The sequence below is a fragment of the Nocardiopsis sp. RV163 genome, assembly GCF_001029525.1.
Lineage (GTDB): Bacteria > Actinomycetota > Actinomycetes > Streptosporangiales > Streptosporangiaceae > Nocardiopsis > Nocardiopsis dassonvillei.
Window position 1 is genome coordinate 1 of the sequence record NZ_LEKI01000010.1, and the last position, 57062, is coordinate 57062.

Here is a 57062-nt window from a genome sequence, read left to right on the forward strand (position 1 = left end):
TGCGGACCCTGTGCGCCCTGTGGGCGCCCGGCTCCGGGGGGAGGCGGCCCTCCCCGGGGCGGGTGCGCACCCGGCGGCGGCGAACTGTCGGGGTTCACGTACGTTCTCCTCGCTCTCGGGACTGGTGACGGGCGCCTCGGCTCCACGCCTCGCCGTCCTGACACCGACTTACCAAACGTTTTGCAATGAATCGTCCCATTTTATTCACCACACTGTTCACCGGGGGGCGCGATCCGGACGACGTGGAACCCGAAGCAAGCTTCCCATTATCACCATGTAAGTGTAAAGAAAAGTAACAAGATGGCCAATTGAACCTTTTGCCCGTTATGTGATTAGCGTATTTTCGACCAACCTTGGGACATCCGGCGCGCATAATAGGGAAATGCGCGTCCCCGGACCTACGATCGGCAACATGACCTGCGTTTTGCTGGCCGAAGACGATGTCTCGATCTCCGAGCCTCTCGCGCGCGCGCTCCGGCGCGAGGGCTACACGGTGGACGTGACCGTCAACGGCGTTGAGACACTCGACCGTGCCCGTGCGGGAGACATAGACCTCATGGTCCTGGATCTCGGGCTGCCCGAAATGGACGGCCTCGAGGTGGCGCGTCGGCTCCGGGCCGAGGGCCACGGAACGCCGATCCTCATCCTGACCGCCCGCGCCGACGAGGTCGACACCGTCGTCGGCCTCGACGCGGGCGCCGACGACTACGTCACCAAGCCCTTCCGGCTCGCCGAACTCCTGGCGCGCGTGCGCGCCCTGCTGCGCCGGGGCGGCGCCGAGGTGCCCGTCGTGCACGGCGTGCGCATCGACAACGACTCCCGCCGGGCCTGGCTGGGCGAACGCGAACTCCAGCTCACCACCAAGGAGTTCGACCTGCTGCGCGTGCTCGTCCGCGACGCGGGCAAGGTGGTCACCCGCGAGCAGATCATGCGCGAGGTGTGGGACACCAACTGGTGGGGTTCGACCAAGACCCTGGACATGCACATCTCCTGGCTGCGCCGCAAGCTGGGGGACGACGCAAACCAGCCGTCGTACATCACGACCGTCCGGGGTGTGGGCTTCCGGTTCGAGCGAGACTGACGCGACCTCTCGGGGCGCCCCGCGCCGGTCGGTCGCCTCCGGGTCGCACGGACATGAGGTGACATGCGCAGGCGGATGGTTTTCTCCACCCTGGTGGTGACCGTCATCGCCGTCATGCTGCTCGGGCTGCCCTTGGGCGCGCTCACGTACAAGCTGGTGTACGACGAGAGCACCCGCCAGCTCCAGGGCGAGGCGGAGCTGATCGGCGCCGAGAGCGACACCATGCTGGAGCTGCACGGCCAGCTCGACCTGGGCGAGTTCGACCGCGACCATCCGCACCGCTTCATCCGGATCACCCCGGCGGAGGAGCCCACCTCGGTGACCGCGGGCGATCCCGCGCTCGACCCCGAGGCGCCGGACTCCCCGAGCATGCTCAAGGCCACCGCGACCACCGGCCGGGGCACGCGCGTCGAGGTGTGGATGAGCGCCGAGAGCGTGCAGCAGAGCGTGGTCCGCGCCTGGATGGGGATCGCGTCGCTGTCCCTGCTGGCCATCGGCGTCGCCGTGGGCCTGTCGATGTTCCAGGCCCGCAGGCTGACCCTGCCCCTGCTCGACCTGGCGGCCACCGCCGAGCGCCTGGGCTCGGGCGTGACCACGCCGTGGGGCCACCGGTACGGGATACCGGAGGCCGACCGGGTGGCGGAGGTGCTGGACCGCAGCGCCGAGCGTATCGCCGGGCTGATCGCCACCGAGCGGCACTTCGCTACCGACGCCTCGCACCAGCTGCGCACGCCGCTGACCGCGCTGACGATGCGCCTGGAGGAGATCCTGGCCGAGGCGGACAACCCCCAGGCGGTCCGTGAGGAGGGCGAGGCCGCCCTGGCCCAGACCGAGCGCCTGGTGGAGACCGTGGAGAGCCTGCTGGGACGGGCCCGCAAGAGCCAGAACCCCGAGGTGGAGGCGGTGGAGATCGACCCCGTCCTGCACCACCTCCAGGAGGAGTGGCAGCCGGTCTTCCAGTCCGCCCAGCGCAGGCTGCTGGTCACCGGGGACACGGGACTGACCGCGATGACCGTCTCCACCGACCTGGCGCAGATCCTCGCGACCCTGGTGGAGAACGCCTACAAGCACGGCGCGGGAACGGTCACCATCCGGCGGCTGGACACCGGGCAGTCGGTGCGCATCGAGGTGAGCGACGAGGGCGAGGGCGTGCCCGAGCGCCTGTCCGGCCGGATCTTCGAGCGCGAGGTGAGCGGCGGGGGCGGAACCGGTCTGGGCTTGGCCCTGGCCCGCCACATCGCCGAATCCGAGGGGGCCCGGATCGAGCTGGTGCAGACCAAGCCGACCACCTTCGCGCTGTTCCTGCCCGCGGGCGCGGGGGGCCTGTCCAAGATGACGGGCCCGGTGTAGGCGCCGGGGCCCCGCGAGGGGCGCGGCGGAGTGCTCAGCCCGGGGCGCCCTGCCGCGGACCACCAGGTCGCTCCACAGCGACCGCACCCGGGACAGGCCGTAGGCGGTGGTGACCTCCTCGCGTGCGCGCGCGGCCTCGGCGGAGAACCGCCCCTCGCTGACGGTCGCGTGGATGGCCTCGGCCATCGCCACGGCGTCGTCGTGGATCCAGTGCGGGTCGTAGATGGTGTCCGCGCCCGGCCACGGCAGCAGGGCGGGCACGCCGCCCGAGGCGGCGCACTCGGCGGGCGCCAGGTGGAAGGACTCGTCGTCGCTGGTGGAGAGCATGAAGCCCACCCGCCGCAGCCAGGTGGCCACGTCCGGACCGAAGGGGTCGAACACCACCCCGGCGGCGAGGCGCTCGTCGCGCTGGATCCGCCGGTAGACGCGCTCGAAGTAGGCGCGCTCCTCCGGCCGGTTCCAGATCCACCAGTACTCCCACGGCTGCTTGGTCTTGACCGAGAGCGTGTACCGAGGGTCCATGCGCCGCAGCTCGGCGAGGACGTCCAGGCCCCGGTCCAGCCGCTTGCGCGAGGGCGCGATGCCGACCATGCCCAGGGAGTACTCGGCCCCGGGGAGCTTGGGGCGGCCGAGCTGCTCGTCGTCCACCCAGTTGGGGACCACGACCACCTTCCCGGAGGGCCACCCGGTGATCTCGCGGGTCAGGTCGGCGTAGTGGGGGCTCACGCACACCACCGCGTCGACCTTGTCGATGTCGAGCTTGCGGGGCCACTCCGCGTAGAGCTCGAAGCGGTGCAGCCGCACGATGAGCCGCTGGTCGGGGCGCTTCCACTTGGAGTAGAACAGCGCGTTGGGCCCGCACCACTCGCAGATCACCACGTCGGCCCAGGCGGCCAGCTCACGGGAGCGGTACTGGTCGTGGGTGCTCAGCCCCTCCCACTCGTCCATGCGCACGTCGAGGCCGGGCAGCGAGTCCAGGTACTCGGCCAGGCGGGTGAAGAACTTCATGTCGTGCCCGGCGATGACCACCTTGAGCGGCCGCTCGGGGTCGGCGCCCCCGGGGACGGGCGGCAGGGCGTCGGCGAGGTAGCCGCGCAGCCGCTCGGCGGCCCGCTCCAGCGTGTGGTCGGCCGCGGCGGCGCGGCAGCGCGCGGCGGCGTCCGCGTAGACCGCGCGGTCGCCGTGGGCTCGGGCCACCACGTCGGCGACCGAGGCGACGTCGGTCCCGGCGAAGAGCGGGTAGTCGGCGCCCAGCATGGCCTCGTGCATGGGCGTGCGGTTGAGCACCACCGGCAGGCCGAGCGCGCCCAGCTCCAACACCTTGGTGGACAGCTCCAGGCTGGCGTCCATGGACGGGTCGCGCCAGGACAGCCCGAAGCCGCACTCGGCGGCCTGGCCCAGCGCCTCGGCTCGCGACATCCCGCCGCGCCAGTCCACGTTCGGGGTGCCCTCCAGGGCCCTGCGCATGTTCTTGGCCCAGTCGGCGGGTTCGGCGTGGATCTTGTCGCCGATCATCACCAGTTCGGCGTCCACCCCGCGCCGCGCCAGCTCGGCGGGCAGTTCGGTCATCTCCAGGGTGTTCCAGCGCGGCGCGAACTTGCCGGTGTAGGCCAGGCGGGCCCGGCCGCCGTTGCCGCCCTCGGCCCGCACCTCCTCGGGGACGACCACCACCGGCGGGAACAGGACCGACCGGCCGCAGGCGGCGGGCACCGTCGACTCCAGGAAGGCGCGCAGCTCCTCCGTCTGGCAGAGCAGGAACCGCGAGGCCAGGGCGATCTCGGTGAGCTCGGCGGTGGCGGTGGCGGTCAGCTCCCCGACACTGTGCGGGAAGTCGGTCAGGTAGGTCCACAGGCGGCCCGCCAGCGCCTCCTCCTGGGCGGCCAGCCCCGCCAGGCGGCGCCCGCGCACGACGACGAGGTCGAAGGGCTTGCGCTCGTGGTGCCTGGTCATGAGGGTGACGGCCTGCTCCGGGGTGAGCCCCCTCGGCCCCAGGTCGGGCAGCGCCTTGTCCTCGTAGGGCCGCAGCAGCCGGACCCCGGGCGCCCTGGTGAGCGGCTCGGTGAGCCGGTCGGTGCGCACGGGCGCCTTCAGCAGCAGGGTCACCTCGCATCCGGCGGCGGCCAGGGCCTGCGCCATCGACTGCGCCCAGATCGCGGAACCGTCGATGATGTTGAGGTCCACGTCCCCGTACAGGAGTGCGCGCGGAGGCGGTGTGCTCACGTTCTTCCCTTCGGATGCTTTCTCGTTGCCCGTACGGCTCATCCGACGGCGCCGGTCGAGGCGTCGGCCGCGTCGGACACGGGGTCCTCCGCGTCGTCGCCCGTGCCGTGGTCGGGGCCCAGGGCCAGAAGCCGGGTGCCGCGGCGGTTCCACTCCGCCGGGTCCCAGGCGCGCCTCAGCAGCGTGGTGCGGACCAGCTCCGGCACGACCGCGCTGACGAAGACGTACTGACGGTCCGCGGTGTCCGGACGGTCGAAGAAGCCGTGCTCGCCCGGCTCGGCGGCCAAGACGTCGACGGTACCGACCGCGTCCGCGTCCGTGCACTCCACCGCGCACACCAGGTCGGCCAGGCGCCTGCGGCCGACCGGGGCGGTCCACAGGTGCGACCACGGCGCGGTGGCGCGCTCGGCCAGGGCGGCCCAGGGCTCCCCGACGCGGACGCCGGGCTCGTCTCGGGTGAGTTCCTCCGGGGTGTCAGGGGCGTTGAAGCGCACCGAGCGCACGGTGACGCCCTCGGCCCGCAGCCGCTGGATACCGGGCAGGCGGGAGGCCGTGCCGGGCACGACCACCTCGGCGGGCCTGAGCGCGGCGGCCAGCAGGTCGTCGGCGAGCCGGTCGGCGTCGGCCTCCCCCGCCGGGTCGGCCAGGACGGCCACGGACCGGCCGCGCAGGGGCAGTTCGCCGCCGGGCGTGCCGGGCGGGAAGTCCAGGCCGTCCAGGATCTCGGCCAGGCGGACCGGGGTGGCCTCGCGCAGGAAGACCCGACGGAGCATGCCCCGCTGCTCGGCCGCGCTGGGCTCCTCGGCGCGCATGCGCGGCACCGTGACGGCCAGGCCCTCCCCCGCTGTCACCGCGCGGGTGCCGCAGGCCCGGGCCCGGCTGTGCAGCCGGGGCTCCTCGGCGGTCAGGGGCGCCACGACGGCGACGTTGGCGGCGCGCAGGGCGTCGGCCAGGCCGCGCGAGTCCGCCTCCACCACGCCCGCCCCCAGCTCGGCGAGGACGTCGGGGACGGGCTCCTCGCGGTGGACGCGCACGAAGACCGTCTCGGGTCCGGGCGTCAGGTCGGCGGCCACGGGGTTGAACAGGTGCAGGGGGACCCCGGCGTCGCCGCGGTGGACCCTGTCGAAGCCCAGCTCGCGCAGGGCGGGCGGCGAGGGGGTGTCGTCGAGCAGGACCGTGGGGATGCCCCGGGAGGCGGCGGACTCCAGCACCCAGTGCAGGGCGCGGGTGCGGTCGGCCGCCGCGGGGTCGCCCACGTGCGCCCACGGCGAACCGGGGGCGGCGGCCGAGGCCGAGACCAGGACCAGGTCCACGTCGACGCCGTCCATGACGATCTGGGCGTCGTGCGGGCGCAGCGGCACCGCGCGCACGTAGGGGTCGATCGCCTCCGCGATGGAGGGACCGACGACCGTGGCGATGACCAGCAGGTCCTCGCTGCCGCCGCTCAGTCCGGTGAGCAGGCGCGACTCCTGGCGCTCGGCGTCGAAGGAGCGGACCGGCTCGGCGCCGCCGCGGCGGCGGCGCTCGGTGTGCTGGGTGTTGCCGCTGCTGCGCCAGAGGCGGTAGAGGTCACGGGGGAGTTTGACCAGGGACCGGCCGGGGCGCTTGGCGGCGGCCGTGAGCGCCTTGCCCACCTGGAGCGAAGTGGAACCCTCCAGGGCGGCGAGCCGGCTGCGCGCCTCCTGGAGCTGGGCCTCGCGCTCGGCCAGCGCCTGGCGGAGCTGTTCGGTCTGGCTCTGTTCACGCCGTTTCACGGTCTGCCACCTTGTGTTCGGTTCGGTTCGGCGAAACCACCGCGCCGTGCGTCGGGTCCGACTGCCACGTGCGGTGCACCCTACGAGCTCCCGGCCGGGTGCGGATGCCCTTGGCCAGGCGTGTCGCGGACCCGGCGGGGCCCCTGGGGTGCGGGACGGTTGGAGGGACGTGTGCCATGGTGGATCACCTGGACCGCTGCGGGGGAATCGGGGCCGCTCTTCGGCGCGCCCCGCGTGCCTGGACCGGGACCGCGCCCCGTACGGCGCGTTCCCGCGCGCTGGCGTTCCTCGGTGCGGGAACGGGTGCGCGGTGTTCGTGTGTCATCGGGTTCACCTCGACCACTGGGTGAGCACGGAGGCGATGCGCTCCCCGGCGCGACCGTCCCACAGGGGCGGGGTGTCGCCGATCCGCTCCGGGCTGCGCCCGTGCAGGACCTTGGTGACGGCCTGGAGGAGGTCGGCCTCCGTGACGAGCTGGTTGGTGCCGTGGGTGATGGTGACGGGGCGCTCGGTGTTGGGGCGCAGGGTCAGGCAGGGGACGCCGAGGACCGTGGTCTCCTCCTGGACGCCGCCGGAGTCGGTGACCACGGCGGCGGCGCCGCGGGTGAGCGCGACGAAGTCGAGGTAGCCCAGGGGTTCGAGGAGCCGCACGCGCGGGTGGTCGCCGAGTCCGGCCCGGTCGAAGGCGGCCTTGCCGCGAGGGTGCACGGGCATGACCACGTCGGTGAGGTCGGCGATCTCGTGCAGGCGCTCGGCGAGGCGGGCGGCGGTGTCGGGGTCGTCCACGTTCGCGGGCCGGTGCAGGGTGGCGGCGACGTAGCGCTCGGGCAGGTCCAGGCGCTCGCGCAGGGCGCCGGCGTCGAAGCGGTCGAGGTTGCCCAGGAGGGTGTCGATCATGGGGTTGCCGACCAGGTGGACGCGGGAGGGCGGGACGCCCTCGGCGGCCAGGTGGCCGACGGCCTCCGGGCTGGTGGCGAAGCACACGTCGCTGAGCTGGTCGGTGACGCGGCGGTTGATCTCCTCGGGCATGGTGTTGTCGAAGGAGCGCAGCCCAGCCTCCACGTGGGCGACGGGGACGTGCAGCTTGGCGGCGACCAGGGCCGCGGCCACGGTGGAGTTGACGTCTCCGTAGACGACCACCATGCCGGGCCTGCGCCCGGTGAACTCCTTCTCCAGGCCCACCATGAGCGCGGCGGTCTGGGCCGCGTGGGAGCCCGAGCCGACGCCGAGGTCGACGTCGGGGGTGGGCAGGCCCAAGTCGCGGAAGAACACCGCGGACATGCGGTCGTCGTAGTGCTGGCCGGTGTGCACGACCGCCTGGTGCGCGCCCCGTCCGCGCAGGGCGGAGACCACGGGCGCTGCCTTGACGAAGTTGGGGCGCGCGCCGACGACGTGCACGATCCCGGTGTCCTGGCTCCCCAGGGGGGCACTCGTTGCCACGGCTCTCACGTTTCCTTCTGTTGGGGTGGTGTTCCCGCCGTGACCGGCGGGACTGGTGTGGTCCGGCGGCGTTCCTTGCCCGAGCCGTCCCGTCCGTGTCGCCGTGGTGTCACCGCACGGTCACGTCCGCGTGGTTGTGTGACTGACCGTGCATGACACCCAAGCTTCCGAATCCCAGGTTCCGCGTTCGCGCGCCCGCTGGCCGCGGGCGGCGACGTTCACCCTCTCGTTGGCCTGGCGACACCTGCGGGCCGAACCGGCCCGGCTGCCGCTGCTGGCGCTGCGGCTGACGCCCGGTCCGCCCCGGCGCGCGGTGCGCGCCCTGGCCTCCCGGGCGGGCGGCCGCGCCCGCGCCTACGCCCTGTGGGACCAGGGCCGGCGCGCGGACGCGCGCGAGGCGGTGCTCGCCGCGGCGAGCGGTGCCTCCCCCCGCCGGGTGGGCCGCCTGGTGGCGTCCTGCCTGGCGGCGGGAGACGCGGCCACCGCCCGGGAGCTGGTCGAACAGCTTCCGGAGGGCGCCCTTCGAGAGGCCGCGGAGCATCGGACTGCCCTGGCCACGGGACGCGCTGTCGCCGCGTCCCCGTCCACGTCGCCCGACCGTCACGCCATCACGTTAACCCGCGATCCACGAACGCCGCCCGACGCCACGGTGAACGCTCGGCGACCGGAGGCGTCGGAGGGTGAACGGTGGCGTGTGGCCGGGGACCCGGCGTCACCCGGAGCGGGTCTGCGGGTGCTGCACCTGGTGACCAACGCGCTGCCGCACACCAACGCGGGCTACACCCAGCGCACCCACAAGATCGCGGTCGCCCAGCGCGAGGCCGGGATGGACGTGCACGTGGTCACCAGGGCGGGGTACCCCCTGGTCAAGGGCGTTCCCGACCCGCGCACGCTGGTGCGGGTGGACGGCGTCCCCTACCACCGGCTCCTGCCCTGGACCGCGCCCGCCGACGCAGCCCGTGAGCTGGCCGCGGGGGTGCGGCTGGGTTCGGAGCTGGTGGAGGCGCTGCGGCCCGACGTGCTGCACGCCGCGAGCAACCACCACAACGCCCGCCTGGCCCTGGAGCTGGGCCGCAGGTTCGACCTGCCGGTGGTCTACGAGGTCCGGGGCTTCCTGGAGGAGTCCTGGCTCTCGCGCGACCCCTCGCGCAGCGTGGACGACGCCTTCTACCGGGCCGAGCGCGCGAGCGAGACCGAGTGCATGCTGGCCGCCGACCTGGTGGTCACCCTGGGCGAGGCGATGCGCGCCGACATCGAGGCGCGCGGCGTGCCGCGCGAGCGCCTGCTGGTGGTGCCCAACGCGGTGGACGCCTCCTTCCTGGCCCCGCTGCCGCCGGGCGCCGGGGTGCGCGCCGAGCTGGGGATCGGCGGTGAGGACTTCGTGGTGGGCACCACCACCAGCTGTTTCGGCTACGAGGGCCTGGACACCCTGCTGGAGGCGGTGGCCCTGATGCGCGAACGCGGTGGGGCGGCGCACGCCCTGGTGGTGGGGGACGGCCCCGAGCTGCCCGCCCTGCGCTCCTTGGCCGACTCGCTGGGTCTGGAGGGGGCCGCGCACTTCACCGGCCGCGTCCCGGCCGCGCGGGTGCGCGACCACCACGCAGCGCTGGACGTGTTCGCGGTGCCCAGGCGCGACGAGCGGGTGTGCCGTCTGGTCACCCCGCTCAAACCCGTGGAGGCCATGGCCGGCGGGCTTCCGGTGGTGGCCAGTGATCTTCCGGCGTTGCGAGAGATCGTGGAACCGGGAGTGACAGGAGAGTTAATTCCGGCAGGCGAATCGGCGACCCTAGCCGATGTGCTGACAAAACTCGCTTACAGTCGTGAAAAGCGGATCTCCTACGGTGGCGCGGGGCGCGATCTCGTCAGCGACCGCACCTGGGCCGAGGCCGCATACCGCTACAACCAGGCGTATCGGGTTCGGATTCGCGAAATGACCGAACCAGGCCAGAACCCGTAAGTGTGGACAACACGTGCCTACACTCAGACGTCTAACGCACTGAGCAATGGCAGTTCCCGCTATTTACGCCCGTTCACGAGATGAATGCGAGTGTGACCACGAGTGGATGCCGCAGCCTCCAACCCAGCCCTTGTCTCCGAGCAGACCGCCGGCGCGGTCAGCGACCTCGTCGTTCTCGGCCTCGGCTACGTCGGCCTGCCGCTGGCGGCCGAGGCCGTGTCCGCCGGCCTGAAGGTCACCGGTCTGGACGTGAGCAGCCGCGTCGTCGACGGGCTCAACAGCGCCGTCTCGCACGTGGACGACCTCTCCGCGGAGGACGTGCGCGGGATGCTGGACCGCGGTTTCACCGCGACCACCGACCCGGCCTGCCTGTCCGCCACGCGCACCATCGTGATCTGCGTGCCCACGCCCCTGTCGGCGGAGGGCGGCCCGGACCTGGGCGCGGTGACGTCCGCGGCCGAGTCGATCGCCGCCCAACTGCGGCCGGGCACCCTGGTCATCCTGGAGTCGACCACCTACCCCGGCACCACCGAGGAGGTGGTCCGCCCGCTGCTGGAGAGGTCCGGCCTGGTCGCGGGCGCCGACTTCCACCTGGCCTTCTCGCCCGAGCGCATCGACCCCGGCAACCCGACCTTCGGCGTGGCCAACACGCCCAAGGTGGTCGGCGGCCTGACGCAGGAGTGCGGGCAGGCAGCGGCGGAGTTCTACGGCGCCTTCGTGAACACGGTGGTGCGGGCGCGCGGCACCCGCGAGGCGGAGATGGCCAAGCTGCTGGAGAACACCTACCGCCACGTCAACATCGCCCTGGTCAACGAGATGGCCATCTTCTGCCAGGAGCTGGGCGTGGACCTGTGGGACTCCATCGCCGCGGCGGCCACCAAGCCGTTCGGCTTCCAGGCCTTCTACCCGGGTCCGGGTGTGGGCGGCCACTGCATCCCCATCGACCCGAACTACCTGTCGTACAAGGTCAAGACCCTCGGCTACCCGTTCCGGTTCGTGGAGCTGGCCCAGGAGATCAACGGCCGCATGCCCTCCTACGTCATCCAGCGGGCGCAGGAGCTGCTCAACGACTCCGGTCTGGCGCTGTCGCGCTCCAAGGTGCTGCTGCTGGGCGTCACCTACAAGGCCGACATCGCCGACCAGCGCGAGTCCCCGGCCCGGCCGGTGGCGCGCAAGCTGGCCGCCAAGGGCGCCACGCTGACCTACCACGACCCGCACGTGGAGTCCTGGCAGGTCGACGGCGTGGACGTGCCCAGGTCCACCGACCTGGACCGCGCACTGGCCGGGGCCGACCTGACCATCCTGCTCACCGACCACACCGAGTACCGGCCCAAGCGGCTGGAGGAGTACGCGCGGCTGCTCCTGGACACCCGGGGCGTACTGCGCCGCCCCGACCCCGAGACGGACTCCGCGGTCCCCTCGCAGGTAAGGCGCCACGTCACGCGGGAGGGCGTCGAGGTCCTGTGAGCTGAGCAACCGGTCCCGAAGGGCACGCCGATCCGCGAGCACACAGCGTTCATCGGCGTGCCCTTCGGCGTTCACCTTCCCCCGGCCGAAGGTTCACCCGCTGCACTCCGTGCGGCCACCGGGCTTTCCTCGGCGCGTCTTTCCCGTTGAATACCGTGACGAAGAGCTGACACCGCTCCGGCAGGAGCGGTCAGGCCGATCCGCCCGAGAGGGCCTCAGACGGCGACAGGTAGGTGAACTCGATGCACGCGCTCGTGGCCACGGTGGTGCACCACCCGGAGGACGCGCGGATCCTGCACCGGCAGATCCGCGCCCTGTTGGACGCCGGACACAGCGTGACCTATGTGGCGCCGTTCCGCGAGTGCGGGGTGACCCCGTGGTCGGAGCTGCGTTCGGTTGACGTGCCGCGCGCCTCGGGGCGCGAGCGGCTCGCCTCGCTGCGCGCCGCCCGCGCGGTCCTGGCCGAGCAGGCGCCCCTGGCCGACCTGCTCCTCTTCCACGACCCCGAACTCCTGCTGGCCCTGCCGTCCACACGCCCGGTGACGGTGTGGGACGTGCACGAGGACACGGCGGCGGCCCTGCTCACCAAGGCGTGGGTGCCCCGGTCGCTGCGGCGCCCGCTGGGCACGGTGGTGCGCTCCTTCGAGCGGCACGCGGAGCGGCGGATGCGGCTGATGCTGGCCGAGGAGGGGTACCGCTCCCGGTTCCGCATGGAGCACCCGGTCGTGCCCAACACCACCGACGTGCCGGAGTTCCCGGCGCGCGGACCGGGCGACGACCGGATCGTGTACCTGGGCCAGGTGTCCGAGGCGCGCGGGGCGCGCGAACTGGTGGAGCTGGGGCGCATGCTGCGCCCGCACGGCGTGCGCCTGGAGGTCATCGGCGGCGCCGACGCCGGGGTGCGGCCGCTGCTGCGCGGGGCCCAGCAGGAGGACGTCCTGCACTGGTACGGGTTCGTGCCCAACGACCGGGCGCTGAGGATCTGCGCGGGCGCCATGGCGGGGCTGAGCCTGCTGCACGACACGCCCAACTACCGGCACTCGATGCCGACCAAGGTCGTTGAGTACATGGCGCACGGCCTGCCGGTGGTGACCACGCCCAACCCGATGGCGCAGGAACTGGTGACCGGCCGCCCGGAGGGCCCTTCGGGCCTGGTGGTGCCGTTCGGCGACGTGTCGGCCGCGGCGGAGTCGGTGCTGCGTCTGCGCCGGGACGCGGAACTGCGCCGCGAGCTGGCGCGCACCGGGCACCGGATCGCGCGGTCCTCCTTCCACTGGCCGGTCCAGGCGCGCCTGTTCGTCGAACGCCTGGAGGCGTGGGCGGGCGAGGCCTCGGGCGAACCGCTGCACGTGGTGCCGCCCCCGCGGGGTCGTCAGCGCACTCCCGTGCATGATTGACCCCACTTCAAGCTCTCTAGGAAATATCTTCCTCGTCAACAAGTGTTGTGGTCCGTGTCGGAGCCGACTCCGCACGGCCCCCCGCCACACCACGAGCACGACCGAGGAAACACATGACCGACGCGCTGGTACTCGACAAGGCGGCCCAGGACCTGCTCTTCCGGGACGCCCGTACCGCCAACAGCTTCACCGACGAGCCGGTGACCGGGGAGCAGGTCCGCGCGATCCACGACCTGGTCAAGTACGGGCCCACCGCCATGAACAACCAACCCCTGCGAGTCACGGTGGTCCGCTCGGCCGCGGCCCGCGAGCGCCTCGTGCCGCACATGGCGGGCAACAACGCGCCCAAGACCTCGACGGCGCCGCTCACCCTGATCCTGTCCGCGGACTCCGACTTCCACGAGCACTTCCCGAAGACCTTCCCCGTCGCGCCCGACGCCCGGGACAACTTCTCCGGGATGCCCGTCGAGGCCCGCGAGAGCACGGCCCTGCAGAACGCGTTCCTCCAGATCGGCTACCTGCTCCTGGGCGTGCGCGCGGCCGGCCTGGCGGCCGGGCCGATGACCGGCTTCGACGCCGAGGGCGTGCGCCGCGAGTTCTTCGGCGAGGACTCCACGCTGCGGCCCCTGGTGGTCATGAACGTGGGCAGGCCGGGCCCGGACGCTTGGTTCGACCGCCTGCCGCGCCTTGAGTACGACGAGGTCGTCACCGAGGTCTGACCGGCGTTCCCGTCGGCCGCCGGACCCGAGGGGGCGCACGGCCGCCGGACGGGACAGCGTGTCGGAGGGCCGGGCGCCGAGGGGGCGCCCGGCACCCTCTGCGCGCGCTGACCCGGGCAGCCGCTACCCGTCCCGTTCGGCGGCGAGGAAGACCAGCAGGCACACGTCGTCGTCGCAGTCCTGGTACTTGACCATGACGTCCAGCAGGTCGTCGGCCGCCCTGTCCGGGCCGTCCCGCCAGTACGGCGGCCCCCCGAAGCCCTCCACCAGGCGCGCGATCCCGTCGTCGATGGACTCCCCGCGCCGCTCGATCAGGCCGTCGCTGTACAGCAGCAGCGCGGCGCCCGGAGGCAGTTCGACGGTGTGGTCGGTGTAGGTCAGCTCCACCGGCAGGCCGAGCATGCCGCCGGCCGACAGGGGGACCGCCTCCGCCCGGCCCTCGCCGTCGCGCCACAGCGGCGGCGGGTGCCCGGCCCCGGCCATCACCACCTCGGGGTCCCCCGGCCGGAATCGCACGATGACCGCGGTCGCGAACAGGTCCGGTTCGAGGTGGCACAGCAGCCGGTGCAGGCGCTCCAGCAGCACGGCCGGGCTGCGCTCCTCCAGCGCGTACGCGCGCAGGGCCGTGCGCAGTTGGCCCATCATCACCGCGGCGTGGATGCCGTGCCCGGTGACATCGCCGACCACGCCGATGAACTCGCCGTCGCCCCGTGAGAAGACGTCGTACCAGTCGCCGCCCACGTTCATCCCGCGCGTGGCGGGCAGGTAGCGGGCCGTCATCTCCATCCCCGGGGTCTCGGGCAGCTCGGTGAGCATGGCCCGCTGGAGGGTGGCCGCCGTGTCGCGCTCGCGCTCGAAGCGGCGCGCGTTGTCCAGCGAGGCCGCCGCCCGGCGCGAGAGTTCGACCAGCACGACCTCGTCGTCGGCGTCCAGGGGGTCGGCGCGGCGCAACAGCAGCACCCCGAGCAGGCCCGACCCCGTGATCAGGGGAAGGGCGAGTTCTCCCTCCTCCGCCAGGGCGTCCGTCGGGTGCCGCCGGGCCGCGGCCAGGAGCACCGTCTCCGGCACGGCGGCCTCACGCTCCTGGGAGTCGCACAGGCCGCCGTCCTCGTCGGTGAGCCACACCTCGACGGAGTCGGCGCGCTCGGGCACGAGCAGGTCCCGAAGGCGGGCGAAGATCTCCGCCTGGTTCAGGGAGGTCATGAGCCGCGCGCTGGCCGTGGAGAGGAACGTGAGCCTGTTGCGGGCGGCCTCGGCCTGGTCCCGGGCCGAGCGCTCGGCCGCCAGGAGTCTGCGCTGCTCGTCGCTGGCCTCGGCGAGCTCCGCGTGCAGGGCGAGCACGCCCTGGTTGGTCTCCTCCAGCTCGCGCTGGTGCCACGCCAGCTCGCGTGCGCGTTCGGCCGCGACGGCGGCCACCCTCCCCGCGCGTTCGGAGGTGCGCAGCAGTTCCTCCGCCAGGAGTTCGGCGTCGGCTCCCCCGGGGCCCCCGCCCGCCGCGGCTCCCGCTTCGAGGGGCTCGCGGAGGGGCAGGTCGGACTGCCACCGGCTCTCTCCCGCGCCGTCGCGGACGGTGGCGCGCAGCACGAGCCCGTCCTCGGACAGGTCCACCGCCAGCGCGGCCGGGCCGCCGGGCCCCGCCGCGCGCAGCGCCCACGAGGAGGCGTCGTCCAGGAACTCCAGTTCGGCCTCGTCCCCGGCGCACGCGGCGTCGAGCACGCGCGCCACGGCCGCGCGTGCGCGCGCCGCGTCGACCGCGCCGCGGACCCGCAGGTCGAGCAGCGGTTGCGTCATCGTCCTCCCCTGTCAGGGCGTACGGTGTGCGTGACCACGGCGACGCTGGTGTCGTCGCGCAGCGGACGGGCTGCGCTGCCGGAGTCCCGGAACACCACTCCGGCCACGACCGCGGCGTCGTGGCCGGACAGGGCCTCGACGCCCTCGGGCTTCCATCGGCTCGGCACACCGTCGCTGTGCAGGATGAGCATGTCCCCCGGGGACCACCCCCTCCGCGCCGGGACAGGCGTGCGCAGGGAGAAGGCCCCGACGATCCCGGGCCGGGAGAGCAGTGTCTCCCAGCGCCCGTCCCGGTACAGGCGCGCACCGATGTTGCCGACCCCGCAGAAGGTGAGGCGGCCCCGGGGCTCGTCGATCTCGACGATCGCCACGGCCGCCCCGCGCGTGCGCCGCAGGGCCTCGTGCAGTCCGCGCAACAGGATGTCGGGGGAGCCCCCCCTGCTGCCCGTGACGAAACGCGAGGCCACGTCGGCGGCTTCCGCGGCGGCCTCGCCGTGTCCGAGTCCGTCCGCGAGCATGACCGTGCGCAGACCCGCGCCGCTGCGGAAGGCGAGGGCGTCTCCGGAGAGCTTGTAGCCGCCCAGGGGGACGTGGATCCCGCCCGTGGCGGCGCGCGAGGTGAACAGGTCGCGTTCAGCGGGCCGGGCGAACCTCGCCACTGCCACCGTCCCCCTGCCCGGACTGCTCTGGGCCTCGAAGAAGTCGGCGGCGCGCGCGCACGCGCCGAGCCCCGAGCCCAGGGAGTCCTCGGACGTGGAGAAGCCGTCCCGCATGGCGCGCGGGAGGTCGGGGATGCCGGGACCGTGGTCCAGCGCGAGGATCTGCAGGGCCCGGGCCGTTCCCCAGGGCTCCCTGGCCTCCTCCGCCACCAGACGCCCGCCGCCGGCGTACCTGCACATGTTGGTCGCCAGTTCGGACGCGGCGAGTGCCGCGGCGTCCGCCGCGGCCCTGTCCAGACCGAGGCCGAGCGCGGCCTTCCGGACGGCCCCGGCCGCCTCGGACACGTGCGTGGCGTCGGTGACCGCCAGGTCCCAGACCCTGGTCATCGGGCTCCGCGTCCGTAGGGATCGGCCCAGGAGGTGATGGTGACCCTGGTCCCCCCTTCGGGAAGGTTCTCGATCTCGAACTCCTGCACGAGGCGCTTGGAGCCGCTCAGGCCCATACCCAGGCCGCCCGCGGTGGAGTAGCCGTCGGTCAGGGCCGTGTCCACGTCGGGGATCCCCGGCCCGGAGTCGACGAAGGACACGCGCAAGCCCTGTCCCGTCTGGCCGTGCACCACGCGGATCTCGGTGGATCCGCCCCCGCCGTGCAGGAGCGTGTTGCGGGCCAGCTCACTGGCCGCGGTCACGAGCTTGGTCTGCTGTACCAGGCCGAATCCGGTCTGCTGTGCCAAGGCACGAACCTGCTGACGGACCATCGTCAGGTCGGTGTCCCTGCGGATGGGCACGTGGATCGGCTCCGCGGAGGCCTGGCTCACGTCGCGCCCCGCTCCGGGTGTTCCCTGCGTTCGATGGTGACCCCGAAGCTGGCCGCCGCCTCGGTGACCGTCCGGGCGGTGTCCATGCCCGGCAGGGTCAGACCGAGCTCGACCAGGGTGATGGCCACCGCCGGGCGCATGCCGACCAGGACGGTCCTGGCCGCGAGGAGCCGAGAGGAGGCGGCCACCTCGGCGAGGACCCGTGCGAGGAAGGAGTCGACCATGTCGAGCGAGCTGATATCGATGATGAGTCCGCGCGAACCGGTGTCGGACACCGCGGCGGTCACGTCGTTCTGGAGGTCCACCGCGGCCTCGTCGGGGAGTTCTCCCTGGATGCTCACGAGCAGCAGTCCGCCGATGTCGAGGACCGGGATGGTGGGAGGGCTGGTCACGTACCTTTCCAATCAGCTCTCGGGGCCCTTGACGGACGACGCCTTGCTCTGTCGCCGCTCCAGGGCCCACTCCAGAGCGTCGGCCAGGCTGGCCCTGGTGGTGACCGGCCCCAGGTCCAGGCCGAGCTGGACGATGGTCTGGGCGATGGCGGGGCGGATGCCCGAGATCACGCACTCTGCTCCCATGAGCCGCGCCGAGGCGACGGTCTTCATCAGGTGCTGGGCCACGAGCGAGTCCACCGTGGACACTCCGGTGATGTCCAGGATGGCGATGGTGGCCTTGTGCTCGACGATGGCTTCCAGGAGGTTCTCCATCACCACCTGGCTGCGGGCGCTGTCGAGCATGCCGATCAGCGGCACGGCGACGAGGCGGTCCCAGAGCTTGACGACCGGGGTCGCCATCTCCAGGAGCTGCTGGCGCTGGCGCTGGATGATCTCCTGGTTCTCCTGGAGCATGCTCTCGACGACCATGACCCGCAGGGTGGCGAACAGGGTGAGGAGCTGGACTCGGATGTCGCACAGCTCCTCGGGGCCCGTTCCGGGGGCCTCCGCGACCAGCAGTTCCATCGCGGCCTCGCCCAGGACGCCGACCTCGCGGTCGACCTGCGCGGTCGACAGGCCCGACCTCGCGCGCGAGGCGGTCATGGCGACGAGCTGTTCGCGGACGGGGTGGAAGCCGGGGGCCTCCAGGTCGTCGACGCGCCCGCTCTCGGCGACCACCGCGAGGGAGTCCACGACGGCGTGGCACGCCTCGACGGCCTCGTCCCGGGTGACGGTGAACACCGTCTGGAAGAGGGGCAGGTCGGCCCAGCGCTGGGCGATCTGCTCCCTGCGGCGCCGGAGGAAGGCGGACACGATCCGCGCGCCCGACCCTGAGTGGTCGGATGCTCCGTCAGTCATACATCTCCTCGTGGTCCTGCGGGTCGCTGGAAGGGGTCAGTACGTTGTTTGCCGCGTGGCAATTGTCTACCAGATGGAGGACTGGTGGGAACGGGGACCGAAGGGGGCGCCGTGCCTACTCCGGTTCGCTCCGGCCCCGCCAGTCCAGGCATACCACCAGCGTGTCGTCGGCGGACTCTGTCCCGTCCTGGTAGTCGGCCAGGTGGCGCAGGACCTCCTGGGGGACGGACGAACTGGGCACGAGCCTGGTGGCCAGGATGGCCAGGGTCAGGGCCCGGGTTCCGAAGCTCTCCCCCTCGGACGGCCCCTTGGCGTCGAACACGCCGTCGCTGACGAACACCAGCCGGTCTCCGGGCTCGACACGGAAGCTCTCCGCGGTGTACACGGTGTCCTCGGCCATGCCCATCGGGAGCTGGGCCTCGAAGGGGACCTGCTCGACCCGGTCGCCGCGCAGGCGGTAGAGGATGGGTGATCCGGCGTCGACCGCCTGCACCTCCCCTGTGTCCAGATCGAAGCAGAGCAGGAGCACGTCAAGGTAGCGCTGCCCCCGGTAGTGGGCGTAGACGGCCTTGTCCGCCAGGGCGACCTGGTCGGCGAGCGAGATACCGCCGCGGCGGGCGTTGCGCAGGGCGTTGACCCCGAGACTGGTGAGCAGCGAGGCGTCGATGCCCTCGCCCATGCCGTTGGTCACGCCCAGGGTGAGCCGGTCCGGCGCGGCCGCCCAGTCGAAGTTGTCACCTCTTATGGAGTAGGCCGGTTCGAGCTGGGCGCCGATGCTGTACTCGGGGCACTCGAAGCCCCGGCCCGGCAGCAGGTCCCACTGGATCTCGGCGGCCAGGGTGAGGCGGTCCCTGCGGCGCAGCGCCCGGTAGACGTCGGTGTCGCGCTCGGCCACGAGGATCTCGTGACCGAGCAGCGTGGCGATCCTCTCCAGATCGGCGAGCACGTCCGCGGGGCAGTCGTTCGCATTCAGTTCGACGGTGAGAACGCCCAGCCGGTCGCCGCGGGCGCTCACCGGCAGGTGGACGGTGACGCCCTCGGTGCCGAAGCTGTCCTCGACGAAGGTCTCCTGGGCGCCGAAGACCCTGCCCACGACGCTGTTGAAGACGGAGTGCTCGACCGCGTACTCGCCAGGCGAGTCGGGGACGTGGCAGAGTACCTTGAGTCCGTAGTCAGCGAGGAAGAGCTCGGCGGACGCCACCGCGTAGCCCTCGGAGAGGACCGCGCGGAGGACCGTCATGAGCCGGTACGGCTGGGCCTCGCGAAGGGACCGGGCTACGGTCTCGTATCTGTTCACTGGAACGACCTGTGTTTTCTGTGCCGATTGGAGAAGTATCCCGCACACCGGCACGGGTACGGTCGGCGGGCGCGGAACGGGGCGTTCCGTTATGGTCGTAGAGTTACCCCATTTCCGATGCCGGATGGGTACAGCTCACGGACGCGACGTGTGAGAGTGGAAAGTGAGTCCTGAATCGCAGGAACCGACAGCCGAAGCAGCCCGTGCGGCCTCCACCGTCACCGAACTCATGGAAGTGCTCTGGGGGCGCGGCCGTGAGGTCGCCTCCTCACCGGTCTCTCCTCCGCAGCTCAAGGTCCTCTTCATCCTCGAGGAGGAGGACGGCGTGAACCTGCGTACGGTGACCGAGCGCCTGGGTTCCACCCCTCCATCCGTCAGCAGGCTATGCGACCGCCTCCAGGCGGTCGGCTTCGTGAACCGGACGCCGAGTCCGAACAGCCGTCGCGAACTGAGGCTCTGGCTGAGCGAGAGCGGCCGGACCTTCCTGCGCGACCTGAGAGCCCGGAGGGAGGCCGAACTCAACGAGGTCATCGCCCGCATGCCCCCGCGCAAGCGGGTGATGCTCCTGGAAGGGCTCATGTCCTTCCGCGAGGCGGCGAGCCGCTCCGAGGAACGCTCCGACAGCTCCGAACAGCCGGACTTCCGTACGGCCTGAGCCACCGGCGCGGACCGGGCGGGCGGTCCGGCGCCGCGCTTCGGTGGAACCCGGCGCACCCGCCCTGCCCTGGGCAGCCGCTGCCTCGGGACGGACTTCCCAACCGAAAACAATGCCGCCAGAGTCAACTATTGTCAAGCGGCAACAGTTTTCCGACACCGCACCGAGCCCCCGCCCGCCGTTTGGCGCACACACGCGAGAGGGGCCGGCCGCGCACCCGCTTGGGTTCTAGTGGTCGTTGCAACACCGATAATTAGTTGCTCGCTTGGAGCAGCTTAGCGAGGCGCTCGGCTGGGGTATCCCAGCCAGCCGAGCGTTTTGCGTGGGCGCCCGTTGAGCTGGACCGCCACCGCCTCCAGGTGCTCGAGTGAGTGCACCGGCAGGTCCGTGCCCTTGGGGAAGTACTGGCGCAACAGGCCGTTCGTGTTCTCGTTGAGCCCCGCTGCCAGGGGCTGGCCGGGCCGCAGAAGTAGACCGAGATGTCGGTGGTGGTGGTGGTGAACGCCCGGTGAGCAGCCATCTGCGAGCCCTGGTCCCAGGCCACCGAGCGCGCCGGATGCCGAGGCAGGGTCTGGACCGTCGCGGCCAGGGCATCGCGCACTTGCTCGGCGCTACGCCCGTGGGGCAGGTGCAGCAGCATCGTGTACCGGGTCGAGCGCTCCGCCAGGGTTCCGATGGAGAGGCGCCGCCGGAGCCGATGATCAAGTCGCCCTCCCGGTGGCCGGGCACCGCCCGATCCTCGACCTCGGCCTGGCGCTCGCTGATCATCACCATCGGATGCGCGAAACGCGGTTGGTGCTGCTGCGCCCGGCGGCGGGGCTTGCGGCGGGCACGGCCCGCCGCCGGGGTCGGCCGGGGGCTCAGATGATCGGCGGGCGTCCGGCGCGGGTCATCCTCCACGCGGTCGACCAGCTGATCGGGGTGCGCTGACCGGCCTCCTCGCGCCAGCCCTCCCGGAAGCCCCCGAACCACGAGCGCAGGGCGTCGCGGTCGCGCTCGCGCAGCACGGTCAGCCCCACCCAGGTGCCGAGGTAGGCCGCCGCCAGTGGCCAGGGCAGGTTGCGGCGGGCCAGCCACACCCGGTTGCGGGCGTTGAGCCGGTAGAAGTTCTCGTGCCGGGTCGGCGCCACCGCCGGGTGGTACATCACCGCGTCGGCGTCGTACTCGATCCCGTAGCCCGCGTCCATGATCCGCCAGGCGAGGTCGGTCTCCTCGTGCGCGTAGAAGAAGTCGCCCGGCAGCCCGCCCCCGGCTTCGAAGGCGGTGCGCCGGATCGCGCACGCCCCGCCCAGGAACGTGGTCACCACGCTCGACTTGCGGGAGTCGCCCACGCGCAGGCGCGGCACGTGGCGGCGCTGGTCGGGGCCGCCGTCGGGGTCGGCGATGCGGAAGGACAGCGCGCCCAGCGACGGGTCGGCGGCGAAGCGCTCGCGCACGTGGCGGGCCAGGTCCCTGGAGCGGTACCAGCCGTCGTCGTCCAGGAAGAGGATGATGTCTCCGCTGGTCGCGCGCACCCCGTGGTTGCGCCCCTCGGGGATGCCCACGTTCTCCGGCAGGCGGACCCGGGTGACGCCCTCGGGCAGCTCCGGCAGGTCCGCGCCGTTGCCGACGACCACGACCTCGACGTCCGCGTCCTCCTGCTCGAACACGCTGGTGATGGCCCGGCGCAGCTCGGCGGGACGGTTGCCCATCGTCAACAGGACGCAGGACAGGGTGGGCGCGGACACCTGGGGGCGGCTCCGTTCGGCTCTGGGCGCTGGGGAGACCGTCACCTCCGGCTTCTCCGGGCTCGGTGAGGACGGAATCACGGGTGTGGCCATGGTTGCGACCGTTCAGTGGACGAGGTGTTACTGCAAGGTTGACACACGGCCAACGATCGCAGGAACAGACTAACGAAAGAATAAAGGGAAGGTGGACGGGACCGTGGACAGGGTAACCTGCACGGCCCCGTTCGTGACGTCAACGTCATCGGCGCGTCGTTCGTGGCGCTCCGAACCGGTTCGGGCCGGGTGCGCCCGAACTGTCCGCGCTATTCGAGGCGGCGTGAGGCGAGCACGCTCACGAAGTGCGCGAAGCTCATCAGCACGCCCACCGCGGCGCACGCCGCGACCAGGAGCCGGGTGGCCGCCAGGTCGCCGAGGAAGGCGTCCACCACGGCCGCCACCACGACGATCAGGGACAGTTCCACGGCCTGGATGAGGCGGTGCACCATCAGCGCCGAGGCCAGGCGGCGGGCCAGGCTCAGGCCGGACGAGCGCGGACGCATCGCCTCGTCCGAGACCTTCTCGGGCAGGCCCGCCTTGGCGCGCGCCACCACCACGTTGTCGGTCTCGGCCTTGATGAGCGCCACGCCGATCGCCGCGGCCATGCCCAGGATCACCCAGCCGCCCGCCTCCCACTCGCCCTGGGCGCGCACGCCCAGGCCGACGAGGAGCGCGATCTCGGACACGTAGTGGCCGATGCGGTCCAGGTAGATCCCGGCCACGCTGGTGCGTCCGGTGTAGCGGGCCACCTCGCCGTCGGAGCAGTCCAGCAGCAGGTACACCTGCACGAACAGCGCCGCCGCGATCGCCGACCACAGGCCGCCGAAGGCGACCACGACCCCGGCGAGCACGCCGAAGGCCATCATCAGGTAGGTGATCGGGTTGGGGGGGACGCCGAGCCGGACGAAGAACGTGGTCAGGTACGGGGACAGGTCGCGCATGTAGAGGCGGCCCGCCCAGTGCTCCTCGTTCGTCCTCTCCTTGATGCCGGCGGGCTGGCCGCCCGCGCGGACCTCAGCGACCGACGGCTTCGACATAGTCCTTGACGCTCCGTCCGATCTCGTCCTCGGAGAGGTTCAGGTGTTCCAGGATGGTGAACCGGCCCGGACGGGTGTCCGGGGCGTGGACCACCGCCCGTGCGAACTCCGCCTCGTCGAGTCCGACGTCGGAGGGCACGACGGGCAGCTCGTGGCGGATCAGGCAGTCGCGGATCTCGTTCATCCGCGCCTCCGACCAGTCCAGGTGCCGCACCCGCAGGAAGGACGCGTACAGCGCGCCCAGCCCGGCGAGCTCGCCGTGGTTGCTGGTGCCCGGGTGGAGCTGGGTGACCGCGTGCAGGATCTCGTGGCACGCGCCGCTGGCGGGGCGGCTGGAACCGGCCACCGACATGGCCATGCCCGAGAGCACCAGGCCCTCGGCCAGCACCGTGAGGAAGGCCTCGGACTCCACCGAGTCCGGGCGGTGCAGGACCGCCTCGGCGGCGACCCTGGCGAAGGTGACGGACATGCCGTCCACCGGCTCGCCGTTGACCCGGCCCGCCAGCTCCCAGTCCTCGATGGCGGAGATGTTGCTGACCACGTCGCCGATGCCCGAGCGCACCAGGTGCGAGGGGGCCGCCCGGACGTAGTCGACGTCGATGACCACGGCGATGGGCATGGTCACGCCGATGGAGGGCTTGCCGCCCTCGTGCTCCAGCGAGCTGACCGGCGAGGCGATGCCGTCGTGCGCCAGGTTGGTGGCCACGGCCACCATCGGGATCCCCGCCATGGTGGCGGCGAACTTGGTCACGTCGATGGTCTTGCCGCCGCCGATCCCGGCGACCGCCTCGTAGGCGCCCGAGCGGAGCTTCTTGCCCAGCTCGGTCGCGGCGTCGACGGTGCCCTCCTCGACGTGGAAGACCTCGCAGTTGGGCAGGTCCAGCTCGGAGGCGATCTGCGCCCCCTGGCCCGGGCCGACGGCCACGGCGATGCGGCCCTCGGTGGCGATCCTGCGGTCGGCGAGCAGCGTCCCGAGGGAGGCGACGGCTCCCCGGCGCACGTCGATCGCCAGCGGGGAGGGGAGCATGCGGGCTAGTAGCGGCATGCGATCTCCCTCGCCTTGGCCAGGTCGTCGTGGTTGTCGACCTCGACCCAGTCCACCTCGCCGATCGGCGCCACGGCGACCTTCTCACCGCGGTTGACCAGCTCCTGGTAGCCGTCCTCGTAGTACAGCTGGGGGTCGCGCTCCCAGGTGGCCTTGAGGGCGTCGGCCAGACGGGCGTCCAGGGAGCCCTCGATGAGGGTGGCGCCGATGTACTCGCCCGCGGCGGTGGCCGGGTCCATGAGCTTGGTGATCGTGCGCAGGTGGCCCTCCTCGTCGAGGGTCACCTTCATCTCCTCGTCGGCGAGGCTTTTCACACTGTCCACCGCGAGGAGCAGTTCCGGTCCCCGCGCTGCGAGTAGCGTTTCCTCGACGCTCACGGGGTGAACCGTGTCGCCGTTGACCAGGAGGACGCCCTCGGAGAAGAACTCGCGCGCGGTCCACAGGGAGTAGGCGTTGTTCCACTCCTCGGCCTTGTCGTTGTGGCTGAGGGTGAGCTTGACGCCGTGGCGCTCCTCCAGGGCCTCCTTGCGCGCCTCGACCGCCTCCGCGCGGTAGCCGACCACGACGACGACGTCGGTCAGCCCGGCCGCGGCCAGGTTGCGCAGCGAGATGTCCATGATGGTCGTCTCACCGTCGACGGGCACCAGCGCCTTGGGCAGGGTGTCGGTGTAGGGGCGTAGACGGCGCCCCGCGCCTGCGGCGAGAACCATTCCGAGCATGAGGGCGTGTTCCTCCTTAGTCGGGGAGGGCTCTCACGCCTCCCCGTTCGTTCCGGCGGCCGGTTGGCCCCCGTCTGCGTGGCCTGGTCGGGGGATCCGCGGATCCCCCGGGTCCGTGTCGCCCTCGCCGGGGGCGGCGCTGGCACGTACGTCGGCCACCGGTGTCGCGCTCCAGGTGCGCACGGCCTCGCGGACGAGCAGCACCGCCAGGTATCCGGCGAGTATGCCGTAGGCGGGGGCGAGCGCGTGCAGCGCTCCTCCGACCGCGATGACGAGCATGCGGCCGTCCCAGCCGAGGGCCGCGGCGCGCACCCCTGCGGGGCGGGCCGCGCCGACCTCGGGACGGGCCACGTCGTCGCCGTGGTGACAGGCGACCGCCATCAAGAGTACGAACACCAGTGGACCCGGTACACCGGACGCCAGCCCCAGGACCGCCAGGTATCCGTACTCGGTGACGCGCAGGACGGGTGGCACGAGCCAGTCGAACCGTCCGTCGTGGGGATGGCCCGAGGCCAGTCCGGACAGTAGCAGGGCAGCGACCGGTGCGAACAGGGTAATGCCTGCCAGCCGTCCGTGGCCTGCCGCAAGGAGCGTTCCGACGACCAGGAGTCCGGTGAGCGCCGTGAGCAGGGGCGGCGCTCCCCCCGGGGCGATCCGGCCGAGCAGCAGCGCCATGTGACTGTCATCACGAAGAAATCGCAGTTCGGGACGGATCGGGTCGTACCTGCCCCGGGTCGGCGCCCCCCGCGCGGCGCTCGCGTTCACCGTCGGCTCCGCGCGGGATCGGCGAGTTGGGCGGTGGCCGCGACGACGCAGCCGACGACGAGGGTGACGAAGGCGACGCGCGCGTCCCAGAGCGTGGCGGTCACCGCGATGGCCAGGAAGCGCGCGGGTTGGGGGAAGTCCGCGATCCGGCGCAGGGGCGAGGGGGCGGCGCGGTCGCCGGTTCCGGCGTCGGCGCGGTCCCGGTCGCAGGCCCCGTTCGGGGAAGCCCCGGGGCGGGCCCCCTCCCCGGGGCTTCCGTGCGAGGGGGTTCCGCGCCCGACGGCCCCGTTCACCGGGGCGCCGTTCGCGGGGACGGCGTTCACCGCGTGCCCGTTCACCGCCGCCGCGTCGGCGCGGGCCCCGGCGGGGGCGCGGACCGGGCGCGAACCGCCCGTTGTGCCGTCGACCACAGTGGCGCCGAACAGTCGCGCGGTCAGACCGGGATCGCTGGCGCGCGGCCCCTGGGGCGGACGGGGCGCCAGACCCCCCAGGAGGCCGCCAGCGGGCCCCTGGGCGGACGACGGGGGTCTTCTTCGGTCCGGCACCGGCTCGGAGACGGCCGGAGCGGACCCGGCCGCCAGGAGCGAGTCGCGCAGGGCCAGGGCGACGAGCGCGCCCGCGGCCCACCCCCAGGCCCCGCCGATCCCGGCGGCCGCGGCGCCCGCCGCCAGGCCGAGGTAGACCGCGTACTCGCGCAACTGCGACAGCATCGCCGCGAGCCACAGGGTGAGGGCGTCGTGCCGGTCGGCACGCATGCGCTCGCGGACCGCGTCGCAGAACAGGACCGCGCCGAGGAAGGCCGAGCCCGCCAGGCCGCCGACCGCGTCGGCGCGGGAGAACCAGACCGCCGCGCCGACGGCGCCCAGGACTCCGATTCGGGCCATCCCGGCACGGGTGACGTGTCGGCGTTCGAGCATCCGCGCGGCCAGCCGCGCCACGGTGCCTCTGCGGGCCATGGACGTGTCCTCTCCCAGCTCTGATGGGAGACACCGTTTCTCACTCCGAGTAACGGTTCAATCACTGACACACGCGGGGGTCGTCGCGACGGGACGGGACGGCGCGGGCTCCTGTCCGGACATGCGGTGAAACGCCGGACGCGCACCGCCGGACGGACTCCGGTGGTGCGCGTCGGTGCGTCAGCGCGTCAGGCGGGCCCGGGCGGCTCAGGCCGCCTGGCCGCCGTCGCCGCCGTCGTTGTCGGCTTCGGCGGCCTTCCTGGCCTTGTCCTCCGCGCGCTTCTTCTTCTCGGCGTCGCGCTTCTTGCGCTCCTCGATCTCCGCCTGGGTGTCGTCGTTGTAGGCGGCGAGCGCGGCGTCGATGTCGGTGTCCAGGGCCAGTCCGCCGTCCTTGACGTAGAGCCCGCGGTTGCAGAACCGGCGCAGGTCCCTCTCGCTGTGCGACACCAGGACCATCGTGCGCTGGTTGGCCAGCATGCGGTCGATGGCCTCGTAGCACTTGCGCTTGAAGGCCTTGTCGCCGACCGCGAGCACCTCGTCGACCAGCATGATCGGGTGCTCCAACTGGGAGATCAGCGCGAAGCCGAGCCGGACCTTCATGCCGCTGGAGTAGTGGCGCACCGGGGTGTCCACGAACTTGGGCTTGATCTCGGCGAAGTCGACGATCTCGTCGAAGCGCTCGTCGATCTGCTTCTCGGTCATCCCGTGCAGGGAGCCGACGAGGTACACGTTCTCGCGGCCGGTCAGGTTGTCGTTGAACCCGGCGCGCAGCTCCAGCAGCGGGGCGACCTTGCCGTGGACGTGCACCTCGCCCTCGTCGGGGATGAGCACCCCGGCGATCAGCTTGAGCAGGGTCGACTTGCCGGTGCCGTTCTTGCCCACGATGCCCACGCACTCACCGCGTCCGATCTCGAACGCGACGTCGCGCAGCGGCCAGAACTCGTCGCCCTCGGCGTTGGGGTCGCGCTTGGTGCCGTGGATGAACATCTCGCGCAGGCTGCGCTTGCGCCGGCGGTTCACGGCGAACTTGACGCCGAGGCCCTTGGCCTCGATGACCGGACCGGTGGTCCCGGCGCCGTAGGTCGTCTGCGCCATCACAGCTCCTTCAGGACGGACATCTCCAGACGGCGGAACGTCCAGTATCCGATGATCAGCATGAGGACCGAACCGACCACCGACGAGGTCAGCGCGAGCGCGCTCGGGGTGAGTTCGTCGAACCCGGCGAACCACACGGCACGGTGCATCTCGAAGATACCCAGCAGCGGGTTCAACTGGAAAAGTGTCTTCGCCCACTCCGGGACGCTGGGCTCGGTGAGCACCAGCGAGGCGGGGAAGAGGACCGCCGAGCCGTAGAACAGGATGCGCGAGGCGATGCGCACGAGGCGCTCGACGTCGCGCAGCAGCACGTTGACCGCGGACAGGAACAGGGTGAGGCCCAGGCCGAAGACGAACTGGAGCACGACGGCCAGCGGCAGCCACACCAGCACACCCTCCCACGAGGGCCTGCCGCCGAGGAAGACCACGAAGAGGATCAGCACGGGCCAGGTGAGCAGGTACTCGACGAACTTCGTGCCGACCGTGGCGATGGGGAAGATCTCCCGCGGCACCTTCATGGTGGTGATCAGCTTGGCGTGCGTGATCATCGCGCGGGGGGCCTCGGACAGGATCGCCCCGAAGGTGTTCCAGGGCAGGATCCCCGCCACCAGGAACAGCAGGAAACCGCCCTGTGCCAAGGCCTCCGGCGGCATACCCCGTTCGGCGTTGAGGATGACGCCGAAGACGACGAAGTAGACCATGGTCAGAGCCAGCGGCTCCAACATCGTCCACGCGTACCCCAGTACGGACTGCTGGTACTTGACCTTCAGGTCGCGCCGGACCAGGAGGCCGACGACCTTCCGGTGCTCCCAGACGGCCAGCGCCCTTGACGCCACCGCCACCTCCAAGGGTTGATGTCTCCGTCCGGCCCACGCTGAGGCCGGACGGGCGTGCTCGTACTCGCCTGTGCGCACCGGCCGACATACGCGGTCCACCCCGTACGGAGTACCGAAACGGGGGAGCGTGTCCGGGCGACCGGGGGATGTCACGGACCGCGCCCGGTTCAACGACCGCTTCTGGGAGGAGGTCGGCACCGGGCACGCCATACAGGCGTCCATAGGTTACCGCTGCGAACGACGGGCCGTGCCACCCCTCCTGTCACCAATGCGCGTTTTGTACCTTCGCCCAGGGAGGCAGGAAAAGGCGTGCGGAGGCCGCGCGGAGGGCGGAGCGGCGTGTGGAACGGACCGCCGCGCCGGTCGGGGGCGCCGTTCGGCGGGCCGTCGGCTAGCCTCGGCCGGGAGCGCACCGGGCCGCGGAGGGCGCGGGACCACGGGCCGCACGGTTGTCGTTGGGCAGCACGGTGTCGGCGGGCTCCGGGAACCCCCTGTACATCCAGGAAACCCGAACGCGACCGGGCGCACCAGGGGTATCCGGCCGCTGTGGACGGCGGCCGTGGACGACGGAAGAGGTGGAGCCATGCGTCCGCGCGTGATCGCGGCGGTTCTGGCCGGAGGGGTGGGCGCTCGGATGGGCGCGCCCGCGCCCAAGCAGCTGCTGCCCCTGGAGGGCCGACCCATCCTGGAGCACGCGATCGCCGCTTTCGAGGCGTGCCCGGACGTCGACGAGATCATCGTGCTCATGGTGGAGGAGTACCTCGACCGGGTCCGGGACATCGTCGACGCGGCCGGGTTCACCAAGGTCACCGCGGTGCTGCCCGGCGGAGCGACCCGCACGGGCACCTCCCTGGCCGCCCTGGCCGCGATGGACGGCGCCGCCGACACCGACCTGGCTCTGCTGCACGACGCCGCGCGCCCGCTCGTGAGCCCGGCCGTCATCAGCGCGTGCGTGGCGGCGCTGGTGGAGGCGGGCGCGGTCGGGGTGGCGGTGCCCAGCGCCGACACCGTGGTGCGGGTGGCGCCCGGCGGCTCCGGCGGCGAGGTCGTCGCGCAGGTCCCCCCGCGCGCGGAGCTGCGCAGGATGCAGACCCCGCAGGGCTTCCGCCTCGGCGTGGCCCGCCGCGCCTACGAGCTGGCCGCGGCCGACCCGGACCTGGTGGCCACCGACGACTGCGGCGTGGTGCTGCGGTACCTGCCGGAGGAGGAGGTGCGGATCGTGCCCGGAGAGGAGACGAACGTCAAGGTGACGAACCCGGGCGACGTGGAGGTCGCCGAGACGCTGCTGCGCCGCTCGCGCGAGCGCGCCGCCCTGTCGGAGGCGGACGCGTGAGCCGGGTCTTCGAGGCGACAGAGGTGATCGGGCACCGCGGCGCGGGGCGCGGCGTGGTGGACGGCGCCCGGGAGAACACGCCGGAGTCCTACGCCGCGGCGGCGCGGGCCGGGGCGCACTGGGTCGAGATCGACGTGCGCCGCACCGCCGACGACGCGCTGGTGCTCTACCACAACGCCGCCCTGGACGACGGCCGCGCGGTCGTGGAGCTGACCGCGCGCGAGTGCGCCGATGCCGGGCTGGTCGGCCTGGAGGAGGGCCTGGCCGCGATCCCGGCCGGGGTGGGCCTGGACGTGGACGTCAAGTCGGTGATGGAGGACGCGGTCGACGCCCCCTCGCGCCGGACGGTCTCGCTGCTCCTGCCGTACCTGCGCGGGGAGGCCGGGCGCCGCCGGGTGTTCGTCTGCTCCTTCGACCCGGGCGTCCTGCTCGCCGTCCGCGAGGAGGTTCCGGCGGTGCCCACGGCGTGGATGCCGTTCGTGCGCAACCCGCTGGACCAGGCCGTGGCGGGCGCCGCCGGGATGGGGTGCCCGGTGGTGGCGATCGACGCGCGCTCGTTCGGGCTGTCCGGTGACGCTCCCCGCCCGGACCGCCGGTCGGTGGAGTACACCGTGGACCTGGCGCACCGGGCGGGGATCGAGGTCGTCTCCTGGTGCCCGGACCCGGTGGACGCGGCGCGGTTCGCCGAGGCGGGGATGGACGCGGTCGTGGTGGACGACGTCCCCGGGACGGTGTCCGCGCTCAAGGGCGGGGCCTGCGCGGGGTCCTGAACCGGGCTCCCGTCCCGCCGCGACGGCCCCGCCGACCGGGTTCCGCCGCCGGTCCCGGGACCGCGGGTCCCGGGACCGGCGGGGCCTCAGATCCGGCCGAGCAGCTCGGCCTTCTTGGCGGAGAACTCCTCGTCGGTGAGCAGTCCCCTGGCGTGCAGCTCGCCCAGGCTCTCGATCTGCCGGAAGATCCACTCGGTGTCGGGGCGACCGTTCGCCTCCTGCGCGGCGTCCCCGGCCCGCAGCGCCGGGGCCGTTCCGCCCTCCGTCACCGCCGCCGGTGCCGCGCCGGGTCCGGCGCCCTCCCCGGTGTCCGGTTGCGGAGCCGCGGTCCCCGCGGACAGGCTCCGCAACTGGTCGGTCGAGCGCACCGCCGCGTCCAGCCACCACCGCGGGTCCCGGAGCCTGGCCGTGACGCCGCGCCCGCCCCGGTCGCCGGCCCCCGACGCCTCCGCGGCCCACACGTGGGCGGTGACAGCCGCGGCCATGAGCAGGGTGTCGTAGCCCTGCGCCCCCTCCTCTGCGACGAGGGTGTGCAGGTCCTGCTTGGGCTTGCCGGTGTCCTTGCCGCCGGTGTCGGCGGTGACCAGGCGCATGTAGCCCCACTCCCAGCCGTCGGAGGGCGCCCAGTCAACGCCGGTGATCTCGGAGAGGTCGTACTCACGGCGCTGCGCCCTGCGCTTGCGCCCGCCCGCCTCGCCGCCGGACCAGACCAGGCGCACGGTGGAGCCGTCCAGGGTCGCGGTCCCCTCGGAGGTCTGGATGTGGAAGGGCAGCCGGGGCACCAGGCGCACGGCCGTGTCCGGGGCGGGCGGCCCGCTCTGCTCGGCGGCGAAGCGGATCTGGTCGGCCAGGTACTCGGCGACCAGTTCTCCGCTGGCCTGGCCGGTGAGCCGGAAGGGCTGGGACTTCTCCTTGAGCATCGCGCCGACCGCAGCGTAGGGGTCGGTCCGCTCGTGCAGGCGCAGTTGCAGCAGCCACCCCTTCCTGGGGCCCGCTCCGGGCTGGAAGTCGACCTCGGCGATCGCGTCCACGGGGAGTTCGAGCTGTCCGATCCGTTTGAGCAGGGGGTCCTTGAACCAGCCCTGGGCCTCGTACCTGATCGCGACCGTCTCACCGTCGAACCGCCACACGGCCTGGTTGCCGCGCAAGTCCTCCATGACACCCACTCTCCCTCGCCCGTCCCTCCCCCCTGCTTAGCAGAAGGCCCCCTCCCGCACGAGAGAGGGCCGAGGCCGGACGCGGCCGGAGGGGGAGGGCGGCTCAGGTCCGGGCGGCCTGCGCCGTGCGCGAGTCCGAGCCGAGCCCGGGCGGGCTGGTGATGAACCCGGCGCCCCAGGACATGTGCATCGTGGCCAGCGCGAGCGGGATCATCGGCAGGCTGGCGGCGGGCAGGCCGCGGCCGAGCGGCACGGACGCGGCGGTGACCAGGGCCAGGTAGGCGGCCGGGACAAGGAACAGCGGCCAGAGGAAGAAGCCGCCGACCAGCCCGGCGACCACACCGGCCAGGGCGACGGGCGGGGCCAGGTAGCGCAGGTTGATGGTGCCCTTGTGCTGGCGGGAGACCACCCTGCGCCAGCGGCCGTAGTGGAAGTACTGCTTGGCGAGCAGGCGCGCGTTGCGCCGGGGGCGGTAGGAGACCCGCATGCGCGGCTGGAACCACACCGTGCCGCCGGTGGTGCGGATGCGGTGGTTCATCTCCCAGTCCTGGGCCCGCAGGAACGCCTCGTCGTAGCCGCCGACCCGCTCCAGCGCCGAGCGCCGGAAGACGCCCAGGTACACGGTGTCGGCCGGGCCGCCCTCGCCGCCGGTGTGGAAGCGCGCGTTGCCCACGCCCACCTTGGAGGTCATGGCGGCGGCGACCGCCTTCTCCCACGGGGTCGTGCCCTCGGCGGCCATGATCCCGCCGACGTTGTCGGCGCCCGTCTCGCGGAGCGTCTCCACGGCCACCCGCAGGTAGTCCGAGGGCATCATGGCGTGCCCGTCGATGCGGGCGACGATGTCGTGCGAGGAGGCCCCGATGGCGGCGTTGAGCCCGGAGGGGGTCCTCCCCGTGGGGTTGTCCACCACCTTCACGCGCGGGTCGGCGGCGGCGATCCCGTCGGCGACCTCGCGGGTGCGGTCCGAGGAGGGTCCGACCCCGAGCACGACCTCCAGTTCGCCCGGGTACTCCTGGGCGAGGACGTGCTCCACCGCGGCGGCGAGGTGGCGCTCTTCGTTGAGTACGGGCATGACGACGGAGACAGGCGGCCAGGACACGGGCACTTCCCAGGGTCAAGACGTGTCGGGACTGCGTAGGAGCGTGTCGTACGCGCGTCAACGGTACTGCACGACCGCCGCGGCCCCGGCCCGGCGGAGTCCGCCGTGCCGGGGCCGCGGCGGTTCAGGCCTGGTTCTTGACGGGCCTGCCCTCGGCGTCCTTGAACGAGCCGACGATGATCATGATCAGGTCGATGAGCGTCCACACGCCGACGCCGCCGCAGGTGAGGATCATCAGGACGCCGGTGCCGATCTTGCCCGTGTAGAAGCGGTGGACGCCGATCGTGCCCAGGAACAGGCAGAGCAGGAGGGCCACCAGCCAGTTCCTGCTGGAGACGGCCTCGGGGTAGGGGTGGGTCACTGGAACTCCGTGCTGCGAGAGGAATGTGTGAGGGGGACCGCGCGCGGCCGGTGCGCCCGTACGGACCCTGCCGGACACGGTGGGGGCCCGTTCGGCCGTGGGCCGGGCCCGGCGTGGCCGGGCCAGGACATTCTCACCGTACCGGAGCGCGATTTCGGTCACGTGGAGGTACCGGATACGGCTCAGGATGGCACCGCCCGCACGGAACCCCCGCGCGGTTCACGGCGTCACAACAAGGAGAGGGACAGGCAAAGAGGAGGACAACACGCCGGGGGTCGACATCCCGCGCGCTTCGGCGAATCGGGTGACAACCTAGGGATAAGGACACCGTTGACCGGTTGGGACGGGGACGCCGATGAGCGATGACAGGGCGGGACGGCAGGGACCCGCGAAGGAGTTCCGCCGCCGGCGCTCGCAGCCCCTCCCGCCCGAACGCTCCCTCAGGTCCGGCCGGGTGACCGTGCCGAGCGCCGCCGCCCGTCGGCGCCGTACCGGCCTGCTGGTGATGAGCGCGCTGTCTGCTCTGGTCCTGCTCGCCTCGGGCACCTCGTGGGCGCTCACGGGGTGGATGTCGGGGGCGCTGAACCGGTTCGACGTGTTCGGCGGCCTGTCCGAGGAGGGCCGCCCCGAGCAGACCGGCGGCCTGACCTTCCTGGTGATCGGCTCCGACAACCGCGACGAGATGAGCGGCGAGGCCCAGGAGGAGCTGAGCGTGGGCTCCACTCCGGGCCAGCGCTCCGACAGCATGATGCTGGTACGGCTCAACCACGACCGCGACCAGCTCACCGTCGTCGGCATCCCCCGGGACCTGTGGGTGGACATCCCCGGCCGCGGCCCCGACAAGATCAACGCCGCCTACGCCCACGGCGGCCCCCGACTGGCCGTGCGGACCGTGGAGTCGGTGACCGACGTGCGCGTCGACCACTACGTCGAGGTGGACTTCAACGGCTTCGTGGACGTGGTGGACGCCCTGGGCGGCATCGAGGTGTGCCTGCCCGAGGCGATCCACGACCCCAAGGCCCAGCTCGACATGGAGGCGGGCACGCACCGGGTGGACGGGGCCGAGGCCCTGGCCTTCTCCCGCACCCGCGCCACCTCGCGCGGCGACCTGGACCGGATCGAGCGCCAGCAGCAGGTCCTGTCCGCGATGCTCGACCAGGCGATGAGCACCGAGACGCTCTCGGACCCGGCCAAGCTGACCGACTTCCTGGACAGCGCACTGTCGTCGGTGACCGTGGACCAGGGGCTGGACACCAGCACCATCAACGAGCTCGCCTACCAGATGCGCGACATCGACCTGGGCGAGGTCGCCTTCACCCAGGTGCCCATCGCCGACATGGAGTACTGGACGCCGCGCGGCGACGTCGCCGTGCTGTGGGACGAGCCCGCCGCCCGCGAGCTGTTCACTGCGGTCCGGGCCGACCGGCCCGTCGACGGGTCCGGGGAGGAGGGCCGGTCCGGGTCCGAGCCGCGGCCCGACGACATCCGGGTCCAGGTGTTCAACGGGATCGGCACCGCGGGCCTGGGCGCTCAGCTCGACGCCGAGCTGGCCGCGGCCGGGTTCCAGGTGGCCTCCCCCGCGCAGAACTGGAGCAGCCTCGACGTCGCCACCACCCAGGTGCGCCACGGCCCCGACGACGCGGCCGCGGCCGAGTACGTGGCGGGGATGATGCCGGGCTCGCAGACGGTCGCGGACAACGCCCTGAACGGTGAGCTCCAGATCGTGATCGGGTTCGACTACACGGCGTTCGAGGCCCCGCAGACCGCGGACGTCACCCCGGGGGAGGAGCCCTCGGCCCCGGAGGAGGCCGGTTCGGTCTCGACCGCCCGGGAGAACGTCTGCGGGTGACGCGAGGGAAGGAATCACCGTGCTGCACCATCTGGTAGGCCTGCTCGGCGGCGTCGCCCTGGCCCCCGTGCTGTGGGTCGCCGCGGCCTGGTCGTCCGGCCTGCTCCCCCGGCTCGCCGAGGGGGAGGCGACCGTGGCTACGGTGTCGTCGGCGGTGGTGCTGGGGCTGCTGGGGGCGGTGTGCGCCTACCTGGTGGCGTCCCGGCTGTCGCCGCTGGTGGCCGGGGCCAGCGGGGCCCTGCTCACGGCGCTGAGCCTGTGGCCGGTCGCGCACCCGGCGTCCATGGGGGCGGCGCTGTCCTGGCTGAACGAGGACAGCTTCCTCTACCCCTCGGGCACGGGTCTGGCCGTGGCGCTACCGCTGGGGACGCTGCTGCTCTTCTCCGCCGCGATGCCCCTCCGCTGGCGTGCCGCGAGCGACGGGACCCCGCCCTCCGAGCGCCGGGTCGTGGCCCGCGCCAGCCGGGAGGAGTACCGGCGCGGGGCGGTCGGTGACACGGTTCCCGACGCCGTTCCCGGCGCCCCGGACCCGGCGTGGCCCGCCGACGACCCCGCCGCCGGTCCCGGGTTCGGCGGCGACCACGGCGGCTTCGAGGACGACCCGGACAAGACGACCACGCCCTTCAGCCGCGGGGAGGACGGCTCCGGGTGGACGCCCCTGGACGGGGGCGGGCGCGGGCCGAGATTCGGTCGGAGGCGCTGAGCACGCCCCCGTGGCCGATACGCCGCGCCCACCGGTAACCTGAGCGCCTGACTGTTCACGCGGCGTTCGGTCGTGCGCCACGCCCCGGCGCGTAAGGTGATGCATCGCGCCCCGGGCACACCCGCAGGCTGAACAATGTCCGTTTTCTGCCCTCAAGCAGGGTGTTGACCGCCTTCGGCGGGCACAACCAGCGAAACGGGAGCGGACGAAAGCGAGGAAGGACACCACCAGTGGTCGAAGCGGACCGTATGCGCGTCTCCGTCATCGGTACCGGGTACCTGGGTGCCACCACCGCGGCCTGCCTGGCCGAGATGGGGTTCGAGGTCCTGGGACTCGACGTCGACGACGCCAAGATCGACATGCTCCGCTCCGGCAGGGTCCCCTTCTTCGAGCCCGGGCTCGAAGAGCTGCTCACGGCCAACCTGGGGACCGGCCGCCTGCACTTCACGACCTCCTTCGCCGAGGCCGCCGAGTTCGCCGACCTGCACCTGGTCTGCGTGGGCACCCCTCAGCGCGACGACTCCGGCGCGGCCGACCTGCGCTACGTCAACGCGGCGGTGGACCAACTGGCCCCGCACCTGACCCGCCCCACCGTGGTCGTGGGCCGCTCCACCGTTCCGGTGGGCACCGCGGCCACCCTGGCCGCCCGGCTGTCCGCGCTGGCCCCCGTCGGCGAGGAGGCCGAGCTGGGGTGGAGCCCGGAGTTCCTGCGCGAGGGCTTCGGGGTGGAGGACACCCTGCACCCGAACCGGATCGTTATCGGCACCGACTCCCCCCGGGTCGAGAAGGCCGTGCGCGCCCTGTGGCAGCGCCAGATCGACGACGGCGTCCCCTTCCTGCTGACCGACCTCCAGACCGCCGAGCTGGTCAAGGTGTCGGCCAACGCCTTCCTGGCCACGAAGATCTCCTTCATCAACGCCATGGCGGAGGTGTCGGAGGTGGCCGGGGCCGACGTCATCCAGCTCGCCGAGGCGCTGTCCTACGACGACCGCATCGGCGGCAAGTTCCTCGGCCCGGGCCTGGGCTTCGGCGGCGGCTGCCTGCCCAAGGACATCCGCGCGTTCATGGCGCGCGCCGACGAGCTGGGCGTGGAGCCCGCGCTGTCCTTCCTGCGCGAGGTGGACGCGATCAACCAGCGCCGCCGCGCGCGCACCATCGACATCGCCCGCCAACTGATCGGCGGGAGCTTCGCCGGGCGAACGGTGACCGTGCTGGGCGCGGCGTTCAAGCCCAACTCCGACGACATCCGCGACTCACCCGCCCTGGACGTGGCCTCCACCATCGCCTCCCTGGGCGCCCGGGTTACGGTGTACGACCCGCGGGCGCTGGAGCGGGCGCGCGAGGCGCACCCGGAGCTGAACTACGCCGACTCCATGCTGGCGGCGGCGCGCGGCGCCGACGTGGTGCTGCTGCTGACCGAGTGGGCGGAGTTCCGCGAGGCCAACCCGGAGGAACTGGCCGGGGTGGTGGCCCGCAAGCGCATCGTGGACGGGCGCAACGCGCTCGACCCCACGTACTGGCGCGCCTCGGGCTGGACCTACCGGGCGCTGGGCCGCCAGTAGCCCTCCCCCCTCCTCACGCACGACGGCCGGGCCCGCGCGGGCCCGGCCGTCGTGCGTGAGGAGGGGGGAGGGCTACTGGCGGCCCAGCGCCCGGTAGGTCCAGCCCGAGGCGCGCCAGTACGTGGGGTCGAGCGCGTTGCGCCCGTCCACGATGCGCTTGCGGGCCACCACCCCGGCCAGTTCCTCCGGGTTGGCCTCGCGGAACTCCGCCCACTCGGTCAGCAGCAGCACCACGTCGGCGCCGCGCGCCGCCGCCAGCATGGAGTCGGCGTAGTTCAGCTCCGGGTGCGCCTCGCGCGCCCGCTCCAGCGCCCGCGGGTCGTACACCGTAACCCGGGCGCCCAGGGAGGCGATGGTGGAGGCCACGTCCAGGGCGGGTGAGTCGCGGATGTCGTCGGAGTTGGGCTTGAACGCCGCGCCCAGCACGGTCACCGTTCGCCCGGCGAAGCTCCCGCCGATCAGTTGGCGGGCGATGTCGATGGTGCGCGCGCGGCGGCGCTGGTTGATCGCGTCCACCTCGCGCAGGAAGGACAGCGCGGGCTCCACGCCCAGCTCGTCGGCGCGCGCCATGAACGCGCGGATGTCCTTGGGCAGGCAGCCGCCGCCGAAGCCCAGGCCCGGGCCGAGGAACTTGCCGCCGATGCGGTCGTCGTAGGACAGCGCCTCGGCGAGCTGGATGACGTCGGCCCCGGCCACCTCCGACACCTCCGCCATGGCGTTGATGAAGGAGATCTTCGTGGCCAGGAAGGCGTTGGCCGACACCTTGACCAGCTCGGCGGTCTGGAGGTCGGTCAGCAGGAAGGGGACGCCGTCGTCGATCTGGCGCTGCCACAGGGCGCGCACGGCCTTCTCGACCCGGGGGGAGTCGGTGCCGATAACGATCCGGTTCGGGTGCAGGGTGTCCTCCACCCCGAAGCCCTCGCGCAGGAACTCCGGGCTCCACCCCAGCTCGGCCTCCTCGCCGACGGGGGCCAGCGCGGACAGCCGGGCGGCCAGGGTGGCCGCGGTGCCCACCGGAACGGTGGAGCGGCCCACGACCACGGTGGGGCGGGTCAGGTGCGGGGCCAGTTGGTCCACCGCCGCGTTGACGTAGCGCAGGTCGGCCGCGCCGGAGTCGTCGCGCTGAGGGGTGCCCACGCAGACCAGGTGCAGGTCGGCGAACTCGGCGGCCTCGGCGAAGGAGGTCGTGAAGTGCAGGCGGCCGGTCCCCAGGTTGGCCGTGAGCAGCTCTTCGAGCCCGGGCTCGAAGAAGGGGACCCTGCCGGAGCGGAGCATGTCGATCTTGGCGTCGTCGACGTCGAGTCCCAGGACCTCGAACCCCATCTCGGCCAGGCAGGCCGCGGTGGTGGCACCCAGGTACCCGGTACCGATGACGGAGACGCGCATACGGTCCGCTTCGACCACTGGTGGTGTCCTTCCTCGCTTTCGTCCGCTCCCGTTTCGCTGGTTGTGCCCGCCGAAGGCGGTCAACACCCTGCTTGAGGGCAGAAAACGGACATTGTTCAGCCTGCGGGTGTGCCCGGGGCGCGATGCATCACCTTACGCGCCGGGGCGTGGCGCACGACCGAACGCCGCGTGAACAGTCAGGCGCTCAGGTTACCGGTGGGCGCGGCGTATCGGCCACGGGGGCGTGCTCAGCGCCTCCGACCGAATCTCGGCCCGCGCCCGCCCCCGTCCAGGGGCGTCCACCCGGAGCCGTCCTCCCCGCGGCTGAAGGGCGTGGTCGTCTTGTCCGGGTCGTCCTCGAAGCCGCCGTGGTCGCCGCCGAACCCGGGACCGGCGGCGGGGTCGTCGGCGGGCCACGCCGGGTCCGGGGCGCCGGGAACGGCGTCGGGAACCGTGTCACCGACCGCCCCGCGCCGGTACTCCTCCCGGCTGGCGCGGGCCACGACCCGGCGCTCGGAGGGCGGGGTCCCGTCGCTCGCGGCACGCCAGCGGAGGGGCATCGCGGCGGAGAAGAGCAGCAGCGTCCCCAGCGGTAGCGCCACGGCCAGACCCGTGCCCGAGGGGTAGAGGAAGCTGTCCTCGTTCAGCCAGGACAGCGCCGCCCCCATGGACGCCGGGTGCGCGACCGGCCACAGGCTCAGCGCCGTGAGCAGGGCCCCGCTGGCCCCGGCCACCAGCGGCGACAGCCGGGACGCCACCAGGTAGGCGCACACCGCCCCCAGCAGCCCCAGCACCACCGCCGACGACACCGTAGCCACGGTCGCCTCCCCCTCGGCGAGCCGGGGGAGCAGGCCGGACGACCAGGCCGCGGCGACCCACAGCACGGGGGCCAGGGCGACGCCGCCGAGCAGGCCTACCAGATGGTGCAGCACGGTGATTCCTTCCCTCGCGTCACCCGCAGACGTTCTCCCGGGCGGTCGAGACCGAACCGGCCTCCTCCGGGGCCGAGGGCTCCTCCCCCGGGGTGACGTCCGCGGTCTGCGGGGCCTCGAACGCCGTGTAGTCGAACCCGATCACGATCTGGAGCTCACCGTTCAGGGCGTTGTCCGCGACCGTCTGCGAGCCCGGCATCATCCCCGCCACGTACTCGGCCGCGGCCGCGTCGTCGGGGCCGTGGCGCACCTGGGTGGTGGCGACGTCGGGGCTGCTCCAGTTCTGCGCGGGGGAGGCCACCTGGAACCCGGCCGCGGCCAGCTCGGCGTCGAGCTGAGCGCCCAGGCCCGCGGTGCCGATCCCGTTGAACACCTGGACCCGGATGTCGTCGGGCCGCGGCTCGGACCCGGACCGGCCCTCCTCCCCGGACCCGTCGACGGGCCGGTCGGCCCGGACCGCAGTGAACAGCTCGCGGGCGGCGGGCTCGTCCCACAGCACGGCGACGTCGCCGCGCGGCGTCCAGTACTCCATGTCGGCGATGGGCACCTGGGTGAAGGCGACCTCGCCCAGGTCGATGTCGCGCATCTGGTAGGCGAGCTCGTTGATGGTGCTGGTGTCCAGCCCCTGGTCCACGGTCACCGACGACAGTGCGCTGTCCAGGAAGTCGGTCAGCTTGGCCGGGTCCGAGAGCGTCTCGGTGCTCATCGCCTGGTCGAGCATCGCGGACAGGACCTGCTGCTGGCGCTCGATCCGGTCCAGGTCGCCGCGCGAGGTGGCGCGGGTGCGGGAGAAGGCCAGGGCCTCGGCCCCGTCCACCCGGTGCGTGCCCGCCTCCATGTCGAGCTGGGCCTTGGGGTCGTGGATCGCCTCGGGCAGGCACACCTCGATGCCGCCCAGGGCGTCCACCACGTCCACGAAGCCGTTGAAGTCCACCTCGACGTAGTGGTCGACGCGCACGTCGGTCACCGACTCCACGGTCCGCACGGCCAGTCGGGGGCCGCCGTGGGCGTAGGCGGCGTTGATCTTGTCGGGGCCGCGGCCGGGGATGTCCACCCACAGGTCCCGGGGGATGCCGACGACGGTGAGCTGGTCGCGGTCGTGGTTGAGCCGTACCAGCATCATGCTGTCGGAGCGCTGGCCCGGAGTGGAGCCCACGCTCAGCTCCTCCTGGGCCTCGCCGCTCATCTCGTCGCGGTTGTCGGAGCCGATCACCAGGAAGGTCAGGCCGCCGGTCTGCTCGGGGCGGCCCTCCTCGGACAGGCCGCCGAACACGTCGAACCGGTTCAGCGCCCCCGACATCCACCCCGTGAGCGCCCACGAGGTGCCCGAGGCGAGCAGGACCAGAGCAGACAGCGCGCTCATCACCAGCAGGCCGGTACGGCGCCGACGGGCGGCGGCGCTCGGCACGGTCACCCGGCCGGACCTGAGGGAGCGTTCGGGCGGGAGGGGCTGCGAGCGCCGGCGGCGGAACTCCTTCGCGGGTCCCTGCCGTCCCGCCCTGTCATCGCTCATCGGCGTCCCCGTCCCAACCGGTCAACGGTGTCCTTATCCCTAGGTTGTCACCCGATTCGCCGAAGCGCGCGGGATGTCGACCCCCGGCGTGTTGTCCTCCTCTTTGCCTGTCCCTCTCCTTGTTGTGACGCCGTGGACCGCGCGGGGGTTCCGTGCGGGCGGTGCCATCCTGAGCCGTATCCGGTACCTCCACGTGACCGAAATCGCGCTCCGGTACGGTGAGAATGTCCTGGCCCGGCCACGCCGGGCCCGGCCCACGGCCGAACGGGCCCCCACCGTGTCCGGCAGGGTCCGTACGGGCGCACCGGCCGCGCGCGGTCCCCCTCACACATTCCTCTCGCAGCACGGAGTTCCAGTGACCCACCCCTACCCCGAGGCCGTCTCCAGCAGGAACTGGCTGGTGGCCCTCCTGCTCTGCCTGTTCCTGGGCACGATCGGCGTCCACCGCTTCTACACGGGCAAGATCGGCACCGGCGTCCTGATGATCCTCACCTGCGGCGGCGTCGGCGTGTGGACGCTCATCGACCTGATCATGATCATCGTCGGCTCGTTCAAGGACGCCGAGGGCAGGCCCGTCAAGAACCAGGCCTGAACCGCCGCGGCCCCGGCACGGCGGACTCCGCCGGGCCGGGGCCGCGGCGGTCGTGCAGTACCGTTGACGCGCGTACGACACGCTCCTACGCAGTCCCGACACGTCTTGACCCTGGGAAGTGCCCGTGTCCTGGCCGCCTGTCTCCGTCGTCATGCCCGTACTCAACGAAGAGCGCCACCTCGCCGCCGCGGTGGAGCACGTCCTCGCCCAGGAGTACCCGGGCGAACTGGAGGTCGTGCTCGGGGTCGGACCCTCCTCGGACCGCACCCGCGAGGTCGCCGACGGGATCGCCGCCGCCGACCCGCGCGTGAAGGTGGTGGACAACCCCACGGGGAGGACCCCCTCCGGGCTCAACGCCGCCATCGGGGCCTCCTCGCACGACATCGTCGCCCGCATCGACGGGCACGCCATGATGCCCTCGGACTACCTGCGGGTGGCCGTGGAGACGCTCCGCGAGACGGGCGCCGACAACGTCGGCGGGATCATGGCCGCCGAGGGCACGACCCCGTGGGAGAAGGCGGTCGCCGCCGCCATGACCTCCAAGGTGGGCGTGGGCAACGCGCGCTTCCACACCGGCGGCGAGGGCGGCCCGGCCGACACCGTGTACCTGGGCGTCTTCCGGCGCTCGGCGCTGGAGCGGGTCGGCGGCTACGACGAGGCGTTCCTGCGGGCCCAGGACTGGGAGATGAACCACCGCATCCGCACCACCGGCGGCACGGTGTGGTTCCAGCCGCGCATGCGGGTCTCCTACCGCCCCCGGCGCAACGCGCGCCTGCTCGCCAAGCAGTACTTCCACTACGGCCGCTGGCGCAGGGTGGTCTCCCGCCAGCACAAGGGCACCATCAACCTGCGCTACCTGGCCCCGCCCGTCGCCCTGGCCGGTGTGGTCGCCGGGCTGGTCGGCGGCTTCTTCCTCTGGCCGCTGTTCCTTGTCCCGGCCGCCTACCTGGCCCTGGTCACCGCCGCGTCCGTGCCGCTCGGCCGCGGCCTGCCCGCCGCCAGCCTGCCGATGATCCCGCTCGCGCTGGCCACGATGCACATGTCCTGGGGCGCCGGGTTCATCACCAGCCCGCCCGGGCTCGGCTCGGACTCGCGCACGGCGCAGGCCGCCCGGACCTGAGCCGCCCTCCCCCTCCGGCCGCGTCCGGCCTCGGCCCTCTCTCGTGCGGGAGGGGGCCTTCTGCTAAGCAGGGGGGAGGGACGGGCGAGGGAGAGTGGGTGTCATGGAGGACTTGCGCGGCAACCAGGCCGTGTGGCGGTTCGACGGTGAGACGGTCGCGATCAGGTACGAGGCCCAGGGCTGGTTCAAGGACCCCCTGCTCAAACGGATCGGACAGCTCGAACTCCCCGTGGACGCGATCGCCGAGGTCGACTTCCAGCCCGGAGCGGGCCCCAGGAAGGGGTGGCTGCTGCAACTGCGCCTGCACGAGCGGACCGACCCCTACGCTGCGGTCGGCGCGATGCTCAAGGAGAAGTCCCAGCCCTTCCGGCTCACCGGCCAGGCCAGCGGAGAACTGGTCGCCGAGTACCTGGCCGACCAGATCCGCTTCGCCGCCGAGCAGAGCGGGCCGCCCGCCCCGGACACGGCCGTGCGCCTGGTGCCCCGGCTGCCCTTCCACATCCAGACCTCCGAGGGGACCGCGACCCTGGACGGCTCCACCGTGCGCCTGGTCTGGTCCGGCGGCGAGGCGGGCGGGCGCAAGCGCAGGGCGCAGCGCCGTGAGTACGACCTCTCCGAGATCACCGGCGTTGACTGGGCGCCCTCCGACGGCTGGGAGTGGGGCTACATGCGCCTGGTCACCGCCGACACCGGCGGCAAGGACACCGGCAAGCCCAAGCAGGACCTGCACACCCTCGTCGCAGAGGAGGGGGCGCAGGGCTACGACACCCTGCTCATGGCCGCGGCTGTCACCGCCCACGTGTGGGCCGCGGAGGCGTCGGGGGCCGGCGACCGGGGCGGGCGCGGCGTCACGGCCAGGCTCCGGGACCCGCGGTGGTGGCTGGACGCGGCGGTGCGCTCGACCGACCAGTTGCGGAGCCTGTCCGCGGGGACCGCGGCTCCGGACGCGGACACCGGGGAGGGCGCCGGACCCGGCGCGGCACCGGCGGCGGTGACGGAGGGCGGAACGGCCCCGGCGCTGCGGGCCGGGGACGCCGCGCAGGAGGCGAACGGTCGCCCCGACACCGAGTGGATCTTCCGGCAGATCGAGAGCCTGGGCGAGCTGCACGCCAGGGGACTGCTCACCGACGAGGAGTTCTCCGCCAAGAAGGCCGAGCTGCTCGGCCGGATCTGAGGCCCCGCCGGTCCCGGGACCCGCGGTCCCGGGACCGGCGGCGGAACCCGGTCGGCGGGGCCGTCGCGGCGGGACGGGAGCCCGGTTCAGGACCCCGCGCAGGCCCCGCCCTTGAGCGCGGACACCGTCCCGGGGACGTCGTCCACCACGACCGCGTCCATCCCCGCCTCGGCGAACCGCGCCGCGTCCACCGGGTCCGGGCACCAGGAGACGACCTCGATCCCCGCCCGGTGCGCCAGGTCCACGGTGTACTCCACCGACCGGCGGTCCGGGCGGGGAGCGTCACCGGACAGCCCGAACGAGCGCGCGTCGATCGCCACCACCGGGCACCCCATCCCGGCGGCGCCCGCCACGGCCTGGTCCAGCGGGTTGCGCACGAACGGCATCCACGCCGTGGGCACCGCCGGAACCTCCTCGCGGACGGCGAGCAGGACGCCCGGGTCGAAGGAGCAGACGAACACCCGGCGGCGCCCGGCCTCCCCGCGCAGGTACGGCAGGAGCAGCGAGACCGTCCGGCGCGAGGGGGCGTCGACCGCGTCCTCCATCACCGACTTGACGTCCACGTCCAGGCCCACCCCGGCCGGGATCGCGGCCAGGCCCTCCTCCAGGCCGACCAGCCCGGCATCGGCGCACTCGCGCGCGGTCAGCTCCACGACCGCGCGGCCGTCGTCCAGGGCGGCGTTGTGGTAGAGCACCAGCGCGTCGTCGGCGGTGCGGCGCACGTCGATCTCGACCCAGTGCGCCCCGGCCCGCGCCGCCGCGGCGTAGGACTCCGGCGTGTTCTCCCGGGCGCCGTCCACCACGCCGCGCCCCGCGCCGCGGTGCCCGATCACCTCTGTCGCCTCGAAGACCCGGCTCACGCGTCCGCCTCCGACAGGGCGGCGCGCTCGCGCGAGCGGCGCAGCAGCGTCTCGGCGACCTCCACGTCGCCCGGGTTCGTCACCTTGACGTTCGTCTCCTCTCCGGGCACGATCCGCACCTCCTCCTCCGGCAGGTACCGCAGCACCACGCCGCAGTCGTCGGTGGCCACCAGGTCCGGGTCGGCCGCGGCCAGCTCGTAGGCGCGGCGGGCCACGCCGAGGCGGAAGCCCTGCGGGGTCTGCATCCTGCGCAGCTCCGCGCGCGGGGGGACCTGCGCGACGACCTCGCCGCCGGAGCCGCCGGGCGCCACCCGCACCACGGTGTCGGCGCTGGGCACCGCCACCCCGACCGCGCCCGCCTCCACCAGCGCCGCCACGCACGCGCTGATGACGGCCGGGCTCACGAGCGGGCGCGCGGCGTCGTGCAGCAGAGCCAGGTCGGTGTCGGCGGCGCCGTCCATCGCGGCCAGGGCGGCCAGGGAGGTGCCCGTGCGGGTCGCTCCGCCGGGCAGCACCGCGGTGACCTTGGTGAACCCGGCCGCGTCGACGATGTCCCGGACCCGGTCGAGGTACTCCTCCACCATGAGCACGATGATCTCGTCGACGTCCGGGCACGCCTCGAAAGCGGCGATCGCGTGCTCCAGGATGGGTCGGCCCTCCAGGGGCAGCAGCTGCTTGGGCGCGGGCGCGCCCATCCGAGCGCCCACCCCTCCGGCCAGAACCGCCGCGATCACGCGCGGACGCATGGCTCCACCTCTTCCGTCGTCCACGGCCGCCGTCCACAGCGGCCGGATACCCCTGGTGCGCCCGGTCGCGTTCGGGTTTCCTGGATGTACAGGGGGTTCCCGGAGCCCGCCGACACCGTGCTGCCCAACGACAACCGTGCGGCCCGTGGTCCCGCGCCCTCCGCGGCCCGGTGCGCTCCCGGCCGAGGCTAGCCGACGGCCCGCCGAACGGCGCCCCCGACCGGCGCGGCGGTCCGTTCCACACGCCGCTCCGCCCTCCGCGCGGCCTCCGCACGCCTTTTCCTGCCTCCCTGGGCGAAGGTACAAAACGCGCATTGGTGACAGGAGGGGTGGCACGGCCCGTCGTTCGCAGCGGTAACCTATGGACGCCTGTATGGCGTGCCCGGTGCCGACCTCCTCCCAGAAGCGGTCGTTGAACCGGGCGCGGTCCGTGACATCCCCCGGTCGCCCGGACACGCTCCCCCGTTTCGGTACTCCGTACGGGGTGGACCGCGTATGTCGGCCGGTGCGCACAGGCGAGTACGAGCACGCCCGTCCGGCCTCAGCGTGGGCCGGACGGAGACATCAACCCTTGGAGGTGGCGGTGGCGTCAAGGGCGCTGGCCGTCTGGGAGCACCGGAAGGTCGTCGGCCTCCTGGTCCGGCGCGACCTGAAGGTCAAGTACCAGCAGTCCGTACTGGGGTACGCGTGGACGATGTTGGAGCCGCTGGCTCTGACCATGGTCTACTTCGTCGTCTTCGGCGTCATCCTCAACGCCGAACGGGGTATGCCGCCGGAGGCCTTGGCACAGGGCGGTTTCCTGCTGTTCCTGGTGGCGGGGATCCTGCCCTGGAACACCTTCGGGGCGATCCTGTCCGAGGCCCCCCGCGCGATGATCACGCACGCCAAGCTGATCACCACCATGAAGGTGCCGCGGGAGATCTTCCCCATCGCCACGGTCGGCACGAAGTTCGTCGAGTACCTGCTCACCTGGCCCGTGCTGATCCTCTTCGTGGTCTTCCTCGGCGGCAGGCCCTCGTGGGAGGGTGTGCTGGTGTGGCTGCCGCTGGCCGTCGTGCTCCAGTTCGTCTTCGGCCTGGGCCTCACCCTGTTCCTGTCCGCGGTCAACGTGCTGCTGCGCGACGTCGAGCGCCTCGTGCGCATCGCCTCGCGCATCCTGTTCTACGGCTCGGCGGTCCTCTTCCCCGCCTCGCTGGTGCTCACCGAGCCCAGCGTCCCGGAGTGGGCGAAGACACTTTTCCAGTTGAACCCGCTGCTGGGTATCTTCGAGATGCACCGTGCCGTGTGGTTCGCCGGGTTCGACGAACTCACCCCGAGCGCGCTCGCGCTGACCTCGTCGGTGGTCGGTTCGGTCCTCATGCTGATCATCGGATACTGGACGTTCCGCCGTCTGGAGATGTCCGTCCTGAAGGAGCTGTGATGGCGCAGACGACCTACGGCGCCGGGACCACCGGTCCGGTCATCGAGGCCAAGGGCCTCGGCGTCAAGTTCGCCGTGAACCGCCGGCGCAAGCGCAGCCTGCGCGAGATGTTCATCCACGGCACCAAGCGCGACCCCAACGCCGAGGGCGACGAGTTCTGGCCGCTGCGCGACGTCGCGTTCGAGATCGGACGCGGTGAGTGCGTGGGCATCGTGGGCAAGAACGGCACCGGCAAGTCGACCCTGCTCAAGCTGATCGCCGGGGTGCTCATCCCCGACGAGGGCGAGGTGCACGTCCACGGCAAGGTCGCCCCGCTGCTGGAGCTGCGCGCCGGGTTCAACGACAACCTGACCGGCCGCGAGAACGTGTACCTCGTCGGCTCCCTGCACGGGATGACCGAGAAGCAGATCGACGAGCGCTTCGACGAGATCGTCGACTTCGCCGAGATCAAGCCCAAGTTCGTGGACACCCCGGTGCGCCACTACTCCAGCGGCATGAAGGTCCGGCTCGGCTTCGCGCTGATCTCCCAGTTGGAGCACCCGATCATGCTGGTCGACGAGGTGCTCGCGGTCGGCGACAAGGCCTTCAAGCGCAAGTGCTACGAGGCCATCGACCGCATGCTGGCCAACCAGCGCACGATGGTCCTGGTGTCGCACAGCGAGAGGGACCTGCGCCGGTTCTGCAACCGCGGGCTCTACGTCAAGGACGGCGGACTGGCCCTGGACACCGACATCGACGCCGCGCTCGCCGCCTACAACGACGACACCCAGGCGGAGATCGAGGAGCGCAAGAAGCGCGACGCCGAGAAGAAGAAGCGCGCGGAGGACAAGGCCAGGAAGGCCGCCGAAGCCGACAACGACGGCGGCGACGGCGGCCAGGCGGCCTGAGCCGCCCGGGCCCGCCTGACGCGCTGACGCACCGACGCGCACCACCGGAGTCCGTCCGGCGGTGCGCGTCCGGCGTTTCACCGCATGTCCGGACAGGAGCCCGCGCCGTCCCGTCCCGTCGCGACGACCCCCGCGTGTGTCAGTGATTGAACCGTTACTCGGAGTGAGAAACGGTGTCTCCCATCAGAGCTGGGAGAGGACACGTCCATGGCCCGCAGAGGCACCGTGGCGCGGCTGGCCGCGCGGATGCTCGAACGCCGACACGTCACCCGTGCCGGGATGGCCCGAATCGGAGTCCTGGGCGCCGTCGGCGCGGCGGTCTGGTTCTCCCGCGCCGACGCGGTCGGCGGCCTGGCGGGCTCGGCCTTCCTCGGCGCGGTCCTGTTCTGCGACGCGGTCCGCGAGCGCATGCGTGCCGACCGGCACGACGCCCTCACCCTGTGGCTCGCGGCGATGCTGTCGCAGTTGCGCGAGTACGCGGTCTACCTCGGCCTGGCGGCGGGCGCCGCGGCCGCCGGGATCGGCGGGGCCTGGGGGTGGGCCGCGGGCGCGCTCGTCGCCCTGGCCCTGCGCGACTCGCTCCTGGCGGCCGGGTCCGCTCCGGCCGTCTCCGAGCCGGTGCCGGACCGAAGAAGACCCCCGTCGTCCGCCCAGGGGCCCGCTGGCGGCCTCCTGGGGGGTCTGGCGCCCCGTCCGCCCCAGGGGCCGCGCGCCAGCGATCCCGGTCTGACCGCGCGACTGTTCGGCGCCACTGTGGTCGACGGCACAACGGGCGGTTCGCGCCCGGTCCGCGCCCCCGCCGGGGCCCGCGCCGACGCGGCGGCGGTGAACGGGCACGCGGTGAACGCCGTCCCCGCGAACGGCGCCCCGGTGAACGGGGCCGTCGGGCGCGGAACCCCCTCGCACGGAAGCCCCGGGGAGGGGGCCCGCCCCGGGGCTTCCCCGAACGGGGCCTGCGACCGGGACCGCGCCGACGCCGGAACCGGCGACCGCGCCGCCCCCTCGCCCCTGCGCCGGATCGCGGACTTCCCCCAACCCGCGCGCTTCCTGGCCATCGCGGTGACCGCCACGCTCTGGGACGCGCGCGTCGCCTTCGTCACCCTCGTCGTCGGCTGCGTCGTCGCGGCCACCGCCCAACTCGCCGATCCCGCGCGGAGCCGACGGTGAACGCGAGCGCCGCGCGGGGGGCGCCGACCCGGGGCAGGTACGACCCGATCCGTCCCGAACTGCGATTTCTTCGTGATGACAGTCACATGGCGCTGCTGCTCGGCCGGATCGCCCCGGGGGGAGCGCCGCCCCTGCTCACGGCGCTCACCGGACTCCTGGTCGTCGGAACGCTCCTTGCGGCAGGCCACGGACGGCTGGCAGGCATTACCCTGTTCGCACCGGTCGCTGCCCTGCTACTGTCCGGACTGGCCTCGGGCCATCCCCACGACGGACGGTTCGACTGGCTCGTGCCACCCGTCCTGCGCGTCACCGAGTACGGATACCTGGCGGTCCTGGGGCTGGCGTCCGGTGTACCGGGTCCACTGGTGTTCGTACTCTTGATGGCGGTCGCCTGTCACCACGGCGACGACGTGGCCCGTCCCGAGGTCGGCGCGGCCCGCCCCGCAGGGGTGCGCGCCGCGGCCCTCGGCTGGGACGGCCGCATGCTCGTCATCGCGGTCGGAGGAGCGCTGCACGCGCTCGCCCCCGCCTACGGCATACTCGCCGGATACCTGGCGGTGCTGCTCGTCCGCGAGGCCGTGCGCACCTGGAGCGCGACACCGGTGGCCGACGTACGTGCCAGCGCCGCCCCCGGCGAGGGCGACACGGACCCGGGGGATCCGCGGATCCCCCGACCAGGCCACGCAGACGGGGGCCAACCGGCCGCCGGAACGAACGGGGAGGCGTGAGAGCCCTCCCCGACTAAGGAGGAACACGCCCTCATGCTCGGAATGGTTCTCGCCGCAGGCGCGGGGCGCCGTCTACGCCCCTACACCGACACCCTGCCCAAGGCGCTGGTGCCCGTCGACGGTGAGACGACCATCATGGACATCTCGCTGCGCAACCTGGCCGCGGCCGGGCTGACCGACGTCGTCGTCGTGGTCGGCTACCGCGCGGAGGCGGTCGAGGCGCGCAAGGAGGCCCTGGAGGAGCGCCACGGCGTCAAGCTCACCCTCAGCCACAACGACAAGGCCGAGGAGTGGAACAACGCCTACTCCCTGTGGACCGCGCGCGAGTTCTTCTCCGAGGGCGTCCTCCTGGTCAACGGCGACACGGTTCACCCCGTGAGCGTCGAGGAAACGCTACTCGCAGCGCGGGGACCGGAACTGCTCCTCGCGGTGGACAGTGTGAAAAGCCTCGCCGACGAGGAGATGAAGGTGACCCTCGACGAGGAGGGCCACCTGCGCACGATCACCAAGCTCATGGACCCGGCCACCGCCGCGGGCGAGTACATCGGCGCCACCCTCATCGAGGGCTCCCTGGACGCCCGTCTGGCCGACGCCCTCAAGGCCACCTGGGAGCGCGACCCCCAGCTGTACTACGAGGACGGCTACCAGGAGCTGGTCAACCGCGGTGAGAAGGTCGCCGTGGCGCCGATCGGCGAGGTGGACTGGGTCGAGGTCGACAACCACGACGACCTGGCCAAGGCGAGGGAGATCGCATGCCGCTACTAGCCCGCATGCTCCCCTCCCCGCTGGCGATCGACGTGCGCCGGGGAGCCGTCGCCTCCCTCGGGACGCTGCTCGCCGACCGCAGGATCGCCACCGAGGGCCGCATCGCCGTGGCCGTCGGCCCGGGCCAGGGGGCGCAGATCGCCTCCGAGCTGGACCTGCCCAACTGCGAGGTCTTCCACGTCGAGGAGGGCACCGTCGACGCCGCGACCGAGCTGGGCAAGAAGCTCCGCTCGGGCGCCTACGAGGCGGTCGCCGGGATCGGCGGCGGCAAGACCATCGACGTGACCAAGTTCGCCGCCACCATGGCGGGGATCCCGATGGTGGCCGTGGCCACCAACCTGGCGCACGACGGCATCGCCTCGCCGGTCAGCTCGCTGGAGCACGAGGGCGGCAAGCCCTCCATCGGCGTGACCATGCCCATCGCCGTGGTCATCGACGTCGACTACGTCCGGGCGGCCCCCTCGCACCTGGTGCGCTCGGGCATCGGCGACGTGGTCAGCAACATCTCCGCCATCGAGGACTGGGAGCTGGCGGGCCGGGTCAACGGCGAGCCGGTGGACGGCATGTCCGTCACCTTCGCCAGGGTCGCCGCCGAGGCGGTCCTGCACCGCCCGGACTCGGTGGAGTCCGAGGCCTTCCTCACGGTGCTGGCCGAGGGCCTGGTGCTCTCGGGCATGGCCATGTCGGTGGCCGGTTCCAGCCGCCCCGCCAGCGGCGCGTGCCACGAGATCCTGCACGCGGTCACCCAGCTCCACCCGGGCACCAGCAACCACGGCGAGCTCGCCGGGCTGGGCGCGCTGTACGCGTCCTTCCTGCGGGTGCGGCACCTGGACTGGTCGGAGGCGCGGATGAACGAGATCCGCGACTGCCTGATCCGCCACGAGCTGCCCGTCGTGCCCTCCGACGTCGGACTCGACGAGGCGGAGTTCGCACGGGCGGTGGTCCACGCCCCGGACACCCGTCCGGGCCGGTTCACCATCCTGGAACACCTGAACCTCTCCGAGGACGAGATCGGACGGAGCGTCAAGGACTATGTCGAAGCCGTCGGTCGCTGAGGTCCGCGCGGGCGGCCAGCCCGCCGGCATCAAGGAGAGGACGAACGAGGAGCACTGGGCGGGCCGCCTCTACATGCGCGACCTGTCCCCGTACCTGACCACGTTCTTCGTCCGGCTCGGCGTCCCCCCCAACCCGATCACCTACCTGATGATGGCCTTCGGCGTGCTCGCCGGGGTCGTGGTCGCCTTCGGCGGCCTGTGGTCGGCGATCGCGGCGGCGCTGTTCGTGCAGGTGTACCTGCTGCTGGACTGCTCCGACGGCGAGGTGGCCCGCTACACCGGACGCACCAGCGTGGCCGGGATCTACCTGGACCGCATCGGCCACTACGTGTCCGAGATCGCGCTCCTCGTCGGCCTGGGCGTGCGCGCCCAGGGCGAGTGGGAGGCGGGCGGCTGGGTGATCCTGGGCATGGCCGCGGCGATCGGCGTGGCGCTCATCAAGGCCGAGACCGACAACGTGGTGGTGGCGCGCGCCAAGGCGGGCCTGCCCGAGAAGGTCTCGGACGAGGCGATGCGTCCGCGCTCGTCCGGCCTGAGCCTGGCCCGCCGCCTGGCCTCGGCGCTGATGGTGCACCGCCTCATCCAGGCCGTGGAACTGTCCCTGATCGTCGTGGTGGCGGCCGTGGTGGACGCCTTCCTCGGCGACCTGGCGGCCACCCGGCTCCTGGTCGCGGCGTGCGCCGCGGTGGGCGTGCTGATGAGCTTCGCGCACTTCGTGAGCGTGCTCGCCTCACGCCGCCTCGAATAGCGCGGACAGTTCGGGCGCACCCGGCCCGAACCGGTTCGGAGCGCCACGAACGACGCGCCGATGACGTTGACGTCACGAACGGGGCCGTGCAGGTTACCCTGTCCACGGTCCCGTCCACCTTCCCTTTATTCTTTCGTTAGTCTGTTCCTGCGATCGTTGGCCGTGTGTCAACCTTGCAGTAACACCTCGTCCACTGAACGGTCGCAACCATGGCCACACCCGTGATTCCGTCCTCACCGAGCCCGGAGAAGCCGGAGGTGACGGTCTCCCCAGCGCCCAGAGCCGAACGGAGCCGCCCCCAGGTGTCCGCGCCCACCCTGTCCTGCGTCCTGTTGACGATGGGCAACCGTCCCGCCGAGCTGCGCCGGGCCATCACCAGCGTGTTCGAGCAGGAGGACGCGGACGTCGAGGTCGTGGTCGTCGGCAACGGCGCGGACCTGCCGGAGCTGCCCGAGGGCGTCACCCGGGTCCGCCTGCCGGAGAACGTGGGCATCCCCGAGGGGCGCAACCACGGGGTGCGCGCGACCAGCGGAGACATCATCCTCTTCCTGGACGACGACGGCTGGTACCGCTCCAGGGACCTGGCCCGCCACGTGCGCGAGCGCTTCGCCGCCGACCCGTCGCTGGGCGCGCTGTCCTTCCGCATCGCCGACCCCGACGGCGGCCCCGACCAGCGCCGCCACGTGCCGCGCCTGCGCGTGGGCGACTCCCGCAAGTCGAGCGTGGTGACCACGTTCCTGGGCGGGGCGTGCGCGATCCGGCGCACCGCCTTCGAAGCCGGGGGCGGGCTGCCGGGCGACTTCTTCTACGCGCACGAGGAGACCGACCTCGCCTGGCGGATCATGGACGCGGGCTACGGGATCGAGTACGACGCCGACGCGGTGATGTACCACCCGGCGGTGGCGCCGACCCGGCACGAGAACTTCTACCGGCTCAACGCCCGCAACCGGGTGTGGCTGGCCCGCCGCAACCTGCCCTGGCCACTGGCGGCGGCCTACCTCGGCACCTGGGTGGGGCTGACCGTGCTGCGCGAGCGCGACCGCGACGCCCTGCGCTCGTGGTTCGGGGGCTTCCGGGAGGGCTGGCGCGAGGAGGCCGGTCAGCGCACCCCGATCAGCTGGTCGACCGCGTGGAGGATGACCCGCGCCGGACGCCCGCCGATCATCTGAGCCCCCGGCCGACCCCGGCGGCGGGCCGTGCCCGCCGCAAGCCCCGCCGCCGGGCGCAGCAGCACCAACCGCGTTTCGCGCATCCGATGGTGATGATCAGCGAGCGCCAGGCCGAGGTCGAGGATCGGGCGGTGCCCGGCCACCGGGAGGGCGACTTGATCATCGGCTCCGGCGGCGCCTCTCCATCGGAACCCTGGCGGAGCGCTCGACCCGGTACACGATGCTGCTGCACCTGCCCCACGGGCGTAGCGCCGAGCAAGTGCGCGATGCCCTGGCCGCGACGGTCCAGACCCTGCCTCGGCATCCGGCGCGCTCGGTGGCCTGGGACCAGGGCTCGCAGATGGCTGCTCACCGGGCGTTCACCACCACCACCACCGACATCTCGGTCTACTTCTGCGGCCCGGCCAGCCCCTGGCAGCGGGGCTCAACGAGAACACGAACGGCCTGTTGCGCCAGTACTTCCCCAAGGGCACGGACCTGCCGGTGCACTCACTCGAGCACCTGGAGGCGGTGGCGGTCCAGCTCAACGGGCGCCCACGCAAAACGCTCGGCTGGCTGGGATACCCCAGCCGAGCGCCTCGCTAAGCTGCTCCAAGCGAGCAACTAATTATCGGTGTTGCAACGACCACTAGAACCCAAGCGGGTGCGCGGCCGGCCCCTCTCGCGTGTGTGCGCCAAACGGCGGGCGGGGGCTCGGTGCGGTGTCGGAAAACTGTTGCCGCTTGACAATAGTTGACTCTGGCGGCATTGTTTTCGGTTGGGAAGTCCGTCCCGAGGCAGCGGCTGCCCAGGGCAGGGCGGGTGCGCCGGGTTCCACCGAAGCGCGGCGCCGGACCGCCCGCCCGGTCCGCGCCGGTGGCTCAGGCCGTACGGAAGTCCGGCTGTTCGGAGCTGTCGGAGCGTTCCTCGGAGCGGCTCGCCGCCTCGCGGAAGGACATGAGCCCTTCCAGGAGCATCACCCGCTTGCGCGGGGGCATGCGGGCGATGACCTCGTTGAGTTCGGCCTCCCTCCGGGCTCTCAGGTCGCGCAGGAAGGTCCGGCCGCTCTCGCTCAGCCAGAGCCTCAGTTCGCGACGGCTGTTCGGACTCGGCGTCCGGTTCACGAAGCCGACCGCCTGGAGGCGGTCGCATAGCCTGCTGACGGATGGAGGGGTGGAACCCAGGCGCTCGGTCACCGTACGCAGGTTCACGCCGTCCTCCTCCTCGAGGATGAAGAGGACCTTGAGCTGCGGAGGAGAGACCGGTGAGGAGGCGACCTCACGGCCGCGCCCCCAGAGCACTTCCATGAGTTCGGTGACGGTGGAGGCCGCACGGGCTGCTTCGGCTGTCGGTTCCTGCGATTCAGGACTCACTTTCCACTCTCACACGTCGCGTCCGTGAGCTGTACCCATCCGGCATCGGAAATGGGGTAACTCTACGACCATAACGGAACGCCCCGTTCCGCGCCCGCCGACCGTACCCGTGCCGGTGTGCGGGATACTTCTCCAATCGGCACAGAAAACACAGGTCGTTCCAGTGAACAGATACGAGACCGTAGCCCGGTCCCTTCGCGAGGCCCAGCCGTACCGGCTCATGACGGTCCTCCGCGCGGTCCTCTCCGAGGGCTACGCGGTGGCGTCCGCCGAGCTCTTCCTCGCTGACTACGGACTCAAGGTACTCTGCCACGTCCCCGACTCGCCTGGCGAGTACGCGGTCGAGCACTCCGTCTTCAACAGCGTCGTGGGCAGGGTCTTCGGCGCCCAGGAGACCTTCGTCGAGGACAGCTTCGGCACCGAGGGCGTCACCGTCCACCTGCCGGTGAGCGCCCGCGGCGACCGGCTGGGCGTTCTCACCGTCGAACTGAATGCGAACGACTGCCCCGCGGACGTGCTCGCCGATCTGGAGAGGATCGCCACGCTGCTCGGTCACGAGATCCTCGTGGCCGAGCGCGACACCGACGTCTACCGGGCGCTGCGCCGCAGGGACCGCCTCACCCTGGCCGCCGAGATCCAGTGGGACCTGCTGCCGGGCCGGGGCTTCGAGTGCCCCGAGTACAGCATCGGCGCCCAGCTCGAACCGGCCTACTCCATAAGAGGTGACAACTTCGACTGGGCGGCCGCGCCGGACCGGCTCACCCTGGGCGTGACCAACGGCATGGGCGAGGGCATCGACGCCTCGCTGCTCACCAGTCTCGGGGTCAACGCCCTGCGCAACGCCCGCCGCGGCGGTATCTCGCTCGCCGACCAGGTCGCCCTGGCGGACAAGGCCGTCTACGCCCACTACCGGGGGCAGCGCTACCTTGACGTGCTCCTGCTCTGCTTCGATCTGGACACAGGGGAGGTGCAGGCGGTCGACGCCGGATCACCCATCCTCTACCGCCTGCGCGGCGACCGGGTCGAGCAGGTCCCCTTCGAGGCCCAGCTCCCGATGGGCATGGCCGAGGACACCGTGTACACCGCGGAGAGCTTCCGTGTCGAGCCCGGAGACCGGCTGGTGTTCGTCAGCGACGGCGTGTTCGACGCCAAGGGGCCGTCCGAGGGGGAGAGCTTCGGAACCCGGGCCCTGACCCTGGCCATCCTGGCCACCAGGCTCGTGCCCAGTTCGTCCGTCCCCCAGGAGGTCCTGCGCCACCTGGCCGACTACCAGGACGGGACAGAGTCCGCCGACGACACGCTGGTGGTATGCCTGGACTGGCGGGGCCGGAGCGAACCGGAGTAGGCACGGCGCCCCCTTCGGTCCCCGTTCCCACCAGTCCTCCATCTGGTAGACAATTGCCACGCGGCAAACAACGTACTGACCCCTTCCAGCGACCCGCAGGACCACGAGGAGATGTATGACTGACGGAGCATCCGACCACTCAGGGTCGGGCGCGCGGATCGTGTCCGCCTTCCTCCGGCGCCGCAGGGAGCAGATCGCCCAGCGCTGGGCCGACCTGCCCCTCTTCCAGACGGTGTTCACCGTCACCCGGGACGAGGCCGTCGAGGCGTGCCACGCCGTCGTGGACTCCCTCGCGGTGGTCGCCGAGAGCGGGCGCGTCGACGACCTGGAGGCCCCCGGCTTCCACCCCGTCCGCGAACAGCTCGTCGCCATGACCGCCTCGCGCGCGAGGTCGGGCCTGTCGACCGCGCAGGTCGACCGCGAGGTCAGCGTCCTGGGCGAGGCCGCGATGGAACTGCTGGTCGCGGAGGCCCCCGGAACGGGCCCCGAGGAGCTGTGCGACATCCGAGTCCAGCTCCTCACCCTGTTCGCCACCCTGCGGGTCATGGTCGTCGAGAGCATGCTCCAGGAGAACCAGGAGATCATCCAGCGCCAGCGCCAGCAGCTCCTGGAGATGGCGACCCCGGTCGTCAAGCTCTGGGACCGCCTCGTCGCCGTGCCGCTGATCGGCATGCTCGACAGCGCCCGCAGCCAGGTGGTGATGGAGAACCTCCTGGAAGCCATCGTCGAGCACAAGGCCACCATCGCCATCCTGGACATCACCGGAGTGTCCACGGTGGACTCGCTCGTGGCCCAGCACCTGATGAAGACCGTCGCCTCGGCGCGGCTCATGGGAGCAGAGTGCGTGATCTCGGGCATCCGCCCCGCCATCGCCCAGACCATCGTCCAGCTCGGCCTGGACCTGGGGCCGGTCACCACCAGGGCCAGCCTGGCCGACGCTCTGGAGTGGGCCCTGGAGCGGCGACAGAGCAAGGCGTCGTCCGTCAAGGGCCCCGAGAGCTGATTGGAAAGGTACGTGACCAGCCCTCCCACCATCCCGGTCCTCGACATCGGCGGACTGCTGCTCGTGAGCATCCAGGGAGAACTCCCCGACGAGGCCGCGGTGGACCTCCAGAACGACGTGACCGCCGCGGTGTCCGACACCGGTTCGCGCGGA

At 72.4% G+C, this 57062-nt stretch carries 51 protein-coding genes and 3 pseudogenes (1 of these 54 running past the window's edge); 27 read left to right on the top strand and 27 right to left on the bottom strand.

Features of this window, described 5'->3' with window-relative positions; all coding sequences use genetic code 11:
• Window positions 1–412: 412 nt before the first annotated feature.
• Complete coding sequence (locus ABD54_RS03345; protein WP_013154850.1) at window positions 413–1081, top strand: response regulator transcription factor; 669 nt, start codon at window positions 413–415, stop codon at window positions 1079–1081.
• A gap of 63 nt (window positions 1082–1144) precedes the next feature.
• Window positions 1145–2431 carry a HAMP domain-containing sensor histidine kinase gene (locus ABD54_RS03350; RefSeq protein WP_047867963.1) on the top strand — a complete coding sequence of 429 codons (1287 nt, stop codon included), beginning with the start codon at window positions 1145–1147 and terminating at the stop codon, window positions 2429–2431.
• 21 nt (window positions 2432–2452) lie between these two features.
• Here ABD54_RS03350 and ABD54_RS26960 read toward each other — a convergent pair.
• The 3 genes and pseudogenes from ABD54_RS26960 to wecB all read right to left on the bottom strand — a co-directional run.
• A pseudogene (locus ABD54_RS26960) lies at window positions 2453–4624 on the bottom strand (glycosyltransferase); the annotation flags it as partial.
• Between the two features lie 65 nt (window positions 4625–4689).
• The gene (locus ABD54_RS03380; protein ID WP_047867969.1) at window positions 4690–6405 is read right to left on the bottom strand and encodes a hypothetical protein; all 1716 of its coding nucleotides are present in this window, start codon (window positions 6403–6405) and stop codon (window positions 4690–4692) included.
• Window positions 6406–6735: 330 nt separating this feature from the next.
• On the bottom strand, window positions 6736–7845 hold the full coding sequence (wecB, locus tag ABD54_RS03385; protein WP_047867970.1) for a non-hydrolyzing UDP-N-acetylglucosamine 2-epimerase: 1110 nt from the start codon (window positions 7843–7845) through the stop codon (window positions 6736–6738).
• A 229-nt stretch (window positions 7846–8074) separates the two neighbouring features.
• Between wecB and ABD54_RS03390 the strand changes: the two genes are divergently transcribed.
• From ABD54_RS03390 to ABD54_RS03405, 4 genes are all read left to right on the top strand, one after another.
• Window positions 8075–9802 carry a glycosyltransferase family 4 protein gene (locus ABD54_RS03390; RefSeq protein WP_082166679.1) on the top strand — a complete coding sequence of 576 codons (1728 nt, stop codon included), beginning with the start codon at window positions 8075–8077 and terminating at the stop codon, window positions 9800–9802.
• Window positions 9803–9904: 102 nt separating this feature from the next.
• On the top strand, window positions 9905–11269 hold the full coding sequence (locus ABD54_RS03395) for a nucleotide sugar dehydrogenase (protein WP_047867972.1): 1365 nt from the start codon (window positions 9905–9907) through the stop codon (window positions 11267–11269).
• A gap of 242 nt (window positions 11270–11511) precedes the next feature.
• Window positions 11512–12666 carry a glycosyltransferase gene (locus tag ABD54_RS03400; protein WP_047867973.1) on the top strand — a complete coding sequence of 385 codons (1155 nt, stop codon included), beginning with the start codon at window positions 11512–11514 and terminating at the stop codon, window positions 12664–12666.
• A 113-nt stretch (window positions 12667–12779) separates the two neighbouring features.
• The gene (locus ABD54_RS03405; protein WP_047867974.1) at window positions 12780–13385 is read left to right on the top strand and encodes a malonic semialdehyde reductase; all 606 of its coding nucleotides are present in this window, start codon (window positions 12780–12782) and stop codon (window positions 13383–13385) included.
• A gap of 123 nt (window positions 13386–13508) precedes the next feature.
• Here ABD54_RS03405 and ABD54_RS03410 read toward each other — a convergent pair whose 3' ends face one another.
• The 6 genes from ABD54_RS03410 to ABD54_RS03435 all read right to left on the bottom strand — a co-directional run bounded on the left by ABD54_RS03410 (window position 13509) and on the right by ABD54_RS03435 (window position 19185).
• Complete coding sequence (locus ABD54_RS03410) at window positions 13509–15176, bottom strand: PP2C family protein-serine/threonine phosphatase (protein ID WP_047867975.1); 1668 nt, start codon at window positions 15174–15176, stop codon at window positions 13509–13511.
• Window positions 15173–16222 carry a SpoIIE family protein phosphatase gene (locus tag ABD54_RS03415; protein ID WP_047867976.1) on the bottom strand — a complete coding sequence of 350 codons (1050 nt, stop codon included), beginning with the start codon at window positions 16220–16222 and terminating at the stop codon, window positions 15173–15175. The genes ABD54_RS03410 and ABD54_RS03415 overlap by 4 nt, the downstream gene beginning before the upstream one ends.
• Window positions 16219–16653 carry an anti-sigma regulatory factor gene (locus ABD54_RS03420; RefSeq protein WP_047867977.1) on the bottom strand — a complete coding sequence of 145 codons (435 nt, stop codon included), beginning with the start codon at window positions 16651–16653 and terminating at the stop codon, window positions 16219–16221. Before ABD54_RS03420 ends, ABD54_RS03415 begins: the two co-directional genes overlap by 4 nt.
• A complete protein-coding gene (locus ABD54_RS03425) occupies window positions 16650–17045 on the bottom strand; it encodes an STAS domain-containing protein (RefSeq protein WP_047867978.1) in 396 nt (131 codons plus the stop codon). Before ABD54_RS03425 ends, ABD54_RS03420 begins: the two co-directional genes overlap by 4 nt.
• Before the next feature lie 12 nt (window positions 17046–17057).
• The gene (locus ABD54_RS03430; protein WP_047867979.1) at window positions 17058–17945 is read right to left on the bottom strand and encodes an STAS domain-containing protein; all 888 of its coding nucleotides are present in this window, start codon (window positions 17943–17945) and stop codon (window positions 17058–17060) included.
• Between the two features lie 115 nt (window positions 17946–18060).
• A complete protein-coding gene (locus ABD54_RS03435; RefSeq protein WP_047867980.1) occupies window positions 18061–19185 on the bottom strand; it encodes a PP2C family protein-serine/threonine phosphatase in 1125 nt (374 codons plus the stop codon).
• A 286-nt stretch (window positions 19186–19471) separates the two neighbouring features.
• Between ABD54_RS03435 and ABD54_RS03440 the strand changes: the two genes are divergently transcribed.
• Window positions 19472–19897 carry a MarR family winged helix-turn-helix transcriptional regulator gene (locus ABD54_RS03440; protein WP_047867981.1) on the top strand — a complete coding sequence of 142 codons (426 nt, stop codon included), beginning with the start codon at window positions 19472–19474 and terminating at the stop codon, window positions 19895–19897.
• A gap of 253 nt (window positions 19898–20150) precedes the next feature.
• Here the strand turns inward: ABD54_RS03440 and ABD54_RS28780 are convergent.
• The 9 genes and pseudogenes from ABD54_RS28780 to ABD54_RS03480 form a co-directional block, all read right to left on the bottom strand.
• Window positions 20151–20734 (bottom strand): annotated as a pseudogene (locus ABD54_RS28780) (IS30 family transposase); the annotation flags it as partial.
• Window positions 20735–20757: 23 nt separating this feature from the next.
• Window positions 20758–21624, bottom strand: coding sequence for a glycosyltransferase family 2 protein (locus ABD54_RS03445; RefSeq protein WP_047867982.1), 867 nt, complete (start codon window positions 21622–21624; stop codon window positions 20758–20760).
• 302 nt (window positions 21625–21926) lie between these two features.
• Window positions 21927–22697 (bottom strand): CDP-alcohol phosphatidyltransferase family protein, encoded by a 771-nt coding sequence (locus ABD54_RS03450; RefSeq protein ID WP_047867983.1) that lies wholly within the window; start codon window positions 22695–22697, stop codon window positions 21927–21929.
• The gene (locus ABD54_RS03455) at window positions 22675–23724 is read right to left on the bottom strand and encodes an iron-containing alcohol dehydrogenase family protein (RefSeq protein ID WP_047867984.1); all 1050 of its coding nucleotides are present in this window, start codon (window positions 23722–23724) and stop codon (window positions 22675–22677) included. The genes ABD54_RS03450 and ABD54_RS03455 overlap by 23 nt, the downstream gene beginning before the upstream one ends.
• A 5-nt stretch (window positions 23725–23729) precedes the next feature.
• The gene (locus ABD54_RS03460) at window positions 23730–24461 is read right to left on the bottom strand and encodes a sugar phosphate nucleotidyltransferase (RefSeq protein WP_013154871.1); all 732 of its coding nucleotides are present in this window, start codon (window positions 24459–24461) and stop codon (window positions 23730–23732) included.
• A gap of 33 nt (window positions 24462–24494) precedes the next feature.
• Window positions 24495–25226 (bottom strand): DUF5941 domain-containing protein, encoded by a 732-nt coding sequence (locus tag ABD54_RS03465; protein ID WP_047867985.1) that lies wholly within the window; start codon window positions 25224–25226, stop codon window positions 24495–24497.
• A complete protein-coding gene (locus ABD54_RS03470; RefSeq protein WP_047867986.1) occupies window positions 25223–26182 on the bottom strand; it encodes a hypothetical protein in 960 nt (319 codons plus the stop codon). Before ABD54_RS03470 ends, ABD54_RS03465 begins: the two co-directional genes overlap by 4 nt.
• 207 nt (window positions 26183–26389) lie before the next feature.
• Entirely contained in the window at window positions 26390–27277 is an 888-nt protein-coding gene (locus ABD54_RS03475) for an ABC transporter ATP-binding protein (RefSeq protein ID WP_047867987.1), read from the bottom strand.
• Complete coding sequence (locus ABD54_RS03480) at window positions 27277–28125, bottom strand: ABC transporter permease (protein ID WP_047867988.1); 849 nt, start codon at window positions 28123–28125, stop codon at window positions 27277–27279. The genes ABD54_RS03475 and ABD54_RS03480 overlap by 1 nt, the downstream gene beginning before the upstream one ends.
• A 571-nt stretch (window positions 28126–28696) precedes the next feature.
• Here ABD54_RS03480 and ABD54_RS03485 point away from each other — a divergent pair.
• Entirely contained in the window at window positions 28697–29446 is a 750-nt protein-coding gene (locus ABD54_RS03485) for a 2-C-methyl-D-erythritol 4-phosphate cytidylyltransferase (protein WP_047867989.1), read from the top strand.
• Window positions 29443–30216 (top strand): glycerophosphodiester phosphodiesterase, encoded by a 774-nt coding sequence (locus ABD54_RS03490; protein ID WP_047867990.1) that lies wholly within the window; start codon window positions 29443–29445, stop codon window positions 30214–30216. The genes ABD54_RS03485 and ABD54_RS03490 overlap by 4 nt, the downstream gene beginning before the upstream one ends.
• An 86-nt stretch (window positions 30217–30302) precedes the next feature.
• Here ABD54_RS03490 and ABD54_RS03495 read toward each other — a convergent pair whose 3' ends face one another.
• The 3 genes from ABD54_RS03495 to ABD54_RS03505 all read right to left on the bottom strand — a co-directional run bounded on the left by ABD54_RS03495 (window position 30303) and on the right by ABD54_RS03505 (window position 32833).
• Entirely contained in the window at window positions 30303–31373 is a 1071-nt protein-coding gene (locus tag ABD54_RS03495) for a DUF4429 domain-containing protein (RefSeq protein WP_047867991.1), read from the bottom strand.
• A gap of 103 nt (window positions 31374–31476) precedes the next feature.
• Window positions 31477–32472 carry a glycosyltransferase family 2 protein gene (locus ABD54_RS03500; protein ID WP_082166681.1) on the bottom strand — a complete coding sequence of 332 codons (996 nt, stop codon included), beginning with the start codon at window positions 32470–32472 and terminating at the stop codon, window positions 31477–31479.
• Window positions 32473–32596: 124 nt separating this feature from the next.
• Window positions 32597–32833 carry a TM2 domain-containing protein gene (locus ABD54_RS03505; protein ID WP_047867992.1) on the bottom strand — a complete coding sequence of 79 codons (237 nt, stop codon included), beginning with the start codon at window positions 32831–32833 and terminating at the stop codon, window positions 32597–32599.
• Between the two features lie 355 nt (window positions 32834–33188).
• Between ABD54_RS03505 and ABD54_RS03510 the strand changes: the two genes are divergently transcribed.
• The 3 genes from ABD54_RS03510 to ABD54_RS03520 all read left to right on the top strand — a co-directional run bounded on the left by ABD54_RS03510 (window position 33189) and on the right by ABD54_RS03520 (window position 36947).
• Window positions 33189–34682, top strand: coding sequence for an LCP family protein (locus ABD54_RS03510; protein WP_047867993.1), 1494 nt, complete (start codon window positions 33189–33191; stop codon window positions 34680–34682).
• Between the two features lie 19 nt (window positions 34683–34701).
• A complete protein-coding gene (locus ABD54_RS03515; protein ID WP_047867994.1) occupies window positions 34702–35385 on the top strand; it encodes a hypothetical protein in 684 nt (227 codons plus the stop codon).
• A 230-nt stretch (window positions 35386–35615) separates the two neighbouring features.
• Complete coding sequence (locus ABD54_RS03520) at window positions 35616–36947, top strand: UDP-glucose/GDP-mannose dehydrogenase family protein (RefSeq protein ID WP_047867995.1); 1332 nt, start codon at window positions 35616–35618, stop codon at window positions 36945–36947.
• Between the two features lie 72 nt (window positions 36948–37019).
• Here the strand turns inward: ABD54_RS03520 and ABD54_RS03525 are convergent, their stop codons facing one another.
• From ABD54_RS03525 to ABD54_RS03535, 3 genes are all read right to left on the bottom strand, one after another.
• Complete coding sequence (locus tag ABD54_RS03525; RefSeq protein WP_047867995.1) at window positions 37020–38351, bottom strand: UDP-glucose/GDP-mannose dehydrogenase family protein; 1332 nt, start codon at window positions 38349–38351, stop codon at window positions 37020–37022.
• A 230-nt stretch (window positions 38352–38581) separates the two neighbouring features.
• A complete protein-coding gene (locus tag ABD54_RS03530; RefSeq protein WP_047867994.1) occupies window positions 38582–39265 on the bottom strand; it encodes a hypothetical protein in 684 nt (227 codons plus the stop codon).
• 19 nt (window positions 39266–39284) lie between these two features.
• The gene (locus tag ABD54_RS03535; protein WP_047867996.1) at window positions 39285–40778 is read right to left on the bottom strand and encodes an LCP family protein; all 1494 of its coding nucleotides are present in this window, start codon (window positions 40776–40778) and stop codon (window positions 39285–39287) included.
• 355 nt (window positions 40779–41133) lie between these two features.
• Here ABD54_RS03535 and ABD54_RS03540 point away from each other — a divergent pair, with 355 nt between their 5' ends.
• The 3 genes from ABD54_RS03540 (at window position 41134) to ABD54_RS03550 (ending at window position 43664) form a co-directional block, all read left to right on the top strand.
• On the top strand, window positions 41134–41370 hold the full coding sequence (locus ABD54_RS03540) for a TM2 domain-containing protein (protein WP_047867992.1): 237 nt from the start codon (window positions 41134–41136) through the stop codon (window positions 41368–41370).
• Window positions 41371–41494: 124 nt separating this feature from the next.
• Window positions 41495–42490 (top strand): glycosyltransferase family 2 protein, encoded by a 996-nt coding sequence (locus ABD54_RS03545; RefSeq protein WP_082166681.1) that lies wholly within the window; start codon window positions 41495–41497, stop codon window positions 42488–42490.
• A gap of 103 nt (window positions 42491–42593) precedes the next feature.
• Window positions 42594–43664 carry a DUF4429 domain-containing protein gene (locus ABD54_RS03550; RefSeq protein ID WP_047867997.1) on the top strand — a complete coding sequence of 357 codons (1071 nt, stop codon included), beginning with the start codon at window positions 42594–42596 and terminating at the stop codon, window positions 43662–43664.
• Window positions 43665–43750: 86 nt separating this feature from the next.
• On the opposite strand, the gene ABD54_RS03555 is transcribed toward ABD54_RS03550, so the two are convergent.
• Window positions 43751–44524 carry a glycerophosphodiester phosphodiesterase gene (locus ABD54_RS03555; RefSeq protein ID WP_047867990.1) on the bottom strand — a complete coding sequence of 258 codons (774 nt, stop codon included), beginning with the start codon at window positions 44522–44524 and terminating at the stop codon, window positions 43751–43753.
• Window positions 44521–45270: a 2-C-methyl-D-erythritol 4-phosphate cytidylyltransferase gene (locus tag ABD54_RS03560; RefSeq protein WP_047867989.1), complete on the bottom strand. Its 750-nt coding sequence runs from the start codon at window positions 45268–45270 to the stop codon at window positions 44521–44523. Before ABD54_RS03560 ends, ABD54_RS03555 begins: the two co-directional genes overlap by 4 nt.
• A gap of 571 nt (window positions 45271–45841) precedes the next feature.
• Between ABD54_RS03560 and ABD54_RS03565 the strand changes: the two genes are divergently transcribed.
• The 9 genes and pseudogenes from ABD54_RS03565 to ABD54_RS28785 all read left to right on the top strand — a co-directional run.
• Window positions 45842–46690 (top strand): ABC transporter permease, encoded by an 849-nt coding sequence (locus ABD54_RS03565; protein WP_047867988.1) that lies wholly within the window; start codon window positions 45842–45844, stop codon window positions 46688–46690.
• Window positions 46690–47577, top strand: a complete 888-nt coding sequence (locus ABD54_RS03570) for an ABC transporter ATP-binding protein (RefSeq protein WP_047867987.1) — start codon at window positions 46690–46692, stop codon at window positions 47575–47577. Before ABD54_RS03565 ends, ABD54_RS03570 begins: the two co-directional genes overlap by 1 nt.
• Window positions 47578–47784: 207 nt before the next feature.
• Window positions 47785–48744: a hypothetical protein gene (locus ABD54_RS03575; protein WP_047867986.1), complete on the top strand. Its 960-nt coding sequence runs from the start codon at window positions 47785–47787 to the stop codon at window positions 48742–48744.
• Complete coding sequence (locus ABD54_RS03580; RefSeq protein WP_047867985.1) at window positions 48741–49472, top strand: DUF5941 domain-containing protein; 732 nt, start codon at window positions 48741–48743, stop codon at window positions 49470–49472. The genes ABD54_RS03575 and ABD54_RS03580 overlap by 4 nt, the downstream gene beginning before the upstream one ends.
• A 33-nt stretch (window positions 49473–49505) precedes the next feature.
• Window positions 49506–50237 (top strand): sugar phosphate nucleotidyltransferase, encoded by a 732-nt coding sequence (locus ABD54_RS03585; protein WP_013154871.1) that lies wholly within the window; start codon window positions 49506–49508, stop codon window positions 50235–50237.
• Window positions 50238–50242: 5 nt separating this feature from the next.
• Window positions 50243–51292, top strand: a complete 1050-nt coding sequence (locus tag ABD54_RS03590) for an iron-containing alcohol dehydrogenase family protein (protein ID WP_047867984.1) — start codon at window positions 50243–50245, stop codon at window positions 51290–51292.
• Window positions 51270–52040 (top strand): CDP-alcohol phosphatidyltransferase family protein, encoded by a 771-nt coding sequence (locus ABD54_RS03595; RefSeq protein ID WP_047867983.1) that lies wholly within the window; start codon window positions 51270–51272, stop codon window positions 52038–52040. Before ABD54_RS03590 ends, ABD54_RS03595 begins: the two co-directional genes overlap by 23 nt.
• A gap of 302 nt (window positions 52041–52342) precedes the next feature.
• On the top strand, window positions 52343–53209 hold the full coding sequence (locus ABD54_RS03600) for a glycosyltransferase family 2 protein (protein WP_047867982.1): 867 nt from the start codon (window positions 52343–52345) through the stop codon (window positions 53207–53209).
• Window positions 53210–53232: 23 nt separating this feature from the next.
• A pseudogene (locus ABD54_RS28785) lies at window positions 53233–53816 on the top strand (IS30 family transposase); the annotation flags it as partial.
• Window positions 53817–54069: 253 nt separating this feature from the next.
• Here ABD54_RS28785 and ABD54_RS03605 read toward each other — a convergent pair.
• Window positions 54070–54495 (bottom strand): MarR family winged helix-turn-helix transcriptional regulator, encoded by a 426-nt coding sequence (locus tag ABD54_RS03605; RefSeq protein ID WP_047867981.1) that lies wholly within the window; start codon window positions 54493–54495, stop codon window positions 54070–54072.
• 286 nt (window positions 54496–54781) lie between these two features.
• Between ABD54_RS03605 and ABD54_RS03610 the strand changes: the two genes are divergently transcribed.
• From ABD54_RS03610 to ABD54_RS03620, 3 genes are all read left to right on the top strand, one after another.
• Window positions 54782–55906 (top strand): PP2C family protein-serine/threonine phosphatase, encoded by a 1125-nt coding sequence (locus ABD54_RS03610; protein ID WP_047867980.1) that lies wholly within the window; start codon window positions 54782–54784, stop codon window positions 55904–55906.
• A gap of 115 nt (window positions 55907–56021) precedes the next feature.
• Window positions 56022–56909: an STAS domain-containing protein gene (locus ABD54_RS03615; protein ID WP_047867998.1), complete on the top strand. Its 888-nt coding sequence runs from the start codon at window positions 56022–56024 to the stop codon at window positions 56907–56909.
• 12 nt (window positions 56910–56921) lie between these two features.
• Window positions 56922–57062 carry the 5' portion of an STAS domain-containing protein gene (locus tag ABD54_RS03620; RefSeq protein ID WP_047867978.1) on the top strand. The gene runs 255 nt beyond the window's last position, so only the first 141 of its 396 coding nucleotides appear in the window; its start codon is at window positions 56922–56924; its stop codon lies beyond the right edge, outside the window.

Bases quoted from the DNA above. Each gene is read 5' to 3' on its own strand.
- ABD54_RS03475 (WP_047867987.1), bottom strand. From the start codon at position 27,277: ATGGCGCAGACGACCTACGGCGCCGGGACCACCGGTCCGGTCATCGAG.
- ABD54_RS03435 (WP_047867980.1), bottom strand. From the start codon at position 19,185: ATGACGGTCCTCCGCGCGGTCCTCTCCGAGGGCTACGCGGTGGCGTCC.
- ABD54_RS03350 (WP_047867963.1), top strand. From the start codon at position 1,145: ATGCGCAGGCGGATGGTTTTCTCCACCCTGGTGGTGACCGTCATCGCC.
- ABD54_RS03610 (WP_047867980.1), top strand. From the start codon at position 54,782: ATGACGGTCCTCCGCGCGGTCCTCTCCGAGGGCTACGCGGTGGCGTCC.
- ABD54_RS03430 (WP_047867979.1), bottom strand. From the start codon at position 17,945: ATGACTGACGGAGCATCCGACCACTCAGGGTCGGGCGCGCGGATCGTG.
- ABD54_RS03510 (WP_047867993.1), top strand. From the start codon at position 33,189: ATGAGCGATGACAGGGCGGGACGGCAGGGACCCGCGAAGGAGTTCCGC.
- ABD54_RS03450 (WP_047867983.1), bottom strand. From the start codon at position 22,697: ATGTCGAAGCCGTCGGTCGCTGAGGTCCGCGCGGGCGGCCAGCCCGCC.
- ABD54_RS03585 (WP_013154871.1), top strand. From the start codon at position 49,506: ATGCTCGGAATGGTTCTCGCCGCAGGCGCGGGGCGCCGTCTACGCCCC.
- ABD54_RS03575 (WP_047867986.1), top strand. From the start codon at position 47,785: ATGGCCCGCAGAGGCACCGTGGCGCGGCTGGCCGCGCGGATGCTCGAA.
- ABD54_RS03415 (WP_047867976.1), bottom strand. From the start codon at position 16,222: ATGACCAGGGTCTGGGACCTGGCGGTCACCGACGCCACGCACGTGTCC.
- ABD54_RS03455 (WP_047867984.1), bottom strand. From the start codon at position 23,724: ATGCTCCCCTCCCCGCTGGCGATCGACGTGCGCCGGGGAGCCGTCGCC.
- ABD54_RS03560 (WP_047867989.1), bottom strand. From the start codon at position 45,270: ATGCGTCCGCGCGTGATCGCGGCGGTTCTGGCCGGAGGGGTGGGCGCT.
- ABD54_RS03485 (WP_047867989.1), top strand. From the start codon at position 28,697: ATGCGTCCGCGCGTGATCGCGGCGGTTCTGGCCGGAGGGGTGGGCGCT.
- ABD54_RS03590 (WP_047867984.1), top strand. From the start codon at position 50,243: ATGCTCCCCTCCCCGCTGGCGATCGACGTGCGCCGGGGAGCCGTCGCC.
- ABD54_RS03345 (WP_013154850.1), top strand. From the start codon at position 413: ATGACCTGCGTTTTGCTGGCCGAAGACGATGTCTCGATCTCCGAGCCT.
- ABD54_RS03495 (WP_047867991.1), bottom strand. From the start codon at position 31,373: ATGGAGGACTTGCGCGGCAACCAGGCCGTGTGGCGGTTCGACGGTGAG.
- ABD54_RS03550 (WP_047867997.1), top strand. From the start codon at position 42,594: ATGGAGGACTTGCGCGGCAACCAGGCCGTGTGGCGGTTCGACGGTGAG.
- ABD54_RS03440 (WP_047867981.1), top strand. From the start codon at position 19,472: ATGGAAGTGCTCTGGGGGCGCGGCCGTGAGGTCGCCTCCTCACCGGTC.
- ABD54_RS03615 (WP_047867998.1), top strand. From the start codon at position 56,022: ATGACTGACGGAGCATCCGACCACTCAGGGTCGGGCGCGCGGATCGTG.
- ABD54_RS03570 (WP_047867987.1), top strand. From the start codon at position 46,690: ATGGCGCAGACGACCTACGGCGCCGGGACCACCGGTCCGGTCATCGAG.
- ABD54_RS03605 (WP_047867981.1), bottom strand. From the start codon at position 54,495: ATGGAAGTGCTCTGGGGGCGCGGCCGTGAGGTCGCCTCCTCACCGGTC.
- ABD54_RS03460 (WP_013154871.1), bottom strand. From the start codon at position 24,461: ATGCTCGGAATGGTTCTCGCCGCAGGCGCGGGGCGCCGTCTACGCCCC.
- ABD54_RS03535 (WP_047867996.1), bottom strand. From the start codon at position 40,778: ATGAGCGATGACAGGGCGGGACGGCAGGGACCCGCGAAGGAGTTCCGC.
- ABD54_RS03405 (WP_047867974.1), top strand. From the start codon at position 12,780: ATGACCGACGCGCTGGTACTCGACAAGGCGGCCCAGGACCTGCTCTTC.
- ABD54_RS03410 (WP_047867975.1), bottom strand. From the start codon at position 15,176: ATGACGCAACCGCTGCTCGACCTGCGGGTCCGCGGCGCGGTCGACGCG.
- ABD54_RS03470 (WP_047867986.1), bottom strand. From the start codon at position 26,182: ATGGCCCGCAGAGGCACCGTGGCGCGGCTGGCCGCGCGGATGCTCGAA.
- ABD54_RS03595 (WP_047867983.1), top strand. From the start codon at position 51,270: ATGTCGAAGCCGTCGGTCGCTGAGGTCCGCGCGGGCGGCCAGCCCGCC.
- ABD54_RS03400 (WP_047867973.1), top strand. From the start codon at position 11,512: ATGCACGCGCTCGTGGCCACGGTGGTGCACCACCCGGAGGACGCGCGG.